The sequence below is a fragment of the Haloferax denitrificans ATCC 35960 genome (assembly GCF_000337795.1).
In the GTDB taxonomy this organism is placed as follows: Archaea; Halobacteriota; Halobacteria; order Halobacteriales; family Haloferacaceae; genus Haloferax; species Haloferax denitrificans.
On record NZ_AOLP01000005.1, the window covers coordinates 1 to 54451 of the forward strand.

59 protein-coding genes and 1 tRNA gene (1 of these 60 cut by a window edge) are annotated in these 54451 nt (G+C 67.5%); 29 read left to right on the top strand and 31 right to left on the bottom strand.

Annotated elements, in window-relative coordinates; genetic code table 11:
- Window positions 1-1603 (top strand): DUF5059 domain-containing protein (locus C438_RS04020; protein ID WP_004967991.1); only part of this gene is annotated, 1603 nt, incomplete at its 5' end.
- An 18-nt stretch (window positions 1604-1621) separates the two neighbouring features.
- Here C438_RS04020 and C438_RS19620 read toward each other — a convergent pair.
- Window positions 1622-1759 carry a hypothetical protein gene (locus C438_RS19620; RefSeq protein ID WP_004967992.1) on the bottom strand — a complete coding sequence of 46 codons (138 nt, stop codon included), beginning with the start codon at window positions 1757-1759 and terminating at the stop codon, window positions 1622-1624.
- A 118-nt stretch (window positions 1760-1877) separates the two neighbouring features.
- On the bottom strand, window positions 1878-3092 hold the full coding sequence (locus C438_RS04025) for a mechanosensitive ion channel family protein (RefSeq protein ID WP_004967993.1): 1215 nt from the start codon (window positions 3090-3092) through the stop codon (window positions 1878-1880).
- Between the two features lie 96 nt (window positions 3093-3188).
- Here C438_RS04025 and C438_RS04030 point away from each other — a divergent pair, with 96 nt between their 5' ends.
- The 3 genes from C438_RS04030 to C438_RS04040 all read left to right on the top strand — a co-directional run bounded on the left by C438_RS04030 (window position 3189) and on the right by C438_RS04040 (window position 4617).
- Window positions 3189-3683: a metal-dependent hydrolase gene (locus tag C438_RS04030; RefSeq protein ID WP_004967994.1), complete on the top strand. Its 495-nt coding sequence runs from the start codon at window positions 3189-3191 to the stop codon at window positions 3681-3683.
- A 75-nt stretch (window positions 3684-3758) separates the two neighbouring features.
- Window positions 3759-4340: a peroxidase-related enzyme gene (locus C438_RS04035; protein WP_004967995.1), complete on the top strand. Its 582-nt coding sequence runs from the start codon at window positions 3759-3761 to the stop codon at window positions 4338-4340.
- A gap of 82 nt (window positions 4341-4422) precedes the next feature.
- The gene (locus C438_RS04040; RefSeq protein ID WP_004967996.1) at window positions 4423-4617 is read left to right on the top strand and encodes a cold-shock protein; all 195 of its coding nucleotides are present in this window, start codon (window positions 4423-4425) and stop codon (window positions 4615-4617) included.
- Window positions 4618-4736: 119 nt separating this feature from the next.
- Here the strand turns inward: C438_RS04040 and C438_RS04045 are convergent, their stop codons facing one another.
- The 4 genes from C438_RS04045 to C438_RS04060 all read right to left on the bottom strand — a co-directional run bounded on the left by C438_RS04045 (window position 4737) and on the right by C438_RS04060 (window position 9948).
- Window positions 4737-6233 carry a cryptochrome/photolyase family protein gene (locus C438_RS04045; RefSeq protein WP_004967997.1) on the bottom strand — a complete coding sequence of 499 codons (1497 nt, stop codon included), beginning with the start codon at window positions 6231-6233 and terminating at the stop codon, window positions 4737-4739.
- 49 nt (window positions 6234-6282) lie between these two features.
- A complete protein-coding gene (locus tag C438_RS04050) occupies window positions 6283-7077 on the bottom strand; it encodes a creatininase family protein (protein ID WP_004967998.1) in 795 nt (264 codons plus the stop codon).
- Between the two features lie 69 nt (window positions 7078-7146).
- Complete coding sequence (locus C438_RS04055; RefSeq protein ID WP_004967999.1) at window positions 7147-8763, bottom strand: acyl-CoA synthetase; 1617 nt, start codon at window positions 8761-8763, stop codon at window positions 7147-7149.
- A 63-nt stretch (window positions 8764-8826) separates the two neighbouring features.
- The gene (locus C438_RS04060; protein ID WP_004968000.1) at window positions 8827-9948 is read right to left on the bottom strand and encodes a bactofilin family protein; all 1122 of its coding nucleotides are present in this window, start codon (window positions 9946-9948) and stop codon (window positions 8827-8829) included.
- 210 nt (window positions 9949-10158) lie between these two features.
- On the opposite strand from C438_RS04060, the gene C438_RS04065 reads away from it, so the two are divergent.
- Both C438_RS04065 and C438_RS04070 read left to right on the top strand, forming a co-directional pair.
- Window positions 10159-11133, top strand: a complete 975-nt coding sequence (locus tag C438_RS04065) for an aldo/keto reductase (protein ID WP_004968001.1) — start codon at window positions 10159-10161, stop codon at window positions 11131-11133.
- A gap of 43 nt (window positions 11134-11176) precedes the next feature.
- Window positions 11177-11671, top strand: a complete 495-nt coding sequence (locus C438_RS04070; RefSeq protein WP_004968002.1) for a hypothetical protein — start codon at window positions 11177-11179, stop codon at window positions 11669-11671.
- On the opposite strand, the gene C438_RS04075 is transcribed toward C438_RS04070, so the two are convergent.
- From C438_RS04075 to C438_RS04085, 3 genes are read right to left on the bottom strand one after another with little or no spacing between them, the layout of a single operon-like run.
- Window positions 11647-12864, bottom strand: a complete 1218-nt coding sequence (locus C438_RS04075) for an MFS transporter (protein ID WP_004968003.1) — start codon at window positions 12862-12864, stop codon at window positions 11647-11649. The genes C438_RS04070 and C438_RS04075 overlap by 25 nt on opposite strands.
- A gap of 56 nt (window positions 12865-12920) precedes the next feature.
- Window positions 12921-13988 (bottom strand): iron transporter, encoded by a 1068-nt coding sequence (locus C438_RS04080; RefSeq protein ID WP_004968004.1) that lies wholly within the window; start codon window positions 13986-13988, stop codon window positions 12921-12923.
- The gene (locus C438_RS04085) at window positions 13985-14656 is read right to left on the bottom strand and encodes an SCO family protein (RefSeq protein ID WP_004968005.1); all 672 of its coding nucleotides are present in this window, start codon (window positions 14654-14656) and stop codon (window positions 13985-13987) included. The genes C438_RS04080 and C438_RS04085 overlap by 4 nt, the downstream gene beginning before the upstream one ends.
- A 146-nt stretch (window positions 14657-14802) precedes the next feature.
- On the opposite strand from C438_RS04085, the gene C438_RS04090 reads away from it, so the two are divergent.
- Window positions 14803-16101 (top strand): DUF7405 family protein, encoded by a 1299-nt coding sequence (locus C438_RS04090; RefSeq protein WP_004968006.1) that lies wholly within the window; start codon window positions 14803-14805, stop codon window positions 16099-16101.
- Between the two features lie 39 nt (window positions 16102-16140).
- On the opposite strand, the gene C438_RS04095 is transcribed toward C438_RS04090, so the two are convergent.
- The 3 genes from C438_RS04095 to C438_RS04105 all read right to left on the bottom strand — a co-directional run bounded on the left by C438_RS04095 (window position 16141) and on the right by C438_RS04105 (window position 18269).
- Window positions 16141-16833, bottom strand: a complete 693-nt coding sequence (locus C438_RS04095) for a cytochrome c biogenesis CcdA family protein (RefSeq protein WP_004968007.1) — start codon at window positions 16831-16833, stop codon at window positions 16141-16143.
- On the bottom strand, window positions 16833-17438 hold the full coding sequence (locus tag C438_RS04100) for a TlpA family protein disulfide reductase (protein ID WP_004968008.1): 606 nt from the start codon (window positions 17436-17438) through the stop codon (window positions 16833-16835). The genes C438_RS04095 and C438_RS04100 overlap by 1 nt, the downstream gene beginning before the upstream one ends.
- A gap of 147 nt (window positions 17439-17585) precedes the next feature.
- Window positions 17586-18269 (bottom strand): DsbA family protein, encoded by a 684-nt coding sequence (locus C438_RS04105; protein ID WP_004968009.1) that lies wholly within the window; start codon window positions 18267-18269, stop codon window positions 17586-17588.
- 180 nt (window positions 18270-18449) lie between these two features.
- Between C438_RS04105 and C438_RS04110 the strand changes: the two genes are divergently transcribed.
- Window positions 18450-18836: a 2Fe-2S iron-sulfur cluster-binding protein gene (locus tag C438_RS04110; RefSeq protein ID WP_004968010.1), complete on the top strand. Its 387-nt coding sequence runs from the start codon at window positions 18450-18452 to the stop codon at window positions 18834-18836.
- Between the two features lie 13 nt (window positions 18837-18849).
- On the opposite strand, the gene C438_RS04115 is transcribed toward C438_RS04110, so the two are convergent.
- A complete protein-coding gene (locus C438_RS04115) occupies window positions 18850-19428 on the bottom strand; it encodes an NUDIX hydrolase (protein ID WP_004968011.1) in 579 nt (192 codons plus the stop codon).
- A 161-nt stretch (window positions 19429-19589) separates the two neighbouring features.
- Here C438_RS04115 and C438_RS04120 point away from each other — a divergent pair, with 161 nt between their 5' ends.
- Together C438_RS04120 and C438_RS04125 are read left to right on the top strand one after the other, a co-directional pair.
- Entirely contained in the window at window positions 19590-19799 is a 210-nt protein-coding gene (locus C438_RS04120; protein ID WP_004968012.1) for a hypothetical protein, read from the top strand.
- Window positions 19800-19833: 34 nt separating this feature from the next.
- Window positions 19834-20262 carry an RNA-binding protein gene (locus C438_RS04125; protein WP_004968013.1) on the top strand — a complete coding sequence of 143 codons (429 nt, stop codon included), beginning with the start codon at window positions 19834-19836 and terminating at the stop codon, window positions 20260-20262.
- A 37-nt stretch (window positions 20263-20299) separates the two neighbouring features.
- Here the strand turns inward: C438_RS04125 and C438_RS04130 are convergent, their stop codons facing one another.
- Together C438_RS04130 and C438_RS04135 are read right to left on the bottom strand one after the other, a co-directional pair.
- Entirely contained in the window at window positions 20300-20863 is a 564-nt protein-coding gene (locus tag C438_RS04130) for a thioredoxin family protein (RefSeq protein ID WP_004968014.1), read from the bottom strand.
- An 82-nt stretch (window positions 20864-20945) separates the two neighbouring features.
- On the bottom strand, window positions 20946-21371 hold the full coding sequence (locus C438_RS04135) for an EamA family transporter (protein WP_004968015.1): 426 nt from the start codon (window positions 21369-21371) through the stop codon (window positions 20946-20948).
- A gap of 197 nt (window positions 21372-21568) precedes the next feature.
- Here C438_RS04135 and C438_RS04140 point away from each other — a divergent pair, with 197 nt between their 5' ends.
- Window positions 21569-21766, top strand: a complete 198-nt coding sequence (locus C438_RS04140; protein ID WP_004063678.1) for a DUF7501 family protein — start codon at window positions 21569-21571, stop codon at window positions 21764-21766.
- 37 nt (window positions 21767-21803) lie between these two features.
- On the opposite strand, the gene C438_RS04145 is transcribed toward C438_RS04140, so the two are convergent.
- The 8 genes from C438_RS04145 to C438_RS04180 all read right to left on the bottom strand — a co-directional run bounded on the left by C438_RS04145 (window position 21804) and on the right by C438_RS04180 (window position 31453).
- Window positions 21804-22250: an ester cyclase gene (locus C438_RS04145; protein ID WP_004968017.1), complete on the bottom strand. Its 447-nt coding sequence runs from the start codon at window positions 22248-22250 to the stop codon at window positions 21804-21806.
- Between the two features lie 125 nt (window positions 22251-22375).
- Window positions 22376-23614 carry an MFS transporter gene (locus C438_RS04150; protein WP_004968018.1) on the bottom strand — a complete coding sequence of 413 codons (1239 nt, stop codon included), beginning with the start codon at window positions 23612-23614 and terminating at the stop codon, window positions 22376-22378.
- A 98-nt stretch (window positions 23615-23712) separates the two neighbouring features.
- Entirely contained in the window at window positions 23713-24612 is a 900-nt protein-coding gene (locus C438_RS04155; RefSeq protein WP_004968019.1) for a DUF58 domain-containing protein, read from the bottom strand.
- Window positions 24613-24619: 7 nt separating this feature from the next.
- Window positions 24620-25636, bottom strand: a complete 1017-nt coding sequence (locus C438_RS04160; RefSeq protein ID WP_004968020.1) for an AAA family ATPase — start codon at window positions 25634-25636, stop codon at window positions 24620-24622.
- Entirely contained in the window at window positions 25629-26582 is a 954-nt protein-coding gene (locus C438_RS04165; protein ID WP_004968021.1) for a DUF7502 family protein, read from the bottom strand. Before C438_RS04165 ends, C438_RS04160 begins: the two co-directional genes overlap by 8 nt.
- Window positions 26575-27198, bottom strand: a complete 624-nt coding sequence (locus C438_RS04170; RefSeq protein WP_004968022.1) for a hypothetical protein — start codon at window positions 27196-27198, stop codon at window positions 26575-26577. The genes C438_RS04165 and C438_RS04170 overlap by 8 nt, the downstream gene beginning before the upstream one ends.
- Entirely contained in the window at window positions 27195-29657 is a 2463-nt protein-coding gene (locus tag C438_RS04175; RefSeq protein ID WP_004968023.1) for a VWA domain-containing protein, read from the bottom strand. Before C438_RS04175 ends, C438_RS04170 begins: the two co-directional genes overlap by 4 nt.
- Window positions 29657-31453 carry a vWA domain-containing protein gene (locus tag C438_RS04180; RefSeq protein WP_004968024.1) on the bottom strand — a complete coding sequence of 599 codons (1797 nt, stop codon included), beginning with the start codon at window positions 31451-31453 and terminating at the stop codon, window positions 29657-29659. The genes C438_RS04175 and C438_RS04180 overlap by 1 nt, the downstream gene beginning before the upstream one ends.
- Window positions 31454-31683: 230 nt before the next feature.
- Between C438_RS04180 and arcD the strand changes: the two genes are divergently transcribed.
- Window positions 31684-33141, top strand: coding sequence for an arginine/ornithine antiporter ArcD (gene arcD, locus C438_RS04185; protein ID WP_004968025.1), 1458 nt, complete (start codon window positions 31684-31686; stop codon window positions 33139-33141).
- A 62-nt stretch (window positions 33142-33203) separates the two neighbouring features.
- Here the strand turns inward: arcD and C438_RS04190 are convergent, their stop codons facing one another.
- Both C438_RS04190 and C438_RS04195 read right to left on the bottom strand, forming a co-directional pair.
- Window positions 33204-33851, bottom strand: coding sequence for a PH domain-containing protein (locus C438_RS04190; RefSeq protein WP_004968026.1), 648 nt, complete (start codon window positions 33849-33851; stop codon window positions 33204-33206).
- The gene (locus C438_RS04195) at window positions 33848-34513 is read right to left on the bottom strand and encodes a PH domain-containing protein (RefSeq protein WP_004968027.1); all 666 of its coding nucleotides are present in this window, start codon (window positions 34511-34513) and stop codon (window positions 33848-33850) included. Before C438_RS04195 ends, C438_RS04190 begins: the two co-directional genes overlap by 4 nt.
- Before the next feature lie 139 nt (window positions 34514-34652).
- Between C438_RS04195 and C438_RS04200 the strand changes: the two genes are divergently transcribed.
- From C438_RS04200 to C438_RS04220, 5 genes are all read left to right on the top strand, one after another.
- A complete protein-coding gene (locus C438_RS04200; RefSeq protein WP_049917723.1) occupies window positions 34653-35138 on the top strand; it encodes an Lrp/AsnC family transcriptional regulator in 486 nt (161 codons plus the stop codon).
- On the top strand, window positions 35135-36286 hold the full coding sequence (locus tag C438_RS04205) for a pyridoxal phosphate-dependent aminotransferase (protein ID WP_004968029.1): 1152 nt from the start codon (window positions 35135-35137) through the stop codon (window positions 36284-36286). Before C438_RS04200 ends, C438_RS04205 begins: the two co-directional genes overlap by 4 nt.
- Before the next feature lie 95 nt (window positions 36287-36381).
- Complete coding sequence (locus C438_RS04210) at window positions 36382-36807, top strand: universal stress protein (protein WP_004968030.1); 426 nt, start codon at window positions 36382-36384, stop codon at window positions 36805-36807.
- Between the two features lie 180 nt (window positions 36808-36987).
- On the top strand, window positions 36988-37704 hold the full coding sequence (locus C438_RS04215) for a DUF7504 family protein (RefSeq protein WP_049917724.1): 717 nt from the start codon (window positions 36988-36990) through the stop codon (window positions 37702-37704).
- 50 nt (window positions 37705-37754) lie between these two features.
- Window positions 37755-39869 carry a hypothetical protein gene (locus C438_RS04220; RefSeq protein ID WP_004968032.1) on the top strand — a complete coding sequence of 705 codons (2115 nt, stop codon included), beginning with the start codon at window positions 37755-37757 and terminating at the stop codon, window positions 39867-39869.
- On the opposite strand, the gene C438_RS19625 is transcribed toward C438_RS04220, so the two are convergent.
- The 4 genes from C438_RS19625 to guaB form a co-directional block, all read right to left on the bottom strand.
- Window positions 39870-40010 carry a DUF7503 family protein gene (locus tag C438_RS19625; protein ID WP_004968033.1) on the bottom strand — a complete coding sequence of 47 codons (141 nt, stop codon included), beginning with the start codon at window positions 40008-40010 and terminating at the stop codon, window positions 39870-39872.
- A gap of 236 nt (window positions 40011-40246) precedes the next feature.
- Window positions 40247-40837: a HalX domain-containing protein gene (locus C438_RS04225; RefSeq protein ID WP_004968034.1), complete on the bottom strand. Its 591-nt coding sequence runs from the start codon at window positions 40835-40837 to the stop codon at window positions 40247-40249.
- Between the two features lie 153 nt (window positions 40838-40990).
- Window positions 40991-42079, bottom strand: coding sequence for a TrmB family transcriptional regulator (locus C438_RS04230; RefSeq protein ID WP_004968035.1), 1089 nt, complete (start codon window positions 42077-42079; stop codon window positions 40991-40993).
- Between the two features lie 174 nt (window positions 42080-42253).
- Complete coding sequence (gene guaB / locus C438_RS04235) at window positions 42254-43750, bottom strand: IMP dehydrogenase (RefSeq protein ID WP_049917725.1); 1497 nt, start codon at window positions 43748-43750, stop codon at window positions 42254-42256.
- 699 nt (window positions 43751-44449) lie between these two features.
- Between guaB and C438_RS04240 the strand changes: the two genes are divergently transcribed.
- The 7 genes from C438_RS04240 (at window position 44450) to C438_RS19300 (ending at window position 49927) form a co-directional block, all read left to right on the top strand.
- On the top strand, window positions 44450-45337 hold the full coding sequence (locus tag C438_RS04240) for a DUF5794 domain-containing protein (protein ID WP_004968037.1): 888 nt from the start codon (window positions 44450-44452) through the stop codon (window positions 45335-45337).
- A 42-nt stretch (window positions 45338-45379) separates the two neighbouring features.
- Window positions 45380-45766 (top strand): secondary thiamine-phosphate synthase enzyme YjbQ, encoded by a 387-nt coding sequence (locus tag C438_RS04245; RefSeq protein WP_004968038.1) that lies wholly within the window; start codon window positions 45380-45382, stop codon window positions 45764-45766.
- A gap of 101 nt (window positions 45767-45867) precedes the next feature.
- The gene (locus C438_RS04250; protein ID WP_013035372.1) at window positions 45868-46095 is read left to right on the top strand and encodes a DUF5795 family protein; all 228 of its coding nucleotides are present in this window, start codon (window positions 45868-45870) and stop codon (window positions 46093-46095) included.
- 56 nt (window positions 46096-46151) lie between these two features.
- Window positions 46152-46328 (top strand) — tRNA-Trp (locus C438_RS19295).
- A gap of 87 nt (window positions 46329-46415) precedes the next feature.
- Window positions 46416-47090 carry a hypothetical protein gene (locus tag C438_RS04255; protein ID WP_004968039.1) on the top strand — a complete coding sequence of 225 codons (675 nt, stop codon included), beginning with the start codon at window positions 46416-46418 and terminating at the stop codon, window positions 47088-47090.
- Window positions 47083-49005, top strand: coding sequence for a hypothetical protein (locus C438_RS18935; protein ID WP_004968040.1), 1923 nt, complete (start codon window positions 47083-47085; stop codon window positions 49003-49005). The genes C438_RS04255 and C438_RS18935 overlap by 8 nt, the downstream gene beginning before the upstream one ends.
- Window positions 49006-49081: 76 nt before the next feature.
- Window positions 49082-49927, top strand: a complete 846-nt coding sequence (locus tag C438_RS19300; protein ID WP_152421745.1) for a hypothetical protein — start codon at window positions 49082-49084, stop codon at window positions 49925-49927.
- Between the two features lie 148 nt (window positions 49928-50075).
- On the opposite strand, the gene C438_RS04270 is transcribed toward C438_RS19300, so the two are convergent.
- Complete coding sequence (locus tag C438_RS04270; protein WP_239640639.1) at window positions 50076-50387, bottom strand: hypothetical protein; 312 nt, start codon at window positions 50385-50387, stop codon at window positions 50076-50078.
- A 490-nt stretch (window positions 50388-50877) separates the two neighbouring features.
- Between C438_RS04270 and C438_RS04275 the strand changes: the two genes are divergently transcribed.
- Together C438_RS04275 and C438_RS04280 are read left to right on the top strand one after the other, a co-directional pair.
- Window positions 50878-51069: a hypothetical protein gene (locus tag C438_RS04275; protein WP_004968043.1), complete on the top strand. Its 192-nt coding sequence runs from the start codon at window positions 50878-50880 to the stop codon at window positions 51067-51069.
- Entirely contained in the window at window positions 51069-52106 is a 1038-nt protein-coding gene (locus C438_RS04280; RefSeq protein ID WP_004968044.1) for a tyrosine-type recombinase/integrase, read from the top strand. The genes C438_RS04275 and C438_RS04280 overlap by 1 nt, the downstream gene beginning before the upstream one ends.
- A gap of 232 nt (window positions 52107-52338) precedes the next feature.
- Here C438_RS04280 and C438_RS04285 read toward each other — a convergent pair whose 3' ends face one another.
- Window positions 52339-52596 (bottom strand): hypothetical protein, encoded by a 258-nt coding sequence (locus C438_RS04285; protein WP_004968045.1) that lies wholly within the window; start codon window positions 52594-52596, stop codon window positions 52339-52341.
- 105 nt (window positions 52597-52701) lie between these two features.
- On the opposite strand from C438_RS04285, the gene C438_RS04290 reads away from it, so the two are divergent.
- The 3 genes from C438_RS04290 to C438_RS04300 form a co-directional block, all read left to right on the top strand.
- Window positions 52702-53082: a hypothetical protein gene (locus C438_RS04290; RefSeq protein ID WP_004968046.1), complete on the top strand. Its 381-nt coding sequence runs from the start codon at window positions 52702-52704 to the stop codon at window positions 53080-53082.
- An 89-nt stretch (window positions 53083-53171) separates the two neighbouring features.
- Window positions 53172-53651: a dihydrofolate reductase HdrA gene (gene hdrA / locus C438_RS04295; RefSeq protein WP_004968047.1), complete on the top strand. Its 480-nt coding sequence runs from the start codon at window positions 53172-53174 to the stop codon at window positions 53649-53651.
- A 74-nt stretch (window positions 53652-53725) separates the two neighbouring features.
- A protein-coding gene (locus C438_RS04300; protein WP_004968048.1) for an MFS transporter crosses the window boundary here: on the top strand, window positions 53726-54451 show its 5' portion. The gene runs 582 nt beyond the window's last position; the window shows 726 of its 1308 coding nt (coding positions 1-726); the start codon lies at window positions 53726-53728; the stop codon falls past the right edge of the window.

Genomic DNA, 54451 nt, shown 5'->3' on the forward strand with positions numbered 1-54451 from the left:
CGGCGGTCCCGGCGACGAGTTCGCCCACGCGGCCGCGCTGTCGCTCTACCGCGCCCGCGCCGCCGACGTGCCCCGACTGGTCGACGCGGGCGAGACCGAGTTCGCCGCGACGGTGGCGAGCGACGTGTTCGCGCACTTCGAGGGCGCGCGGGCGCACGAGGCCTTAGAGGAGGCCGACCACGACGCCTACGAGGGCTTCGAGGGCGGGCTGGAGTCGCTGACCGAGGCCGCCGGGTCGGGCGACGCCGCGGCGGCCGAGGAGGCGGTGGCGACGGTGGACGAGAACCTGCTCGCGGGAATCTCGGCGCTCGTCGGCGGCGAGGCCGCGACGGTGCTCGAAGCGGCGTTCTTCCGCGCCCGCCTCGGCGACGCCCGCGAGCTGGTCGCGGTCGGCGAGACGGACCGCGCCGCCGCGGTCGGCGAATCCCTGTTCGCCCGCTTCGAGGAGAACGAGGCGAACCTCCACGAGTCGGTCGAAGAGGAGTCCGAAGACCTCTATCACCGCTTCGAAGAGGAGCACCTCGCCGGCCTCGTCGAAGACGCGGCCGCCGGGGACGCCGACGCCGCCGCGGCCCACGCCGAGGGCGCGATGGACGCGCTGTTCGAGTTCGAGGCGGCCGTCGGCGCGACCGCCGAGGTGTCGGCCGCCGAGGCCGCGTTCTTCGGTGCCCGCGGGTTCGACGCCGCGGCGCTCGCGCAGGTCGGCGCGTCGGCCCGCGCCGGCGCAGTCGTCCAGTCCACATTCGCCTTCTTCGAGGCCGGCGCGGGCGGCTACCACGAGACCTTGGAGGAGGCCGACCACGACCTCTACGAGTCGTTCGAGGGCGCGCTCGGCTCGGTCCGAACCGCGGCCGAGGAGGGCGGCGACGCCTACGGCGCGGCCAAGACCTACGGTCAGAAGGCGGTCGATTCGATGTACGCCGTCGTCGCCACCGCGGCCGCGGACGCCGGCCTCGGAGCCGCCGCGTCCGAGCGCATGAGCGGCGTCTTCCAGACGTTCGAGGAGGCCCGCGTCCACGAGGCCTTAGAAGGAGCCGACCACGACGCCTACGAGGGATTCGAGGCGGCGTTGTCGGACTACGTCGCCGCGTTAGAAGACGGGAGCGAGGTCGACGCCGCCGCGGAGGCGTACGCGACGGCGACCGCCCGCGCCCAGTTCGCGGTCGTCGGCGAGGTCGGGAAGGCCCCCGAGGCCGGGAGCACCGACGAAAGCGGCTCCGCGGACGCCGCGCTGTCCGGCGGCCCGAACGTCGTCGCGGGCGTCCCCGAGGACGCAGACCACGTCGTGAAGATGAGCGCCGTCGCGTTCGAACCGAGCGAACTGACGGTGTCGGTCGGCGACACCGTCGCCTTCGAGCACGCCGCCGGCGAGGCGCACTCGGTCACGGCCTACGAGGACGAACTCCCCGAGGGCGCGGCGTACTGGGCCTCCGGCGGCTTCGAGTCGCAAGCGGCCGCCGAGACCGGGTGGGGCGAAGGGAAGGGCGCGGTCCAGTCGGGCCAGTCCTTCGTCCACACCTTCGAGACGGCCGGCGAGCACGCGTACTTCTGCGTCCCCCACGAGGCCGCGGGCATGACGGGAACGGTCGTCGTCGAGGAGTAGAATCGCCGAGGAGCGAACTCAGTCCCCGTCGCGCCCGGTCCGTCCGAGCGCGACGAGCACGAGGTAGCCGACGAACCCGGCGGCGAACAGCAAGACGGGAAGCGCGAAGGGGCCGAACGTCTCGATGAGCCCGTCCACGGGGCCGAGTTGGAGCATATCCGAGCCACGGCCGCGCCGCGGATAACGTTCCCGGCGGCGACCGGCGAGGGCGACCGAAGCGGGCGCTCGCGGCGGGCACATCCGTCGAGCGCACCCGCCGAGCGACGCCGCGCGCTCACTCGTCGTAGGCGCTGTCGTCCCCGTCTGAGTCAGTCGCCGCGTCCGCGTCCGCGACATCGTCGGCCACCACGTCATCGGCCGTGTCGCGGGTGCGGGCCGGTCGCCGGACGCCGCCGTTCGAGAGCCCGGCCGCGGGCGATTGCCGAGTCGCCTCGGCGTCCGCCGAGTGGACGTGCACGTCCCGCTGGGGGAACGGAATCCCGATGCCGGCGTCGTTCAGGCGCTTGTATATCTCGCGGTTGAGGTTGTGCGTCGCCTTCCCGCGTTTGAGCGGGCTGTTGACCCAACAGACGAGTTCGTACTCCAGCGCGTCGGCGCCGAACCGGCGGAACCGCGGGCGGGGACGAGGGCTGTCGAGGACCAGCGGCTCGTCGAGGGCGATGTCGGTCAGGAGTTCCTCGAACTCGTCGACGTCGGTGCCGTAGGCGACGCCGACCGGGACCTTCAGCCGGCGGCGGCGGTTCGGCGCGGACTCGTTGATGATTTTGGCGGCGTTGAGCACGGAGTTCGGCACCGTCACGAGCAGTTCGTCGCGGGTGAGAAGCGTGGTCGAGCGGATGCCTACCTTGACGACGGTGCCCGCCTCGCCGGAGTCGAGGACGACGTAGTCGCCGATTTTGTAGGTGTCGTCGAAGTACAGCGCGATGCCGCCGAAGAAGTTGGCGACGGTGTCCTTTGCGGCGAAGCCGACGGCGATGCCGGCGATGCCCGCGCCGGCGAAAAGCGGCGTGATTTCGATGCCCCAGATGTACAGGAGCGCGCCGACGGTGCCGACCGAGACGACGATGGTCCAGACGTTCGAGAAGACGGGCGCGAAGTCGTAGCGGCTTCCCTTGTCCTTGACCGCGTCGACGAGGCGGTTGACGAGGCGGTTGAGCGCCCACGCCCAGACGACGATGCCGACCGACAGCGACGGCAGGCCGAAGAAGTCGTTGAGGACGCCCTCCTCGACTACGAGCGCCTCGGCGACCGCGGGCGCTCTGGAAAACAGGAAGACGCCGGTCAGCGAGACGGTGACGACGATGGGCCACCGAAGCTCTTGGACGACGATGTTGTCGAGCGCCGTCTCGGTCCGACTGGTGTACCGAAACAGGAGGCGGATGACCACCATCTCCATGACGAACGCGCCGCCGACGGAGATGAGTAAGACGAGGGCCGTCACCTCAAGCGCCGACAGGCCCGAGAGGAACGACGAGAGGTGTTGGCTCATACCGCGAAAGTCGCCGCCACCGGGGATAACGATTGCTCCCCTGACGGTCGCGGCGGCCGAAAGGTTTTGTTCGCCGGGGGCGCGAGGGCACACCAGATGTACCGATTCGGTCACTGGGGCGTCTCGCTCCTCGTGTTCGCCCCGCTCGGCTTCGCGCTCGTGCAGGCCGGCCGCCCGGAACTCGCCTTCGTCGCCGGCGCGGCGATGTGCTGGCTGGCGATGCTCCCCGACTACGACATTCGCGTCCCCGGCATCTCCCACCGCGGGCCGACCCACACCGTCCTCTTCGCCGCCCTCGTCGGCGGCGTCGGCGGCGGCGGCGCGTACCTCCTCGCCAGCAACGCGGGCCAACCCGAGGCCGTGGCGACGACGCTCGGCGCGTTCGGCTTCGCCGTGGGCGCACTCACCATCCTCGCGCACCTCTTGGCCGACGTGCTCACGCCGGCCGGCATCCGCCCCCTGTGGCCGCTTTCGTCCCGGAAGTTCACGCTCTCGCTTTGGACCGCGGACAACACCGTCGCCAACTACGGCCTGTTCGCCGCCGGCGTGTTCGCGGTGGCCGCGGCGGCGTACCTCTCGGTCGCGCTCTGAACCCCGACACTCGGGACGGCGAGCGCCCCTCGAACCTGAGGAATCGTTAAGGTCCGTCCGGGAGAGCGGAGACGCATGGACGACGACGCCATGCGCCGCTTCCCGGTGCCCGACCACGACGACCTCCCCGAGGACCTCCGCGAGCGCATCGACGACGAGACCGAGCGCGCCGGCTTCACGCCGAACGTCTTCGCCGCGTTCGCGTACAAGCCCTCGCACTTCCGGCCCTTCTTCGAGTACCACGACGCCCTCGTCGAGGACACCGACCTCGAACGCCACGAGGTGGAGATGATAATCGTGGCCGTCTCCGGCGTCAACCACTGTTACTACTGCAACGTCGCCCACGGCGCGCTGGTCCGCATCTACGCGAAAGACCCGCTCCTCGCGGACCAACTGGTCGCCAACTACCGCACCGCCGACATCCCCGAGAAACACAAGACGATGCTCGACGTGGCGGTCAAACTCACCGAGTCGCCCGTCGAGGTCGACGAGGACGACCTCCAGCGACTCCGCGACGCCGGCTTCTCCGAGGAGGCGGTCTGGGACATCGGCGCGGTCACCGCCTTCTTCAACCTCAGCAACCGCATGGCGATGTTCGCGGATATGCGGCCGAACGAGGAGTTCCATACTCTCGGCCGGCAACCCCGCGACGACTGAGTCGGCGGGGAGAGAAGCATCATGTTCATTGGTGTCAATTGCCGGAATCCTTATGGACGATACCGGCGAGATTCGACACGCAATGGCGAAAGGTAAGGTTGCGTTCTTCAAGTCCTCCGGCGGCTACGGTTTCATCGAGACCGAAGACCACGACGACGACGTGTTCTTCCACATGGAGGACATCGGCGGTCCCGACCTCGAAGAGGGGCAAGAAGTGGAGTTCGACATCGAGCAGGCCGACAAAGGCCCGCGGGCGGTCAACGTCACGCGGCTCTGAGGCGGGGCGTTCCGCCCGACGGCGACTCGACAGCGAATCAGAGTTCTGCATTTTCAGCCCGCTAGCCGCGGCGCTCGCGGCCGGCGGCCGTCAGCCTCGGACGACCGGTCTCGCCCGCCTCAGAGCGTCCCCGCCCGCCCCATCTGCCGAATCTCGTCGGCCCGCGCCCGGATGGCGTCCCACTCCTCGTCGTCCTTCCGGTCGACGTGGGAGTACATGAGTCCCATCCGGCCCGTCCCGCGGAGGCGTGCTTCGTTCTCCTTCAGGAAGTCCCAGTAGAGCGCGTTGAACGGGCAGGCGTTCTCGCCGGTCGTCTTCGACACCGCGTAGGGACACGACGAGCAGTAGTCTGACATCTCGTTCACGTAGTTGCCCGACGAGGCGTAGGGCTTCGACGAGAGCACGTCGGTGGCGAACGACCCCATGGCGACCACGTTCGGCGTCGTCACCCAGTGGAACGCGTCGACGAAGCCGAGGTGGAACCAGCGGTCGAGTTCCGCCGGGTCGACGCCGTAGACGAGCGCGAAGTTCGAAAGCACCATCAGGCGCTCGATGTGGTGGGCGTAGCCGCGGTCCCGAACGTGGCCCACGGCTTCCGAGAGACAGTGCATGTCCGTCTCGCCGGTCCAGTACGCCTCCGGGAGCGGTTCGGTCTGGTCGAGTTGGTTCGCCTCTGCCAGTTCGGGCATCGACCGTCGGTAGACGTGCCGGACGAACTCCCGCCAGCCGAGGACCTGTCGGACGAACCCCTCGACGCTGTTGAGCGGGGCGTCGCCCGCCTCGTACGCCTCCTCGACGGCCGCGACCGCCTCGCGCGGGTGGAGCAGGCCGAGGTTGATGGCCGCCGAGAGCAGGGAGTGACAGAGCGCCCACTCGCCGTCGACCATCGCGTCCTGATACGGGCCGAACTCGGGGAGGCGGACCTCGACGAAGTGCGACAGCGCCTGCCTCGCCTCCTCGCGGGTCACCGGCCAGACGAACGGCTCGGGCGACCCCCACGCGTCGGGGTAGCGCTCGCGGACGAACGCGATGACCTCGCGGGTCGTCTCGTCCGGGTCGAACCGCGGGGCCTCGGGCGGCGTCCACCCCTCCGGCGGCGTCTCTCGGTTCCGGTCGTCGTAGTTCCACTCGCCGCCGACGGGGTCGTCGCCGTCCATCAGGACGCCCGTCTCCCGGCGGGCGTGTCGGTACCACTGTTCCTGTCGGTAGCTGTCGGCGTCGCCGGCCCAGTCGTCGAAGTCGGCGGGCGTCGTGAGAAACAGGTCGTTCTCGACGAGCGTGAGCGACCCGCCGCGGGCGGAAACGAGGTCCCGAAGCCGCTCGCCCGCCCCGTGGCTCGGCGGGTCGAGCACGACGAGGTCGTCGCCGGGCGCGGCGTCGAAGTAGCGGTCGAGGCCCTCGCCGAACGTCTCGGCTTGGAGGTAGGTCACCTCGTAGCCGCGGTCGCGGAGGTCGTCGCGGAAGTGCCGCATCGCCGAGAAGACGAGCGCGAGCTTCTGGGGATGGTACGGCAGTCGGTCGCCGAAGGCGTACGCCTCTATCATCAGCACGCGGTCGTCGGACTGGAGCGGCGCGGCCGACGGGTCGAGTTGGTCGCCGAGGACCCAGACGGTCATAGGCGTCCCTTCGGCGGCGGCGAAAAGAGCGTGTCGGCCAGTCGATGGGTCAGCGACGCGACCCCGGCTGGGGGTCGACGTGGGCGGGCGCGAGCAGGTCCTCAATCGGCTGGTCGTCGAGCCACGACAGCAGGCGAACGAGCTGGTCGGTCGCGGCCTCGAACAGCTCTTCGCCGGCCTCCGGCGACGCGTCGGTCTGGTCGCCGAAGACGCCGTTTCCGGAGTTCTCGACGGCGTCGTAGAACGTCCGCGCGCCGTGCTGGCGGAGGTGGTCGTCGCTCAGGTCCACGACGCCGCCGTCGCGGGCCGAGTCGAGTTCGCCCTCGCGGACGAGGTCGCGGGCGATGTGCATAATCATCGAGGTCTCCTTCGGCCCGCCGTGGGGGCCGGGGTGGTCGAACAGGTCGGTCACGAGGTCCGGAATCGACTCGTCCCACATCCACTCGATGGCGTACATGGTGCCGTCGTCGCGGAGGCGACGGCCGACCTCCCGGAGGTGCTGGACGTTGCCGCCGTGGGCGTTGACGAAGACGACCCGGTCGACGCCGTGGTACGCGAGGTTGCGCGTCATCGACTCCACGTAGTCGCGGAACTGCGGCGGGTCGACCCACATCGTCCCGTGGAACTGGCGGTGGTGGGGGCTGACGCCGACGTTGACGGTCGGCGTGCAGAGGAAGCCGGTCCGGTCGGCCGCCTCGCGGGCCAACGCCTCCGCGATGAGGTGGTCGGTTGCGAGCGGGAGGTGCGGGCCGTGCTGTTCCGTCGAGCCGAGGGGGACGACCGCGAGCGAGGATTCGGCCACGTAGTCGCCGAGTTCGGGCCACGTCTGGTCCGCGATGTACATGGGCGTCACCAGGCGACGACGCCTAAAGAAAGGTGCCAAAGGGGAAATGAACTCCCGGTGCGCGCCGGCTCAGTCCCGCTCTTGGGACCGCAGTTCGATGCGCCGAATCTTCCCCGAGGAGGTCTTCGGCAGTTCCGCGACGAACTCGATTTCGCGCGGGTACTTGTACGGGGCCGTCTGCTCTTTCATGAACGCCTGTAACTCCTCGACGAGGTCGTCGGAGCCCTCGTAGCCGTCGGTGAGGACGACGAACGCCTTGACGATACTGCCGCGTTCCTCGTGGGGGCTGGCGACCGCGGCGGCCTCGGCGACCGCCTCGTGGGAGACCAGCGCGTCTTCGACCTCGAAGGGGCCGATGCGGTAGCCCGCCGAGATGATGATGTCGTCGGCGCGGCCCTCGAAGAAGAAGTAGCCGTCCTCGTCGCGGGAGGCGAGGTCGCCGGTGCGGTAGTAGTCGCCCGAGAACGTCTTCTCGTCGAGGTTCGGCTTCTCGTAGTAGCCGTCGAAGATGCCGGGACAGCCGACCGGGACGGCGATTTCGCCGATTTCGTCGACGCCGACTTCCTCTTCGTTCTCGTCGATGATGGTCGTGCCGAGGCCGGGCGTCGGCTTGCCCATACTGCCGGGCTTCACGTCGATGCCGGGGTAGTTCGTGAGGAGCGCGACCGTCTCGGTCTGGCCGTAGCCGTCTCGCGGGATGACGTCGAACGCCTCGCGGAACGCCTCGATGGGTTCGCGGTTGAGCGGTTCGCCCGCCGACAGCGCCTCGGTCAGTCGCAGGTCGTACGAGCCGAGGTCGCGCTGGGCGAACATCCGGTACTGGGTCGGAACGGCGCAGAGGCGGGTGACGCCCTCTTCTTCCATGATGTCGAGGAACGCGTCGGGTTCGAAGTCACCGCGGTAGACGAACTGGGTCGCGCCGGTCGTCAGGCCGACGCCGACGGGGCTCCAGAACCACTTGGCCCAGCCGGTGCCGGTCGTCGCCCAGAGCAGTTCGTCGGAGAGGTCGTCGTCGGCCGTGACGCCCCACCAGTAGGGGGCGTTGACGAGTTCGAAACAGCGCATCCAGCGGTGGCGGTGGCGGACCGGCTTGGGCTGGCCGGTCGTCCCCGACGTGTAGTTGATGGACATCGGGTCTTCGGCCCGGAGGTCGGGGCCGTCGTGTTCGGCGGACGCGTCGGCGACGAGGTCGGAAAAGGAGGTCCAGCCGTCGGCGTCGTCGGCGTCGCCGCCGAGGACGACGAAGTTCGAAAGCGGCGTCTCGTCGCGCACCTCGTCGACCATGCCGACGAGCGACTCGTGGACGACGGCGGTCGTCGCCTTACAGTCGTTCGCGCGGAACGCGATGTCCTTGGGCTTGAGCATCGACGAACTGGGGACGAGAAGCGCGCCGCGCTTGAGCGCGCCGAGTTGGACGGCGAACACGTCGGGGTCGCGGGGGAGGAGGTGGATGAGCCGGTCGCCCTTCCCGACGCCCATGGATTCGAGCGCGTTGGCGAAGCGGTTCATGTCGTCGCGGAGGTCGCCGTAGGTCCGCTCCTCGCGGCCGCCGTCGGCGTCGCGGAACTTCAGGGCGACGCGGTCGCCGAAGGCGTCGGCGTGCGATTCGATGACCGCGGGGATGTTGTACCCCTCGGGGATGTCCCACTCGAACGATTCCGACTCGGCCGCGTAGTCGACTGCCATGGCTCGACAGACAGAACAGACCATAATAATTGTTCGTCCGGGTTGTGCGAGAGCGCCGCGCCGTCAGGCCATCGGCGAGCCCTCTTGCGGGCCCTCGTCGGGCGCGCTCACGCTCTCGTCGCCGTCGTCGCCGGACTCCCCGCGGAGCGCCAGCGCGAACGCGCCGAGCCCGACGAGGAGGACGACGAACTCGAGGACGCCCCCGAGCGGGACGAAATCGAGGACGGCCAGCACGAACAGGCCGGCGAACAGCGCGACCCAGCGGTTGTCGTAGTCGGCGAGCGACAGGAGCCACGTCCCGAGGACGAGCGCGCCGTAGATGCCCGCGACCCAGAGGACGAGCAGGAAGCCGACCCCGCCGGCCAGCGAGAGCGGGATGCCCACGATGGTCAAAAGCAGGAGCAGGAGGACGATGGGCACCGCGACGATGGCGAGCAGGCCGACGCCGCCGCTCCGCACGGCCTTCTTCGTTCCGAGACCCGTCACGCGGCGGGCGAACTCGGGGGCGACGAGGACGATAATCGCGCCGACGACGAAGTTAGCGAGGAGCCAGTAGCCCGAGACCACCCAACCGGGGATGACCGGACCTTCGAACTGGCCGAACTGAACCGGCGTCCCGGCGACGACGGGGCCGGCGACCGCGAGGTCGTCGACCTGGCGCACGCCGCCGTCGACGACGGCCGCGGCGTCGACGGTCGCGGTCGCGGCGTCGTATTCGAGCGACCCGCCGACCCGAGCGGTCGGGCCGACCGCGAGCTCTTCGGCCCCGACGCGGACGTTTCCGTCGACCGCGCCGTCGAGTCGGACGGTGCCGCCGGCGGCGTCTAACGACCCGTCGATGACGGCGGTGTCGCGGACGAACACCGCGCCGCCAGCGAGGCTCACGTCGCCGTTGACGGTGCCTTCGAGGGTCGCGGAGCCCGCGACTGCGTCGAGGTTCCCGTTGATGACGCCCGTCTCCGTCACGAGGACGGTCCCGGCCGTCGCAGACACGTCGCCGGTTACCGTCCCGGCGACGACGACCGTGCCGCCGACCGCGTCGAGGTCGCCGTCGAAGGTCTCGCCTTCGTCGACGACGACGGCACCGCCGGCTGACGGTCCCTGTTGTGCGGCCGCGACGCCCGCGAGCGACCCCACCACGAGGAGGCTCACGAGGAGCGCGACCAGTTGTTTCGCTGTGAACATCGGAATCACCGAGGCTACGCCTCGGATGAATGATACGACGCCGGAGAGCATAAACCGAGACAGACGGTTTCAGACGCCGGGAAACGGCCGGTTCGACTGACTGTCCGCGTTCGTCGTCCGGTCGTGCGAAGAGCCTCGGATCGCCGACAGGTCCCCCACCGAAGCTACCGCTTGGTCCATCTTTTTGCCGACTCGCGGAGATGTTCGAGCATGGAGTACACGACGCTCGGAGACACCGGCATGGAGGTCTCCCGCATCTGTCTCGGCTGTATGAGCTTCGGCACGCCGGAGTGGCGCGAGTGGGTCTTAGACGAGGAGGCGGGGCTCGAACTGGTCGACCGCGCCATCGAACTCGGTATCAACTTCTTCGACACGGCGAACATGTACTCGAACGGCGAGTCCGAGCGCGTCCTCGGGAAGGCGCTTGAGGGCCGCCGCGACGAGGCGGTCGTCGCCTCGAAGGTCTACTTCCAGATGGACGACGAGGACCCGAACTCCGGCGGTCTCTCGCGGAAGGCCATCGAGCAGGAACTCGACAACTCGCTTTCCCGCCTCGGGATGGACAGCCTCGACCTGCTCCAGATTCACCGCTACGATTACGACACGCCCATCGAGACGACGATGCGCGCGCTCGACGACGCGGTTCGGCGCGGCAAGACGCGCTACGTCGGCGCGTCGTCGATGTGGGCCCACCAGTTCGCGGAGGCGCAGTACACCGCCGACTCGCTCGGACTGGACCGCTTCGCCACGATGCAGAACCACTACAACCTGCTGTACCGCGAGGAGGAACGCGAGATGCTCCCGCTCTGCGAGAAGCAGGGCGTCGGCGTCATGCCGTGGTCGCCGCTCGCCCGCGGCTACCTCACCCGCCCCCACGAGGAGTTCGAGGCGACGACCCGCGGTCGGACCGACGAGCACGCCAAGGGCCACCCGTACTTCGAGGGCGGCGGCCGCGAGGTCAACGAGCGCGTCGAGGAACTCGCCGACGAGAAGGGCGTCAAGATGGCGCAACTCGCCCTGTCGTGGGTGCTCCACAAGGACTGGGTGGACGCGCCCATCGTCGGCACGAGCAGTGTCGAACACCTCGAAGACGCGGTCGAGGCGCTCGACATCAAGCTCTCGGACTCCGACATCGACTACCTCGAAGAACCCTACCGGCCGGTCCGCGTCTCCGGCCACGACTAAGGCTAAGGGAAACAGCCTTCAGCGCCCGTCGAGAGAGTCGGTTGTGTACGGGACACTCGCTCGAATCGCCCGCGACGAGCCGGAGACGGCGATTCTCGGCGTCGAGTCGCTCCTCGCGGCCGGCGTCCTCCTCGGCGTCGCGCTGACGCTCGTCTCGCCGCTCGCGTCGGCGCTCCCGCTCGTCCACGTCGGCTTCACGCTCGCGGCCGCGGCGACGCTCCTTCTCACGGTCGTCTCGCTTCTGGCCGCGTCGCGGCGAATCGCCCTCCTCCTCACCGGCCGCGGCGGCCTGCGAATCGAGACGTTCTGGCGGCTCCTCGAACTGATGCTCGCGTTCTTCGTCGCCGGTATCGTCGCCTTCGCGGTCCAGCTCGGCGAGTTCGCGGCGGCCGTCCCCGACCCGCGGGGCGGCGGCGTCTTCGTCGGGCTGTTCTTGGCGTTCGTCCTCGCGGGCGTCGGCCTCGCCGTCGTCGTCTGCCTCCGCGGGATGTGGCTCGTCGTGAACGCCGAACTTCAGTCGGCGCTCGACGGCGTCTGACCCGCGTCGATACCGTCGAGCCGCTTCACCGCCCGGAGCGCGACGATGGCGATGGCGACCTCGGCGAAGCCGACGACGAGGAACGACGGGAGGTAGCCGACCGCGTCGGCGACGACGCCCCCGATGAGGAAGCCCGCGAGAAAGCCGAGACTCCCGAAGACGTTGAAGCCGCCGAGGGCCGCCCCGCGCTCGCCCGAGTCGGCGAGGTCGGTCACGAGCGCCATCGTCGCGGGCGCGACGAGCGCGCCGAAGACGCCGACGACGACCATGAGGGCGGCCGCGAGTTCGAAGGCCGGAGCGACGCCGACGGCGACGATTGCGACGCCGTAGAGCATCGACCCCGCGACGACGGGGACGAACCGGCCGACCCGGTCGGACAGCGACCCCAGCGGGTACTGCAGGAGCGCGAAGGGGACGAAAAAGAGCGCGAGCACCCCGCCGGCGACGGCGGCGTCCACGCCGAACGCCTCGCGGAAGTAGTACACCCCGACGAGGGCGAAGAAGCCGGCGGTCATGCGGTCGATGAAGCCGAAGGCGTAGGGCACCGCGAACGCCGGGCGGGCGGCCAGTTTCTTGAGGACGACGCCGACGCCGACGCGGGTCGAATCGGGCGTCCGGTCGGTGACGGTCGTGACGAGCAGGGCGACGGCGGTGAGCGACGCGGCCGACGCGTACAGCGGCGCGAGCGGGTCGATGGTGGTGAGTTGGCCGCCGACGACCGAGCCGAGCGCCGCGCCGAGGCCGATGGCGATACCTGCCGCACCCATGTTCCGGCCGTTGCCTCCCGAGAGGTCCGCGAGCATCGTAATCGACAGCGAGAACGCGCCGATGGTCATCGCGCCGCCGACGAGGCGGACGGCGAGGACCGCGCCGAACGTGGCGTCGAGCCACGGGAGCGTGGCGAGCGCGAGGAGCGCGACGTAGCTGGCCGCGCCGCCGAGCGCGCCCGCGACGATGAGCCACGTCCGCCGACCGAGCGCGTCCGAGAGCGCGCCCCAGACGCTGGAGAAGGCGACGAACGAGGCGAACTCGGCGACGAGAAACAGCATCCCGGCAGAGAGGTCGTACTCGCCCCGCCCGCCGCCGAGGGCGGTCACGAGGTCGGAGACGCCGGGATAGAGGAGCACCTGCGAGACGAGGACGCCCCAGACGGCGAGCGCGAGCGTCGCGCGTTCGCGGCGCGTCGAGTCCATACGGGGTCGGTCGGTCCCGACGAAAATAGCCCTGTCCTTGTTCGATTCGGTTGCCGTTACCCGAGGCGGACGGGGTCGAAGTCGAGGAAGGCCGTCTCGTAGCCCTCGTGGCGAGCGACCTGCGGCGGCACGTCAACCGCGAGGTCGACGGTCGCGTCGTCGCCGGCGAGCCCCGGCACCGACGCGCCGTAGTGGAACCCGAGGTCGGCGTCGAGGCCGGGTTCGAGGCGACCGTCGAAGCGGGTCGAGCCGCCGGACGCGACGGTCGCGGTGAGGCCCAGCCGCGGGACGAGAAGGCGGTTATAGGGCGTCAGCGGGAAGACGGCGAGGTACGGGTCGTCGTCGTCGCCGAAGCGGTCGGCGTCGAGGGCGGTGCCGACGAGTCTGAGGCTCCCGGTCGTCGCCGAGCCCAGCGCCGTCCCCGGAAGCGTCTCGGGGCCGAGGCCGAGCGGGAGACCGTCCATCTCCATCGGCCTGACCGCGCCGGAGTCGCCCTGCTGGTCGTCGAACATCGTGTACGGGATGTCGTCGCGGTCGCCGGAACTGTACTCGAAGTCGAGCGTCGCGCTCGCGGGGGAATCGAACCGCCCGGCGAAGTCGCCGAAGAGGCGCAGGGAGGGCGCGCCCACGTCCACCGTCACCTCGTAGGTGCCGTCGCCGTCGAGACCGAAGTTCGAGCCGTAGTGGAAGCCCATCCGCTGGGAGAGCATCGCGTAGACGACCTCCTCGCTCACGAGGTCGCCGTCGCGGGCGATTTCGATAGAGAGGCCGGTGTCGGGGACGACGACGCCCGTCTCGGGGTCCCAGACGGACGCCATGAGATGCACGTCGTCGCCGGCCTCGACTGAGGTCCGCGACGTGCCGAAGCCGTCGCCCTCGTCGGCCATCACCCAGAAGCGGTGGGGATAGCTGTAGAAGACGCCCACCCGGAGGTCGCCGGCGTCGGCGGTGCCGACCATGCGCATCCCCTCGGTGTGGGTCGGGACGTACACCTCGTCGGGACGGTTCGAGACGACCGGCGGCTCGTTCGACGTGTAGAGCCGGCCGAGTTCGGCGAGACAGCCGGAGAGCCCGGCGGCTCCGACGGTCCCGCTCGCCGCGAGGAATCGACGCCGGCTCGTCATGCCTCCCGGAGCGCGGTGAGGTCGTCGATGAGCGTCTGTTCGTTCGGCTGGTTGCCCCGGTAGGTCCGCTCGACGTAGCCGTCGCCGTTGACGAGCGAGACGAGGCCGAGGTGGGTGAACATGTAGTTGCCCTCGTCGTTCGGCTCGTTCTTCTGGAAGAAGACGCCGAACTGGTCTTCGACGACGGACTTCGCCTCGGCCTCGTCGGCGGGCCGGAGGAAGTGCCAGTTGCCCGCGTCCATGTCGACGTTCATCTGGTCTGCCTCCGCGCGGAAGGCGTCGGCGTCGTCGCGGGCGGGGTCGAACGTGATGGGGTAGAACGACACGTCGTCGGCGTAGCCCTCGGAAATCGAGTGAATCTGGACCTCGCGGAGCGCGCTGATGAGGACCGGACAGACGGTCATGCAGTTGGTGAAAAAGTACGTGTGGAAGTGCGGCCCGTCGATGTCGCGGACCGACACCTCGCTCCCCGCGATGGGGTCCGAAAGCGTCACGTCGGGGACCCGCTGGCCCCACGCCGGATACGGGAGGTCCTCGCTGGACACGTCGTTCTCGCGGTCTGGCTTCGACAGCGACACGTTCGGGTTGGCGTCGCCGCCACCGAGACAGCCCGCCAGCCCGACGGCCGCGCCCGCCCCGGCGGCGCGGAGATACGTTCGTCGTTTCATTGCTCTTCGCTAGAGCTCCGGTACTGAAATGCCGTTTGGTGTGCGTTTCGAACGCCAGCGCGCGTGTTCTCGTTCCGCACGACCGCGGCCGAATCTTCGACGCACACACCAGAACGGACTTCCCCGCGAGGTGCCTAGCCGGGCGTATGTTCGACGGGTCTCCGTCCCGCCGGGAGTTCCTGAAGGCCGCGGTCGCCGCCGGCGGCGCGGCGGCGCTGTCCGCCTGCCTCGACAGGGCACCGGACGCCCCCGTCCCGGCGGGGACCGACGCGTTCGAGACGCTCCCGAGCCGACAGCACGCGTGGAACGAGTTCTGCCGCGAGGACGACCACGGCAACGCCGAGATGCCCAGACATCAGGTGCTCCTCTACCTCGACCTCGACGCCGAGGGGCCGCCCGACGAGGCCGACCGCGAGACCGTCGAGCGCGCCTTCCGCGTCCTCGACCGCGCCTACGAGCGGAGCCACGAGGGCGTCGTCTGGTCGGCCGCCTACACCCCGCGGTACTTCGACCGCTTCGACGACCCGCTTCCCGACAGCGTGGACCTGCCCGAACCGCGGGCGCTGTCGCCGTTCGAGACGCCCGAGTTCGACCGGCAGGACGCGCTCGTCCACCTCGCGTCGGACCGCGCCGACGCGGTTCTCGAAGCCGAACAGGCCCTCCTCAGCGAGACCGACGAGGCCAACGGCGTCGCCGTCGACGCCGACCTCTCGGGCGTCTTCTCGGTCGCCTCCCGGCGGACGGGCTTCGTCGGGGCCGGACTCCCCGCGGAGCACCAGTCCGACCTCAACGGCATCCCCGACGGGAACCCCGTCCCTGAGGAATCACCGCTTTTCATGGGGTTCAAAGCGGGCTTCGCGGGGAATCAGGCCACCGAGGAGTACGTCACCATCGACGAGGGGCCGTTCGCGGGCGCGACCACGAAGCACGTGGCGAACATCCGCCAGCGCCTCTCGGACTGGTACGACGAGGAAGACCGCTACCACCGGGTCATGAAGCTGTTTTCGCCCGCGCACGCCGAGCAGGGACTCATCGAAGGCGTCGGCGACAACCTCGGCGACGACAGCGGTATCGACGCGATGTTGGACAGCCTCCGCGACGACGCTTTCGAGTTCGGCCACGTCGGCCACGCCCAGAAGGCCGCCCGCGCCAACCGCGACGAGGAGGGCAACGTCAGACTCCTCCGCAGACACTTCGAGTCGGCCGACGACGGCGTGGCGAGCCTGCATTTCCCGTCGCTCCAGCGCGGCATCTCGGCGTTCGAGGAGGTCCGCGAGGCGATGAACGGCACCGACCTGACCGACGTGCCGACCGTCCGCCAGCGCGTCAACAACGGGATTTTAGAGTACATCTTCGTCAAGCGCCGCGGCAACTTCCTCGTGCCGCCGCGGGAGATTCGCGCGTTGCCGACGCCGACGGGCGAAGCGCCGGGACTGGACGGCTGAATCGAGCGCCTCCGATTACGTGTTCAGCCAGTCGCGCCCTCAGACGTGTCCCAAGAACGACAGCGCCAGCCAAATCTGCCAGAGGCCGGCGAGCACCATCGCGACCGCGGCGACTTTCTGGACCCATCCGACGTAGCCCGAAAGCGAACGGGCGAGTCCGTCGCCGAGCGCGGCCGCGACGGTGACGACCGCAAGCGGGAGCGCCGCGGCCGCGGCGTAGGCTCCGAGCGAGACGACCGCCTGCGCGGTCGGGAGCGCGAGCGACTGGGTGACGACGCCGAGGAAGATCGGGACGACACAGCCGGCCGCCGCGAGGCCGTACACCCCGCCGAAGACGGCGAAGCCGGTCACGGACGACCGGTACTCCGGGAGGACGACGTGGAGGCTCGGCGCGCGACCGGTGAACATGAGGACGCCGAAGCCGACGAGCGCCGCGCCGACGAGCGGTTCGAGGAGCGCGAGGTGCGAGGCGATGCGGCCGCCGACGACCGCGAGCGCGCTCCCGATAGCGCCGAGAACGACCAGCGCGGCGAGCGAGGCGGCCGCCCCGCGGACGACCGCGCCGCCGAGGTCGGCCTCCTCGCTGGAGAGGTAGTAGCCGACGTAGCCGGGCAAAAGCGGGTAGGCGCAGGGCGCGAAGAAGGTGGCGACGCCGGCGCTGACGGCGAACGCGAGCGTGCCGGCGAACGCGGAGTCGAACCCCAAGGCGGGGCCGAGACCGAACCCGGGCATCAGGCGACGTCCTCGACGGCGGCGCGGAGGTTCTCCTCGCTGGCGAGGCCGCGGTGCGTCCACGCTATCGACCCGTCGGCGTCGAAGACGACGAGATACGGGAGGCCGTTCGCGCGGACCGCGCGCATCAGGTTGCTGTCGGGGTCGTGGCCGACCGTCCAGTTCCCGTCGTGTTCGGCCCACCAGTCGCGGATATCGTCCATCGTGAGGCCGCCGCCGAGACGCTCGTTCGTCACCGAGACGAACGCCACGTCGTCGCCGAACTCGTCGTGGAGCGCCCGGAGCGACTCCATCTGGGCGACGCAGGGCGCACACCACGTCGCGAAGAGGTCGAGGACGGTCGGCGTCCCCTCGGCGGGGATTCGAACCTCGCCGGCCGACGACCCCTGCGCGTCGACGGTGTCGACGACGAGCGGGAGGTCCCCGGTCCCGGACCCTGACCCGGACCCGGACGACGCCGTCGCTGAGGCGGTCTCGGTGCTCTCGTCCGCGGCTCCGGCCGTCGTCTCGGTCGTCTCCGAGGGTGCGGACCCGTCGCCGAGACAGCCAGCGAGGCTGGCGACGCCCGCGCCCGCGAGAAGAGAGAGGAGGGCGCGTCGTCTCACGGGTCGTCACCTCGGCGGGGTCGGGAGCGCGGTCGCGTCGGGTGCATAGTCGTGGATAGTGAATCTCGCCGTAAAGCGTCGCTGGTGTCGCGCACGAATCCCGTGCGAGAGATGGTGTGGGCGTCGGACCCCGCGAGTCGCGTCCGACTACCGGGCGTTCTCGACGGCGCTCCGGAGGTCGGACCACCGCGGCGCGACCTGTTCGCCGTCGACGAGGACGGTCGGCGTCCCCTGAAAGCCGCGCTCGTCGACGGCGTCGGTCCGCTCGGCTTCGACGAGCGGGCGGTAGCGCTCGCGGGAGGCGGCCGCGGCGACCGAACAGCCGTCGAGGTCGGCGTCGTTCGCGAGCGACTGGAGCGTCGAGAGCGACCCCTCCGCGTCGCCGCCGCCGAACTCCGACTGGTTCTCGTAGAGCGTGTGGGCGAAGTCGAAGAAGGTCTCGTCGTCGGCCTCGTCCTGGGCGGCGCGGGCCGCCGAAGCGCCCTTCCACGACCACCAGTCGTCGACCGGAATCGGGAAGTCGTGGTGGCGGTAGCGGACGACGCCCTCGGAGACGTACTCGGACCGGAGTTGCGGAGCGACGTCGACCGCGAACGTCGCGCAGTGGGGACAGGCGAAGTCCTCCCAGACGTCGACGACGACGCTCGCGTCCTCGGCCCCGATGACGGGCGTGGGGAGGGAGCTGACAGCGTCGCGTTCGGGGACCTCGCAACCGATGGCGGCGACGGCGTCGTTTCCGGACCCGCCGCTTCCGCCGCCGAGACACCCGGCGGTGCCCAGCGTCAGCGCACCCGCCGTGGCGGCGAGATACGCGCGTCGTGTGTTGCGCATGGTCGGGTTCGGGGGCGAACGAACTTAGATTCTCCGAGGCGAATCGGGGGGTTTCGGAGGGCGTTGCCGCTTTTCGTGGTTCGGTTCGGGAACCGCGACGTCGGCGGCCGCCGGCGTCGCCGCGGTTTCCGTCGTCCCCCAAACGACACTGATTAACCCCCCTGCGGCGTCTCCTCACACGTGCCAACCGTCCACTTCCGCGGCCGGGAAATCGAGTGCGACCGCGGGGACGTCCTCCGCGACGTGCTCCGCGCGGCCGGTGAGTCGCCGCACAACGGTCACTCGTCGTGGTTCAACTGCCGCGGCGGCGGCTCGTGCGGGACCTGCGCCGTCGAGGTCCGCGGCCCCGTGACATATCGGACGAAAAAGGAGCGCCGCCGGCTCCGGTTCCCCCCGCACGACCCCGACTCGGGGCTCCGACTGGCGTGCCAGACGGTCGTCCTCGGCGACCTCTGGGTGGAGAAGTACCCCGGCTTTTGGGGCCAACACGCCGACGGCGACGACGGCGACGAAACTGAGGAGCGCGACGGTTCCGACGCGCTCGGAACGCCGAAACGGGCCGACTGAGTCGGCGAGCCGGTCAGTCGCCGGCGACGTGGTCGAACCACGAAAGCAGGTCGTCGCGGTCGCGGGTGTCCGCCGGGAGCTCCGAGACGCGGAACCACCGCGCGGCCGATATCTCCTCGTCGGGGTCGTTCACGCTGAGTTCGGCGGCCGCGTCGGCGCGGGCGCGGTAGACGGGCATCACGCCCCACGTCTGGTGGCCGTCACAGCGGATATCGATTCTGGTGGCCATCGCGAGGCCGCCGTAGTCGGCGCTGATACCGGCCTCCTCGGCGAGTTCGCGCCGGGCGGCCTCGGTGAAGCCCTCGTCGTCGCCGTCGACGCCGCCGCCGGGGAGGACCCAGAGGTCGACGCCCTCGTGGCGGACGAGCAGTATCTCGTCGTCGCGGCGGCGGACGACGGTGTGAACCCCGTAGGGCGTCCCCGTGGACTTCACGCGGGAGGCGAGCGTGCGGAACCGCGGGCGGGAGACGCGGCGGGTGTGGACCGGTTCGAGGTAGTCGGCGTCGGCGTGGCTCCGGCGCAGGCGGTGGTAGGCCTGCTCGGCGCGCTGTCGCGCCTCGTCCGCGAGGAACCACAGGTCGTCGACCGTCATCGGCGCGCGTCCGGCGGTCGATGTGCGAGCGGGCGACTCGGCATACTCCACGGTTCGGCGCGACTCCACAAATCGGCTTCGACACGCGCCGTCCTGAGGGGGAGCCGGCGACTTCGCGGCCAATCATCGCCCTTTTATCCGGTGGCGCGGAACCTGTGCGTATGAGCTTCGAGAAAGACGACAAGGTCGTTCTGCACGACAAGCACAGCGAGTTCGACGGCGAGACCGGCACGGTCACGCAGGTCATCGAGAGCATGTTCGGCGAGCCGACCTACACCATCAGCTTCGACGAGGGCCAGGAGGTCGGCATCGCGCAGGACCAGCTCGAAGCCGCCGACGCCGACGAAGCCGACGAAGCCGACGAAGAGTAACGCGACCCACCGACCGACGCCTCCCAGACCCACTATGCCACGCGTTCCGTTCCACTACATCGACCTCCGAACGTTCTGCTACGAGACGGAAGACGAAAAACGGGTCGAGGAGGCGCTTCGGGCGTTCCTCCCCGACGAGTTCGACGTCGACCGCGTCGAGAGCACCGGCCACCACGGCGACCGCATCATCGTCTTCTCCGCGCGCGTCGAGCGCGCCAACGACGTGCGGCACGTCCTCGACAAGATTCGCGACCTCCCCGACTTCGAGACGCTCCTCGACGAACTCGACCAGCGCGTCACGGACAACACGGAGTTCTTCCTGCGGCTGGACAAACAGGCCGCGTTCAAGGGCGAGGCCCGCCGCGGCGGCGGCCTCACGCTCCGCGCGAAAGTCGAGGCCTACCCGGCGAAGAAGGAAGCCGCGGTGGAGAACGCCCGCGAAGCCCTCCTCGGCGACGAGTAGGGCCGTCGCAGTCGGTCGAATTCTCGCGTGAACTATTCTACGCGTCTTTCCACTTGATGGAACAGCCCTGCGAGGGTGACTCCTCGACGGGGATGTCGTCGCCGGCGAGGAGCGCCTCGACGGCCGTCCGCATCTCGTAGTCGGACACCTCGTCGTCGGGGCTCATCGCGTCGTCGATGCGGGAGTGGAACGCGAGTTCGAAGCCGTCGCCGGTGTTCTCGAAGAGGAACGGGTCGGGCGTGCAGACCGCGCCGTACTCGGCGGCGACCGCCTGTGACTCGTCGCGGAGATACGCGGTGTACCCAATCGTGCCGTCCTCGACGAGTTCCTGCATCCGCTCGAAGGAGTCCTCGGGGCGGTCCTCGGCGTCGTTGGGGTTGATGCCGACGACAGCGAGGTCGTCGTAGGCGCTGGCGAGGTGGTTCAGTTCCTCGAACTTCGCCTTCGCGTACGGACAGTGGTTACACGTGAAGACGAGGAGGAGGGCGTCGTAGTCGGCGAACGACGAGAGGGAGTACGTCTCGCCGTCGGTGCCGGGGAGTTCGAAGTCGGGCGCGGCGTCGCCGCGTTCGAGCTCGGAGTCGGATTCCAGGAGTACCATGCCGCCACGTTGGCCCGCGAGCATGAAAAGCGGTTGGCCCGCGGCAGTCCCGCGTCGGCGTCGGCGGCCCCGAGACGCCCGCTCAGTCGAGGGAGACGAGGGCGATTGCGAGGACCGCGAAGCCGATGCCGGCGACCTTGCGAACCGTCAGCGGCTCGCCGAGCGCGACGATGCCGACGACCGACGAGACAGCGAGGAACATCCCGAAGATTGGCGCGACCACGGAGACGGGACCGAGCGCGAGCGCCCGGTAGTACGCGAGGATGCCGACCGCGAGGCAGACACCGGCGGCGAGGACGTAGGGGAGGTTCGGGCTGACGACCGAGTCTGTGACGCGCTGGCCGGAGACGACGATGACCCCGGCCGTCGCCACGACGAGGACGCCGTTGGCGACCAACGCGGCCACGTCGCTCGGGATTTTGTCCTGTCCGGTCGTCGCCACTTTCATCAGCGGTGCGACGAGCGAGTAGGCCCCGAGCGCGACGACCGCCCACGAGATGTAGTTCACGGATAGAACGCGGCCCCGAGTCGTGTATAGGGTTACGATTCAGCGCCGAGTCGGCGTGAACGAGCCGTGATAACACGGAGACGGGCCAGTGAAACCAGATTTAGAATCAGGTACATACCAATACCATGTATAGACAAACGACAACCCATTCGGCCATCAGCCAAATTTTTATCAAGTATTGTCTCGTAATGGTGTGTATGTCCCAGGAAGTACAACCCTCGGTCATCGCGCACACGTGGGACGACCCGACTCGGTGTCCGTTCTGTCTCGACGAACTGGAGAGCGAAGGGGAGGGGTTCATGGACCACCTCGAAGAGAGCCCCATCTGTCAACAGGGGTTCGGCATGTGGCGCGATGCGGTCGCCGACGACGTTCGCGGCGAGTGGTCCGGATAGGCGGCCAAAAACGGTTGTTTTTCGCGGTTCGGTCTGCTCACTCGGGAGCGACGCCGAGTTGCGACAGCATGGTCATGATGTCGGTGCTGTTCCACTCTTCGACGCACAGGCCGCCCTCGTAGCGCGCCTGCACGATTCCCCACGTCTCCATCTTGCGGTGGGTCGCCGGGATGTCGCCGCGGGCGCTCCGGAGCGTCCCGTCGTGGGTTCCGGTCAGGCGATACCGACCGTAGACGCTGTCGTCTCGCGCCGTCACGTCGAACAGTTCGACGTGGAAGTCGGAGAAGGCGTCGTGATACCGGCGCGCCCACTCTTCGACCGCGTCGGTGCCGATGAGCCCCTCGGGCTCCGAAAACGTGTGGACCTCGACCAGCGGGTCGTACTCCTCCCTGATGACCTCGTAGTCGCGTTTGTTCCACAGTTCGTCCGCCACGCGCATGAACGAGTCTCGGTGCTGTTGTTCTCTCTCGGATGTTGCCGACATTTCCACCACCGTTCGGAGAGACGGCCGACAGCGGCTTAGTTATGGATTCTTGCTCTCACGAACGTCGCCGGAGAAGGGAACCGAAGACCGGTCGCACCTGCCGGTCGCTCCGCGCGCAACCGCCCTCAGTCGCTCGGGGTCGCCTGCGGCCGCCGCGCCGACCCGTCGACCCGACCGAGGAGCCACCGGGTCAGCCCGAACGAGAGCAGGCCGAGGACGGCGACGACGCCGAAGGTGACGCGGACGCCCGCGAGGTCGATGAGCGCCCCGAACGCCGGGGGCGCGACGGCCCCACCGAGCGAGATGCCGATAGTGACGACGGCGAAGTTCTTCCCGAGGTCGGCGCGCTCGGAGAGGCGGTCGGCGAGGGTCGAGCGCGCGGGCCGCGAGACGCTGATAGTCCCGCTGAAGGGGAGAATCAACACGACGAGCGCGAGCGGGAGCGACCCGGTCGCGAGGAGCGCCGCCAGTCCCGCGAGCGCGGCGTACCCGCTGAGGGCGACGGTGCCGGGGCCGACGCGGTCGGTGAGCGCGCCGCCGACGAGAATCGTCCCCGCGCCGACGACGAGCATCGCCGAGACGAGGAGGTTCGCCGTACCCGGCGCGAGGCCGTAGCCGGCGGTGAGCAACTGCGGCGCATACGTCCGGATGCACCACGCGGCCGCCGAGGTGAGAAACGACAGGAGCGTGAGACCCATCAGCCCCGACGACGAGAGGAGCTCCGACGCGCCCCGCCGAATCCCCGCGAGCGTGGGGCGCGACGACGGGCGGTCCTCCGCCGCCGGCTTCCGGATTCGCTCGGGGAAGCCGCGGGCGACCGGGAGCGCGACGAGCGCGAACGCCGCGCCGAAGACGGCGATTCCCGCGACGGTCCAGCGCCAGCCGAGGCCGAGCGCGCCGACGCCGGCGGCGATGGCGTAGGAGACGGCGAAGCCGAGCGACCCGCCGAGCGCGTGGAGCGAGTACGCCCGCCCGCGGTTCGTCTCCGAGGAGGCGGTCGCCAAAAGCGGGTAGTGGGCGGGGTGGTGGCCCGCGATGCCGACGCCGAGAAGCGCCTGCGAGGCGAGGAGCCACGGGTACGAGGGCGCGAGCGCGGTGGCGACGATGCCCGCCGCGCCGAAGCCGAGCGAGATTGCGAGGACGAGCGTCCGGCTCCGCGCGTCCGAGAGGTAGCCGAAGGGGAGTTGCAGGAGCGTCACGACGCCGCCTTGGACGCCGATGGCGAGGCCGACGGCGGCGATACTCACGCCGAAGTCGTCGGCGACGAGGCCGATAACGGGTGCGAGCGCGACCAGATACGCGTGGTTGACGACGTGCGAGCCGGCGACGAGGCCGACCACGCGGCGCTCCTGTGTCTCCGTCACACCGGTCAATGGGAGGTGATTCGTGAAAAGCCCGCCGTCCGCGGCGACGGTGGTCCGGCGTGTGGGTCAGCCGCCACCCCGGTCAGCCACCACCCCGGTCAGCCGCCACCGCGGCCACCGCGCCGCTCGCCGCCGAGCCGCGCGCCGAGCCAGAGGTCGGCGAACGTGTCGAAGAAGTCCGCGCCGGTGTCGACGAGTTCGCGCTCGACGCCGAGCGCCTGACACCGCTCGTCGACAGCCGCGAGGTGTCGCTGGAGCCGGTCCGTGTACTGCCGGGCCGCCGACCCGCCGAAGTAGGTCCGGCGCGTCGCCTCGGACTCGGGGTCCTCGAAGATGGCGTCGCCCGTCGCCTCCGGGCCGAGCTCCTCCGGAGTGAGCACCTGCGCGACGAGCACGTCGTTGCGCGCGAGCGCGGCGAGGCCGGAAGCGACGTCGTCGGGGTCGAAAAGCAGGTCGCTCACGACGACCACGAGCGACCGCGAGTGGATGGTCTCGGCGTAGGTCGACAGCGCGGCCGTGATGTCGCCGTCGCCGCCGGGCGTCGTCTCGTTGAGCCGCTCGACGAGCCGGAGCACCTCGCCGCGGCTCGACGCGTCGGTGTCGATGCGGTCGGGTAAGTCGCCGAGGAGCGTAAACCGGAAGTCGTTGTTCTCCTCGGCGGTGAGGTGGCAGAAGCCGAGGCCGAGCTTCGCGCCGTACTCGAACTTGTTCGCGCCGGCCTCGCCGAAGTCCATCGACGCCGAGGCGTCGAGGAGGACGTGGACCGTCAGGTTCCGCTCGGCCTCGAACCGCTTGATGAACAGCTCCTCGGTCCGGGCGTACACCTTCCAGTCGATGAGCCGCGGGTCGTCGCCGGCGGCGTACCGGCGGTGGTCGCTGAACGTGAGCCCCTCGCCCACGTCCGGCGACTCCTGTTCGCCCTGCCGCCGGGCGTTCGAGACGCGCTTCAGCGAGGTGTCGAAGCGGTCGAGTTCGTCGAGGAAGCCGGGGTCTATCATCGCTCGGTCACTCGTTCAACAGCCGCTGAATCACGTCGTCGGGGTCGAGTCCCTCGCGCTCCGCCCGGAAGTCGAGGATTATGCGGTGTCTGATGACCGGCGGGGCCATCTCGACGACGTCCTCCCACGAGACGTGGGTGCGCCCGTGGACGAACGCCCGCGCCTTCGCGGCGAGGACGAGCGCCATGCTCGCGCGGGGGCTCGCGCCGAACTCGACCTGCTCGTCCTCGCGGGTCTTGCGGACCAGTTCGATGGTCCGGTCGCGGATGTCGTCGGAGATGGGGACCTGCCGGACGAGCCGTTGGGCCGCAAGCAGGTGCGTCCGCGGCAGGACGCGCTCGACCTCGGGCGACGCCGCGCCCTCGGCGTACTGCTTGACGATGGTCCGCTCCTCGTCGAACTCGGGGTAGCCGACGAGAATCTTCATCAGGAAGCGGTCGGTCTGCGCCTCCGGGAGCGGGTAGGTGCCGCCCTGGTCGATGGGGTTCTGCGTGGCGAGGACGAAAAACGGGTCCGGAAGCTCGTAGGTCTCGCCCGCGGCGGTCACCTGCTTTTCCTGCATGGCTTCGAGGAGCGCGGCCTGCGTCTTCGGCGTCGCCCGGTTTATCTCGTCGGCGAGAACGACGTTGGCGAAGATGGGGCCGCGCTCGAACACGAAGTCCCGGCCCTCCGGCGTCTCGCGGATGATTTCGGTGCCCGTGATGTCCGAGGGCATCAGGTCGGGCGTGTTCTGCACGCGCGAGAACTGCAGGTCGGTCGCGTCCGAGAGGGCGCGCACGAGCGTCGTCTTCCCCAGTCCGGGGTTCGATTCGAGGAGCGCGTTGCCGTCGCAGAGGACGCAGACGAGCAGTCGCTCGACCACGTCGTGCTGGCCGATGATGCGCTTTCCGACCTCGTCTCTGACCGCGCCGACGCTCGCTTGGAGCTCCTCGATGCTGAGGTCGTCGTCTGTCGGGGCCGCGGCGTCGCCGTCGACCGCGGTCCGCTGTCCGTCGTCTCCGAGCCGGTCTGGGTTGTCACTCATCTTCGGTCTCTCGTATCTCTAAGGTGTAGTCGCGAATCAGGTCGGCCTCTTCGAGCGTGTCGTCGGCGAGGTAGCCGGCGCGCTGGCTCTCGACGGCGCTGTCGCCGCCGTAGCCGGTCGAGTCGTAGGCCGCGGCCGCCGACTCCGGCCCGTCTCCGTCGCCACTGCCGCCGGTCCCGGCGACGGTGGCGTTCAACTGCTCCGACCCGGCGGCCACGTCCTCGGGGTCGCCGAGGATGGAACTCCCGTTCTGGAGCCGCGTCTCCTCGTCGGAGAACCGGTCGGGGCGGTCGCCCGCGGACGCGGCGTCGCCGGCGAGCCCCTCGAACTGGATGTCCGAGATGGCGACCTGAATGCTCCCCGCCGAGAGGAGCAAGGCGACCACGAGCGCGCCGACGATGCGGCGGGTCGGAAGCAGTTCCACCGACGACGACTCCCGCAGGCGGGACAGCACGTCGTCGTAGAGCGCGACCGACATGCGCGAATCGCGGTTCGGGTTCCCCTCGTCGGCGACGAGGTCGCGGGCGGTCCGGAGCGCCTCGGCGACCGACGGGTTCACCGCCTCGAACTGCTCGACCGGCGGCTCCCGCATCAGAATGAGGTACTCCGCGACGCCGACGAGGAGGCCCACCGCGAGGGCGAGCGGGACGGCGACGTGGACCGAGACGGCCGGGTCCACCCGCGGGAGGAAGCCGAGCGACACCGACGACTCGACGGGGAGTTCGACGACCCGGAACGCGACGTTCGCCAACAGCGTCGCCACCGCCGCGTCGACGACGCTGGAGACGGCGGCGGCCTTCGCGGCCTCGCGGCGAACCTCGCGGACGGCGTCGGCCATCGCCTCGCGGCGAGCGGGTGTCGCGTCGCCGGGCGAACCCCCCGCGTCGTCGGGCGACCCGCCCTCGTCAGCGGCGGCGTCGTCGGGGGTCGAGGTCGGTTCAGACACCGCTACACACCGCCGGTTCACTGCCGTCTTGGTAGCCGGCACAGGCCTCCCGGAGGTCGACTTCGAGCGCGTCGACCCGGTCTTCGAGGCGGGAGACCTCGGACTGAAGCGAATCAATCCGGTTCTCCAGTCGGTCGTTCGTCGCTTCGAGCTCCTCGTTGTCCGCTTCGAGGTCGTCTATCTGGTTTTCGAGGCGGTTGCGCTGTTCTTCGAGGTCGTCGAGCGTCGCCGTGAGGTCGTTGATTCGGTTGCGGGCGTCTTCGAGGCTGTTTTCCGTCTCCTGAAGCTCGCCCCGCGTCGACGACAGTTCGCTCTGCGTCGACGACAGCTGTGACTCCGTGTCTTCGAGGCTGTCGGAGACCTGCGAGACGTCGCCGCGGGTGCGTTCGAGGCTGTTGTTCAACTCCCGTAGCTCCGTCCGCGTCGCCGACAGGTCCTGTCGGGTCTCCGAAAGGTCCTCTTCGAGCGCCTCGTTTCGCTCGCGCAACTGCTCGTTCTGTTGGTCGAGCGAGTCGACCGAGTACTGGTAGAACATCGTCGCGCCGACGGTTCCGGCGGTGAGGAGGACGACGATGACGACGAGACCGAGGTTCAGGGACCGACCCAGCGCACTCATATCAAACCACCTTCACTTTGCGTTCGACCCCGATACACTTGAAGACGCCGGGCGAGCACCTCGGTGAGATACAGGAGGAACGCGGCGGCGACGAACGCGACCGCCCAGTCGTCGCGCACGGGCTGGACGCCCGCGGCGTTGTCGCGGGCTGACGCGGCGATTTCGGCGGCGTCGTTGGGTCCGTATATCGTCCCGCCGCTGTCGGAGACGGCGGCTTCGAGCGCGGCCGACCGGCCGAACCCGGCGTACTCGACGGGGTAGTTCACCGCGAAGGCGGTGTCGAGCACGTCTCGGTAGCCCGTCTCCGTGGGGACGACGGTCGCCTCGTAGACGCCGGGACTGACCGCCGAGAAGCTCAGTTCCTCGACGCCCCGCGGGCGCTCGCCGCCGCGGTAGACGACGGTCGTCGGCTGGTCGACGCGGGTGTCCGACACCTCGGCGACGCCGGACGCCTTCCGCTCAGGGTCGCCGATGACGTAGTTCGTGGTCTTCGTGAGCAGAAGCGAGTCGGGGCGCTGGAGCAGGCCGTCGAGCGTGCCGTCGCCCGCGTAGGCGGTGACAGTGGCGACGCGACCGAGGCCGTAGCGCCACGAGGCGACCGCGGGGGTGCCGTCGTCGGCCGCGACGAGGAAGTTCGCGCCGCTCCTGACCGACACGTCGTTGACGCTCCCGGGGTTCGCGGTCAGCTCCACCCCGGCGGTGACGAAGTCGTTCTGGTCGACGACCGTGAGGCCGTCGCCGGCGTACTGGCGGTTCGACCCGCCGAAGAGGATGCGGAGCCGGTCGGTCTCGTCGGCCCTGAGGTAGTTCCCGCCGGACGCCCGCGCGATGGCCCGGAGGGTCTGTTCGTTCGGGCTCGGGCCGGTCCCGATGGCGATGACGCGGACGCCGTCGCGACCGAGTTGGTCCGCGAGCGTCGCGGCGTCTTGGAACCGGTCGTGACCGTCGCTGATGAGGATAATCGTCCCGCGCCTGTCGCCGAGTTGCTGGGCCGCGCCGTCGAGGCCGACGGCGATGTCGGTCGCGCCGCCCGACTGGAGGCGGCGGATGAGGTCGGCGGTCGACTCGCGGTTCGGCCCGAGCGGGCGGAGCGGCGCGACGTCGTAGGCGCGGTAGTTGAAGCCGACGATGCCGACTCGGTTCTCGTCACCGAGCTGGTCGAGCGCGTCGAGCGCGACCGACTTCTGGACGCGCATGCCGCTTTCGGCGCTCCCCGAGACGTCGATGGCGAAGACGAGGTTCGTCTGCTGGGACGCGCCCTCGCCGGTCGTCACCGGGAGCATCGACGCGAGGCTCGACCCGTCGTACCCGCCGTTTTCGAACGAGTTGCGCCCGCCGACGGTCAGCAGACCGCCGCCGTCGATGACGAACCGCTGGAGCGAGTCGGTGTTGCCAACGTCCTCGGCGCGGAGGTCCTGGAGGACGACGGCGTGGTACGACGAGAGGTCCGCGGGAACGGTCTCGGCGGTCTCCACGTCGTACAACTGCGAGAGGTAGTCGCGGAACGGGTAGTCGCCGCGGGAGACGTACAGCACCCGCGGCGGCTCGACCACCCGGACCGTCTTGCGGAACACGTCGTTCGTCTCGAAACGGTCGTCGCCGGCGATGCGGGCGGTGACGCGGTGGGTGCCGGTCGTCTCGAACGTCCGCGTGAACTCGACGCCGTCGGTGGTGTTGACCGTCTCGCGGGCGACCTCCTCGCCGTCGATTTCCACGACGAGTTCGACGGTCGCGGTCTCGACGTCGTCGGGGACGACGCCGTCGACCTGCGCGAGGAACGCGTTTTCGACGCCGACGCTGGTCTTCGACGGGCCGCTGACGGTGACGTACTGTTCGGTCTCGGTCGGTTCGACCCCGACCGCGCTCACGGTCGCGTTGAGGTCGCGGGCGAGCGTCGTCGCGGACGCGAGACTCCGCCCCGAGGTGACCTGCCCGTCGGAGACGAGGACGACCGTTCCGTCCGGCCTGAGGTTGGCCGCGACGGCGTCGCCGATGGGCGAGGAGTCACCGCGGGCGACCGTCGAGGTCGTGACGGGGACGCCCTCGTCCTCGATGTCGGCCGCGAGTTGCGACGCCACGTCCTCGGTGACCGCCGCGCTGTCGGAGTCGTCGACGAGGAGCGTCACCTGCGGGTCGCCGTCGGTCATCCGCGTCGTGACGGTGTACGGTCCTGCGGCCGCGACGACCAACAGGAGGACGACGAGGAACCGGGACGCGAACAGGAGTCGCCGGGAGCGCCCGCCTGCGGTCCCGTCGGCCCCGCGGAAGATGAGCGCCCACGCGAGGAGCGCGGCCACCGGGAGCGCGACGAGGAACAGCGGGCGCTGGAGGCCGAGGGTCCGCCCGGCGGCCTCGACCGTCCACGCGAGGGGCGTCGTCGCGGCGGCGGGAGCCGTGCCGGCGACGGCGACGTCCGCCAGCGCGGCCAGCGCGGCCGACGCCGACCCAAGCACCGCCATCAGAGGTCACCCCGCCGGCGCAGGTAGGCCAACTCGACCATCGTCGCCGCGAGCGCGACCAGCGCGGCCCACTCGGTCAGCGGGTCCGGGACCTCGCGCTCTTCGACCCGGGTCGGGTAGTCCGCGGGGGCCGACTCGCCGTCCAGCGGCGCGGCGGCCACGTCGGACTCGGCCTCGCTGAGGAGCGACGCCGCGAACCGCTCGTCGCCGACGCGGTAGAAGCCGGCGTCGCCGAGGCGGACCTCCGGGCCGGTCGCCTCGCCGGCGGGCGTCTCGACGGTCTGGTTCGCGCCCGCCGCGAGCGACCCGCCAGTCGCCCGATTCAGCTCCGAGAGCGTCGAGCGCCCGGCGAGGTAGAACACGGAGCGCTTCCAGAACACGGGGTACTGGTAGTTGTACTTGAACGCCGAACTGTCCTCCATGAAGCCGTAGTAGAGGACGCGACCGGCCCCGCGGCGCTCGACGGCGACGAGCGAGGTGCCGCCGGTCGTGTTCACGAGCGACTGGCCCGACCGGAGGTCGCCCGCGACGTACTCGGTCGGCGGCGGGAAGGTGATGTCGCGGGTAATCGGGTGGCTCTCGACGGTCCCGATGGTCGGGTTCGTCTCGACGCTCCCCTGCGAGACGAGGCGCAGGTCGCCGTAGTTCGGCGACTCCTCTTGGGCCTGAATCGCCACGCCGCCGCCGTCGGCGACGATTTCGCGGCCGGCCTCGACGTTGCCCGCGAGCAGGCGACCGGGGTTGACGTTGCTGTAGATGACCACGTCGTAGTTCGTCGAGACGGCCGTCGGCGGGTTGTCCACGGTCAGAGACACCTCGGGGATGACAGACAGCGCGGCCGTCAGATAGCGGTTCTCGTCGTTCGTGAGGACGAGCACGTCCACCGAGGCGTCCTCGGGGGCCGCGACGAACAGCGCGTCGTCGGTCGGGAAGGCGTCGCCCGGCGAGAGCGCGACGCGACCGCCGCCCGCGGGGACCGGGAGCGTCGCGGTCGCCACGTCGCCGGAGTCCATTCGGACCTCGCGGGTGGCTCCGCCGAGCGAGACCGTCCGCGTGACGGCCGACTCGCCGTAGTTCTTCACCGTCACGGTGACGTTCGCGCCGGAGAAGCGCCGGTCGACGATGCCGACGTTGCCCCGTCCGCCGCCCGCGAACTGCTGGAGTTGGACGACGAGGCCGCGGGCGCGGGCCTCGCGGACCGCGTCGCTCCACGGCGAGTCGTCGGCGAAGTCGCTCAGAACGACGACGCGGGCGTCCTCGCCGGCGACGGAGGCGGCGGCGGTAATCGCGGAGCGGAGGTCGCCCGGCGCGTCGCTCGCCTGCAGGCCGTCGAGGGCGGCGCGGGCGTCGGTCGCGCTCCCCCGGCGGAGCACCACGTCCGCGTTCGCCCCCGCCGCGACGACCGAGGTCGTGCTGGAGACCTCGTCTCGCGCCGCGGCGAGGGCGCTGTCGAATCGCGTCCCGCCGCCGTCGCGGACGCCCATGCTCGCGCTCGTGTCCACGACGAGGACCGTCTCTTGGACCGTCTCCGACTCCGGCACCAGCACGTACGGCGTCGCCAGCGACCCGACGAGCGCGACGAGCGCGACCAGTTGGATGAGGAGGAGCAGGCTCCGAAGCAGGCGGTCGAAGATGGGGTTCGAAGCGTTTCGTCCCGCCGAGTCCGCGAGAAACCGGAAGGTCGGGAGCGTGCGCCGGACCGGTTCCGGCCGGAGCAGATAGAGGATGACGAGGGGGACCACCCCCAAGAGGGCGACTAACCCGAGGGGGAACAAGAAGAACTCGGAGAGGGCCATGCCCGACCCGTGGCGCGCCTCCGGTATGGCTGTTTCCCTACTCGTTGACACGTTCCGAATTATCGACCTGTCCGAGTACGTGAACGATGGGGTCGCTCGCGCGGGTCGGTTCGGCAAAATAATTACTGAAGTGTATTATACTGTCATCCAAAAGTACGTCATTGCATAACAATGCTCTTGAATCATAACACGACACAATTTTATGCTCTAAAGTTATTTGTCGAGCTACGATGGGAACTGATAGGTACACACCGCGGTCGTACGACGACATCGCCCCGGACCAGCGTCCGACGCTGAAACAGGCGCTCGTTCCGGTGCTCGGACTCGTCGCCTTCCTCGGCCTCGGGTCGGCGTGGCTGGGACTCGACCCGCACATCCCGCTCATCTGGAGTATCGCGCTGGTCGGCCTCCTCGGCCGGTTCGTCTGGGGGTACACCTGGGAGGACCTCTACGAGGGCATCGAACGCAGTCTGGCGATGGGACTACAGGCGATTCTCATCCTGTTTACCATCTACGGCGTCGTCTCGACGTGGGTCGCCGCGGGGACGATTCCGACGCTGATGTACTACGGCCTCGACCTGCTGTCGCCGCAGGTGTTCCTGCCCGCGACGGCGCTTCTCGTCGGTATCGCCACCTTCGCCATCGGCTCGTCGTGGACCGCGGTCGGCACGCTCGGCGTCGCCTTCATCGGCATCGGCTCGGGACTCGGCGTCCCCGAACCGATGACGGCCGGCGCGATTCTCACCGGCGCGTACGCGGGCGACAAGCAGTCGCCGCTGTCGGACACGACGAACCTCGCGGCCGCCGTCACGAACACCGACCTCTACGACCACATCCGCGCGATGCGGAGTGGGACGGCCGTCGCGTTCGGCCTCTCGCTCGCCGGCTTCGTCGTCCTCAGCCTCGGCATCACCGGGACGATTCCGGCCGGCCAAATCGCCGAGATTCAGACCGCGCTCGCCTCCTCGTACGACATCACGCTCCTCGCGTTCCTGCCGCTCGCGGTCACCTTCGGCCTCGCCGCCGCGGGCTACCCCGCGCTGACCGTCCTCCTCGCCGGCGCGTTCGCCGGCGCGTTCACGAGCGTCCTCGTGCAGGGCGCGTCGTTCGTCGCGGCGTGGCAGACGTTCATGAGCGGCACCGGCCCGGAGACCGGCTCCGAACTCGTCAACAGCCTGCTCGCCTCCGGCGGCGTCTCCGGCTCCGCGTGGACCATCGCTATCGTCGTCGCGGCGCTGACGCTCGGCGGCCTGCTCGAACAGACGGGCGTCCTCGCCGTCCTCGCCCACCGGCTTCAGCGCGGGATTCGGAGCCCGCGCCTGCTCGTCGCCTCGACCGGCATCTCGGCGATGCTGACCAACGCGCTCACCGCCCAGCAGTACATGAGCATCGTCGTTCCCGGCATGACGCTCCGCGACACCTACGACGAGTTCGGCCTCGACAGTTCGGACCTCTCACAGGCCATCGAGTCCGCCGGGACGCCGACCGGAGCGCTCCTCCCGTGGCACGCCGGCGGCGCGTACATGGCCGGTGTCCTCGGCGTCTCGACGCTCCAGTACGCCCCGTACTACTTCTTCGGCTACCTCTCGCCGCTCGTGCTGTTCGCCTTCGTCCTCGCGGGCGTCGGCTTCTCGGGGAACAGCGCGGCACAGCCCGGTCCCGCCGCTACCGCGTCTGACGACGACTGACGCGACGCGAAACCTTCCCTGCGTCGCGATACCGATACCGAACCGAAACTATCGCTTTTCTACTATCGCTCTAGGGCCGCCCTGAGCGCCCGAACCTCGTCGCGGACGGCGGCCCACTGCTCGACCGTGCCGGGGAGTTCGTCGCCATCGCGGTCGTCGCGGCCCTCGATTCGGTCGCGCACGGCACCGGGGTCGTCCACGTCATCGAACCGGATTGCGCCGCCGCCCGCGGCCTCGACCGCGACGGTCCCGTAGCCGAACAGCGACCCGGTGACGCCCTGCGAGAGCGCGCTGTTCTGGACGCGGTCGAGGGAGACGCGCTGGACCGTCCGGGAGAGGACGCCCGTCTTCCGGTAGAGCGCCCGGTCGGTGACCACGTAGCGGGTGTTGGTGACGCGGAGGTACGACCACGCGGGCAAGAGGAAGCCGACGAGGCCCGCGACCGCGAGTTCGGGCACGCCGTTCGCGGCGGCCGCGACGGCCGCGACGACGACGATGGCGAGACCGACGACCGCGGCGGGGATGACGGTCTGTATCCGGGGTCTTCCCTCCCAGCGGACGGTCTCGTCGTCGCCGCGAGCCAGCCAGTCGTCGACGGCCGCGACAGGCTCCGAGTCGGTCGCTGAGCCGGCCGTCGAGTCGGTCGCCGACTCGGTCACGTCGGGGTCGTCCGGCGTCGACCCGGCGGGTCCCGAATCGCCGCCCGTCATCGCTCGTCGGTCGTCGCGTCGAACTCGAAGTCGCTCGGTTCGATGGCGTCGGCCGACGCGTCGGAGCCGGGGTCGGCGTCGGGTTCGTCGCCCGCTCGGTCGGTCACGTCGTCGCTCGTGTCGGCGACGTTCTCGCCCTCGCCCCCGTCGTTGCCCTCACCTTCGACGGCCCGCCGAATCGCGCGGAGTTCGGTCAGGATGTCGTCGAGGACGGCCGCCTTCCCCTCCGCGTCGGTCTCCGGCCCGGCGCGGCGCTTGATTCGCTCGTTGACGAGCGTCTGGAGCGACTGCGGGTCGGCGACGTTCTGGAAGCTCATCTCGATGCCGCTCCCGCCGGCCGTGCTGATGTTGACGGAGCCGTAGCCGAACTGCGCGCCGAGGAACGTCTGGCTGTAGGAAGTGTCCTGTACCTTGTCGAACTCGATGCGCTGGACGCTCCGGGAGAGGACGCCCGTCTTCCGGTAGAGCGCGTCGGAGGTGACGACGTAGTTCGTGTTCTTGTGCGAGAGGTACGACCCGACGAGGAGCGGAATGCCCACGAGGACGAACGAAAGCGGGACGCCGACGATGAAGGAGGGCACGAGGCTGTAGGGATGCGGGGTGTCGGCCCAGAGGACCGCTTCGTCGTCGTCGAGGGTGAGCCAATCGAACTCGGTGTCCATGGCGGACAGGTTCCCGCCGGCGGTGGAATAGTGTTCCGCCGGGCGGGGCTGTCGCCGTCCCTGACTATTGCTACCGTGTGACGCGACAATTCCGCCCGGTTGGGCAAACCATTTTACGGATGCCTGCAACGGACTGTCCATGGACAAGCAGTCACTGCTCGACTTGCTGCGTCACGACGCTCGCGAGAGCGTAGATGACATCGCCCGCCAACTGGGCGCAGACGCCGAAGCAGTGGCAGCAGCGCTCGAAGAACTCGAAGACGACGGGGTCATCCGGGGCTATCAGGCGGTCGTCGACTGGAACAACGTCGACGAGGAACGCGTCCGCGCGCAGGTCGAAGTCGACGTGGAACTCGACCGCGAGACGGGCTACGAGGAGATTGCCCGCCGCATCGCGCGGTTCCCCGAGGTCGCCACGCTCAGACTCGTCTCCGGCGACTACGACTTCTTCATCGAGGTCGAAGGCGAGTCGATGCACGACGTCTCGAACTTCGTCTCCGAGCGCATCGCCCCCATTCCCGAGGTCACGAAGACGGTCACGCACTTCGTGATGGACTCCTACAAGGAGGAGGGCATCGAACTCGGCGACGGCGACGACGACGACCGGCTGTCAGTGTCGCCATGACGCTCGGCGACCAGCTTTCGGACCGCGTCGAACAGGTGCCGCCGTCGGGCATTCGGAAGTTCTTCGAACTCGCCGAGGAGGTCGACGACGTCATCTCTCTCGGCGTCGGCGAGCCCGACTTCTCCGCGCCGTGGGCCGCCCGGACCGCCGCCATCGACTCGCTCGAACGCGGCAAGACCTCCTACACGTCGAACCGCGGGATGCGCGAACTCCGCGAGGCCATCTCGGAGCGCGTCACCCGCTACGGGCAGGAGTACGACCCCGAAGACGAGATAATCGTCACGACGGGCGCGAGCGAGGCCGTCGACCTCGCGTTCCGGGCGTTCGTCGACCCCGGCGACGTGGTGGCGATTCCCCAGCCGTCGTACATCTCGTACACGCCGGGGGCCATCTTCGCCGGGGGCGAGCCGCTTCCGGTCCCCACCCGCGCCGAAGACGAGTTCAAACTCACCCCCGAGGCGCTCGAAGCCGCGGGGGCCGACGAGGCCGACGTGCTGGTGCTCTGCTACCCGAACAACCCGACCGGCGCGGTGATGACCGACGACGAACTCGCCGACGTGGCCTCGTTCGTCAGGGACCACGACCTCGTCGTGCTCTCCGACGAGATTTATTCGGACCTCCGGTACGAGGACGACCACGCCTCCATCGCCACCCATCCCGGGATGCGCGAGCGGACCATCGTGTTCAACGGCTTCTCGAAGGCCTACGCGATGACCGGCCTGCGCCTCGGCTACGCCATGGGGCCGCCGGGGGCCATCGACGCGATGAACAAGGTCCACCAGTACGCGATGCTGTCGGCGCCCACGACGGCGCAGTACGCGGCGCTCGAAGCCCTGCGCTCTTGCGACGACTCCGTCGAAGAGATGCGCCGCGAGTACGACCGCCGCCGCCGGTTCGTCCTCGCCCGCTTCGAGGAGATGGGACTCGACTGCTTCGAGGCGAAAGGCGCGTTCTACGTCTTCCCCGAGGCCCCCGACGGCGACGACGAGGCGTTCGCCGAGGGCCTCCTCGAAGAACAGAACGTCGCGCTCGTCCCCGGAAGCGTCTTCGGCGAGGGCGGCGCGGGCCACCTCCGCGTCTCCTACGCGACGGGGATGCGCGAACTCCGCGAGGCGATGGACCGCATCGAAGCGTACGTCAGCGACTGAGCCGACCGGCCGACACCCGCAACCCGATTTTTTCCGAACGAACCCCACCATGAGTATGCGAAGCATTCACACGGATGGGGCGCGTACGTCCAGCGATGTACGACGAAATCCTGCTCCCCGTCGACGGGAGTCCGGCGGCAGAACAGGCGTTGCCGCACGTGTTCGACCTCGCGGTGCGGTGCGACGCGACGGTTCACGTGTTGTTCGTCGTGAACACGACGCGGGACAACGCGGGCATCGTCGGCGGGACGGTCCTCGAAACGCTGGAGCGAGAGGGCAACCGCGTCGTCGACGACCTCGTCGAGCGCGGCGAGCGCCGCGGTATCGAGACGGTCGGGGCCGTGCGTCGAGGCGCGCCGCACGACGTCATCCTCGACTACGCGACCGAACACGGCGTGGGAGTCATCGCGATGGCGACTCACGGCCGAACGGGCGTCGAGCGCGTGCTCCTCGGGAGCGTCACCGAGCGCGTCGTCCGCACCGCGTCGGTTCCCGTGTTGACCGTCCGCGCCGCCGAGTAGGCGGTCCGAATCGGGTACGACGGCTCTACCGGGCGGACCGGGCGGACCGGGCGAACCGGGCGAACTGACCGTTGACACCGCCGACTGGAGAAGTGTGTCATCGATTGTCATATACGGCGGTACATTTCGGGAGAACAACACGCAAAGTCTTATTAAATATCGTTTCGTCGTGCAAAACGAATGGTTTCGGGAGGTGACGCGGACACCGCCGTAACAGATGACACGTCCACGTTCCAACTCGGGTTGGACGACCTCAAACGACGAGGGAGCGCGCTCCTCGTCGTCGGGTCGGTTCCGACCGAGCTCTACTCGCGGGCGTCCAAGCAGATGCTCGGTGCTCCCGACGAGCCGCGGCGGCGTCTTTTGGTTCTCAACGACTCGACGCCGCTCGACGACCGGCTCGACGTCGACATCCAACGCACCACGGAGTGGACGCGCGTTGTTCGGTACGGGTCGCTCGAACGGAGCGCGGCGGCATCGCCGTCACCGTCGACCGCCGTGCCGAGTGCGGTCGACGCCTGCGAGCGCCGGGTCGGCGGCGGTCTCGGCCAGCTCGGCGCGGCACTCGCCAACGACGTGACCGAGTTCGACACGCTCGCCGGCGGGCTCTCCCCGGCCGAACTCCGGGTCGCGTTCGACTGTCTCCCGTCGCTCCTCTCGCGGTACGACCGAGACCACGTGTTTCGGTTCCTCCACGTCATGACCACCCACATCCGCTCGCGAAACGGGATGGTCCACGTCTGGTCCCCCGGTGAGCGCGAAGGCGAGGTCAACCGACTGTTCGAGCCGCTTTTCGACGCCGTCGTCGAACTCGACGTCGAGGGTTCCGAGGCCCGTCAACGCTGGCATCTCCGGCAGAAGGACGTCTCGTCCGGCTGGTTCCCGTTGGAGTCGTGAACTTCTCACGACCAGTACGTTTTTCACCTTAATCGTGTCACGTAGACACAATGGAACCGACCGGGGAGGGCGAGCGGGCCGACACGTCTTCAACGCTGGAAGTCGGCTTTTCGCTCCCTTCAGACGGGGCGGGGTTAGTCGTTCGGGACAACGTCGAACGCCACCAGTTCGTGCTCCGAACGCCGTCACCGGTCGACCCGGAACCGACAGATAGCAGTCGGTTCTCGCTTCCGACGGACGCCGCGGTTCGCATCGAGACCGGCCGCATCGGGCTGGCGGCGAACACGGTCGTCTGCGTCCGCGACGAGGCGGGGTCGATGCTCGCACAGGTCGACCAACAGGGGCGCGAGGAACTCGGGGCGGGGACCTACAGCATCGAACTCTTCGGCGCGGTCAAGACGTATCTCCGGGCCGACGGGCCGCTGACCGTCGACGCGCAACCGCTCGAAACAGTGCTCTCCTTCGAGGAGCCCCAGACGGTGTCCGTCGGCGCGCGGTCGTCCCACGAGAGTCCCGCGACGACGATTACGACGACCGACGACCCCCTCGACGTGATGGCGGCCGTCTCGGCGTTCAGCTCCGCGCTCAAGACCACGAGCGTCGAGCGGTCGTACCCGACGCTCCGGGGACACCCGCCGCTTCTCGAACTGGGCGACGAACTCGACGTCCCCGATGCTCTCGACGTCCCCGAGACCGGCGTCCGAATCGAACTCCCGCCGACGCTGAGCCACGTCTTCGTGGCGACGCCACTGGCGTACTACCTCGGCGCGCGGGTCGTCCCCGGCGACTCGCCCCGACTCGTCGCGGAAGGCGGGTTCGTCCACGACTTCGACGGCCCCCACGGCTTCGAGGAGGCGGTCGAACGCGCGCTCAAGCGGACGTTCTTCCTCGACTGCGTCGTCCGAACGGAGGGTATCTACGACGTGCCGCTCCACGAGCGCCAGACCGTCGAGTCGCGGACGGATATCGACGTCGAGGGGTTGTACGACGCGTCGCTCGGCGAACGGCTCTCGGCGTACTTCGAGATACCGTACGAGGATATCGCCGACCTGCTCCCGGAGTGGAAGCTGACGACGCACGTCGCGCCGCGGGCCGACAACATCGAGCTTCTCCCCTTCGTCACGAACGACCTCGCGGTCGTCCGGACGCCGTCGGGGACCGAAGTCCCCCACTCGGAGGTGCAGGCGGCGGTCGTCGACGACTTCCTCCGGGACGACGCCGACGCCGGCACCGTCAGGAGCGCGGGCACGACGACGCCGAGCGAGACGTACGTCAAGCCCAGTTCGACCGACTCGGTCGAGCAGGCGTGGATTAGCGACGGAACGCCCGTCGGCGCGAGCAAGACCACGCCCGCCGCCTACCGGAACCGCCTCCAGCGGGAGCCGACGCAGGGCGACATCGGCATCACGGTCGTCTGTAACGACCCCGAGATGCTCGCCGAGACGGACATCGTCGACGAGGTGTACGGCTCGCGCGACGGGCTCTCGTTCGACGTCGACGCTCACTACGACCTCAGCAGGGCGGAGCTTCGGGCGACGCTCGCGGAGCCGACCGACTTCCTCCATTACATCGGCCACATCGACGACGACGGCTTCCAGTGTCGCGACGGCAAGGTCGACGCGGAGACGCTCGACACCGTCGGAACGGGGGCGTTCTTCCTCAACGCGTGTCAGTCGTACGACCAGGGGTTGGCGCTCGTCGAAGCCGGCGCAATCGGCGGCATCGTCACGTTCAGCGAGGTCATCAACAGTCAGGCGGTCGGCGTGGGACGCACGCTGGCCCGACTCCTCAACGGGGGGTTCCCGCTACAGGCGTCGCTTGAGGTGGTCCGAATCGACAGCGACGTGGCACACCAGTACGGCGTCGTCGGGGACGGGAGTCTCTCTGTGGTACAGTCTGAGAGCGGAGTCGCGGTCTACTGCGAAGTATTTGATAAATCGGGCGGCCAGTTCGAAGTGTCGTATCACGCATTCAATACTTCGAGGGCGGGAATCGGGTCGCTGATTAGGCCCGCCCTCACCGACAGTATGCCGTATTATCTCTCTTCTTCCGGCGTCTCGAATACAGATTTGACTGAGGACGAGCTCAGGGACTTCCTCTCGCTAGAACAAATTCCGGTTATCTACGACGATGCCGTCTACTGGGACCGCGAGTTCCTCTCGTGATTACGGCCCGTAGATGACGCTGGTGTTTCCGGCCGCCACGCTCCCGGCCTGTGAGAGCAGGAGCGTGAGCGTGAACAGGACGCCCATCATGCGGGGATTCTGACGCAGGTACGCGAGCATCTGGTTGCTGTCGTCGGACATGTGCACTTACCCCAAGGGCCGAGCCCAAAATATAATTTTTCGTGTAAATCTGATATGAAATTAAATGAATTAAGTGACAGGGCCCCGCAAGTAATCGTCAGTCAGACGAACGGTACCCGTGGGAGTGCGAAACCGGCCTTGCAGATGCGAGAACGACCCGTCAGAGACGAGAACTATCCGCTACGACGAACACGGAGAACAGAGAAAACGGTTGGCGTCCGAAACGTGTGGGTCGTTCAGGAGTTGTCGATATCGGCTTCGCCGCCGATGTCCCGGTACACCGCGGAGATTCCTTCGGTCTCGTCGAGCCGGCCGAGCGTCTCGTCGAGCTCGCGCCGGAGCTCGGTCAGGCGGGCGGTGAGCCGCTGGTACTCCTCGTTTTCTTCGAGCGCCGCCTCGTCCTTTTCGGACTCCAACAGCGCCTTCTTCGATGCGAGGGAAAACAGGTCCTGGATACCCACGTCGTAGGCGTTTCGCAGGATGAGGTTAGAGACCGTCTCGGTCAGCGCTTCGCGCGAGACGGGCTTGACGAGGTAGTCGTCGAAGCCCATCGCGATGATGTCGAAGTCGGGTTCGACCGCGGTCACCATCGCGACGCGGCACTCGAAGCCACGGTCCCGAATCTCCGAGAGCGCCTCGTCGCCCGAGAGGTCGGGCATTCGACGGTCGAGGAGAACAACGTCAACCTCGTCGTCGAGCTTATCGAGCGCCTCGCGGCCGCCGTAGGCGACACGAACGCTGTAGTCGTTCCTAAGCCAGGTTGCGTACAGGTCGGCGAGGTCAGGCTCATCTTCAACGATGAGCACCAGTGGCTGTTCTGCGCTCATTGGTATTGTAGTGGTGTTCCGGGGACGCTCACGAAACTCAATGTCGTGCAGTGGTATATCAAAATACCTCTTGTCTAACGCCGTCCGAAACCGCGCTTGTGGGCACTAATTACCCCCCGGAGTTGTTATACATTCCGGCGAACCGGACAGATGCTACCCGTCAGTCGTCCCCGAAATCGACTCGATAGTGATGCGGTTCGCCTCGACGTCTTCCAACACCGCACCCCACCCGCCGACGGTGTAGGTCTCGCCGTCGGCCTCGACGGTCAGACAGACCTGTCCCGCGAGTTCGGAAAACGACAGCGTGTCCGTCGGCGTCGAAACGGCCGTGTAGTACACGTCGGTCACCTCACCGGTGAACTCGATGGGGTCTCGACCGTCGGTCTCGTAGCCCTTGATGTGCGCGACGATTCGGTTCCCGTCGCGGACGAGCGGCTCCGCGTCCTGAACGAAGTGTCTGATATCGGAGTACACGATCGGCGGTTCGCCGGTCTGGGCGTCGTAGACGACGTCCCAGACCTCCCACAGCGCCGTCTGGAAGTACCAGTGGAAGACGTACGTGAGCGTGTAGTCGTCGACGAGGACGCCGTACTGGTTCACCGAGTTGTCGTGCGGCGCGAAACACGCGCCCGTCCGGTCGACGATGGCGACGAACGGCGTCGGCAGTGTCCGGTGTCTGACTTCCGTGGCGACCCCGCGGTACTCCCGCTGTGCGAGCGCTTCGAGGTCGTCGGTCCGCTCGGGGTGGAGCACGACCTTCACCAGCGCGCCGTTCTCGTACGCCTCCGAGAGCGCCGGCTTGAGCTCGTCGAACTGCTCGGGGGTGACGGACAGTTGGACCTCGCCGTCCGCCTCCCGAATCATCTCTTCGGCCCGACTGAACACCGTCTCGAAGCGTTTGACGATGCTCAGCATGTGCCGGTCGACCGCGGGCTGTTGCCAGCGAGCCTCGATTTCCTCCGCCGCCTCGTCCAGTTGGACGGCGCGGCTCTTGAGGTCCTCCATCACCGATTTCGGGTCGCACGCCCGCGCGTGGAGACTGTCCTGCTCGTAGGTCTCGATGTAGCCCTTCGATTCGAGGTCGCGGAGAACATCGTAGATGCGGGCGGTCGGTACGGCGCAGGCGTCGGCGAGCTCGGTCGCACTCGCCGCTCCGAGTTGGAGGAGCGCGACGTACGCCTCTGCCTGATACTGTGACAACCCGGCGTTCCGAAGTGCGGTGCGTAGCTCCGCGGTATCCATCGCTTGTGGATGGACGATGTACATCCCTATTAATTATCGCATGTCCTCGTCTCGCGGCCGTTCGGGAGTCACGCCGGGGGCGACGAACTCGAGCGGACCGGACACGGGAGAGACGGGGAAATCGGAAACGGAGGAACCGAGAGACGAGAGAAACGGCGGAGTCGCGAGAACGCGTTACTCGCTCGGGCTGTAGTTCGGCGCTTCGTCGGTAATCATCACGTCGTGGGGGTGGCCTTCGGTCTGGCCGGCAGACGAGACGCGGACGAAGCGAGCGCGCTCTTTGACCTCGGAGATAGTCTCCGCGCCGACGTAGCCCATCCCGGACTGCATGCCGCCGACGAGCTGGTGGAGTTCGGACGCGAGCGAGCCCTTGTACGGCGTCGCGGCCTCGACGCCCTCGGGGACGTACTCCTCGTCTTCGTTGTCCTCTTTGAGGTAGCGGTCGGCACCGCCGGACTGCATCGCGCCGACGGAGCCCATGCCGCGGTACTGCTTGTACTTCTTGCCGTTCATCGTGATGACGCGGCCGGGTGCCTCGTCGGTGCCGGCGAAGTAGGAGCCGAGCATGACGGCGTCGGCACCGGCGGCGACCGCCTTGATGGCGTCGCCGGAGTAGCGGATGCCGCCGTCGGCGATGACGGGGATGTCGTAGTCGGCGGCGACGTCGGCGACTTCCGCGACGGCCGAAATCTGGGGCATACCGGAGCCGGAGACGACGCGGGTCGTACAGATGGAACCGGGGCCGATGCCGACCTTGATGCCGTCCGCGAAGTCGACGAGTTCGGACGCGGCCTCGCGCGTGCCGACGTTCCCGACGACCACGTCCGCTTCCACGGACTCCTTGATTTCGCGGGCGGTGTCGATGACGTTGAGGTTGTGCGCGTGGGCGCAGTCGATGAAGATGACGTCGACGCCGGCGTCGTCGGCCATCTGCGCGCGCTCGTCGTCGAACGGGCCGACGGCGACGCCGCAGACGAGGCGGCCGTCGTCGTCGCGGGCGGCGTTCTCGTACTCGCGGCGCTGGAGAATACCCTGCATCGTGACGAGGCCGACGAGGTGGCTCTCGTCGTCGATGATGGGGACGCGCTCTATCTTGTGGTCGTACATGAGTTCGAGCGCGTCGCGGGCGGTCACGTCGCGCTCGGCCGTGATGACCTCGTCCGTCATGGCCTCGACGACCTCGTCGGACTCGCCGACCTCGAGGTACGGGCGGATGTCCGTGCCGGAGATGATGCCGAGGACCACGTCGTCGTCGTCGACGACGGGCGCGCCGGAGACGCCGGCGCGCTCCATCATCTCGTCGACCTCGCTTATCGTCTGGCCGGGGTTGGCCGTGACCACGTCTTCGCGGCGGATGACGAGTTCGTCGGCGCGCTTGACGCGCTCGATTTCGCGGACCATCTGCTCGGCGTTCATGTTGCGGTGGAGCACGCCGAGGCCGCCCTCGCGGGCCATCCCGATAGCCATCCCGCTTTCGGTGACGGTGTCCATCGCCGCCGAGAGGATGGGAATGTTGAGTTCGACGTTCTTCGAGACGCGCGTCGACACGTCGGCGTCGTCGGGTTCGACGCGACTCTCCATCGGGCGGAGCAGTACGTCGTCGAATGTGAGGGATTCGGGTACCCGTAGCTTCTCGGTGAAGGGTTCTCGGTCAGGAACGTCGTTCGCCATATCAAGCGTGGTTGCGGCGACGACAAAAGGGTTGCGAGACAGCACGGGCGTGTCGATGTATCGCAAACCACGTCAACGATATGTACACGTGTGTGCTTACGCGGACGCCTCGCGCACACCTACACGACCGCCCCTCTCTCGGCGGGCGGGGCGCAATCGGACGACGTGGTCGTCGCCGCATCGGGGGATTCCCTCGACACGACTGTCGAGACACTCGTCCCCTCGTCACGGTATACCGAATGACAAGACTGTCGTGAATAATCGCCATATTCACGAATGTGCACCACGGTATTTTCGAGATTTCAGAGTACAGCCGACGAATCATTGCCTTCGTTTATAAACAAGGCAGAAATTCCTGTGTCCCGTGCGGTCGTATCCCACACAACGTTTAATACTCCTGTCCTATTGTAATCTCGTATGGACTCCACGTGTCCCGCCGCATCGCGCATTGCCGGTCAAACGACCTCCGACTCCGGCATTCTCTTTACAGCGATGTGGCAGACATTTAAACGGGAGTTCAATATCGGACGAAACGGGCTTCGCGTGCGGAGCGCCCGTACCCCGTTGTCCGAATTGCGATCCTATCGCCGCTTAGGCCATGGTGACGGCCAGTAACATCGAATGAGTGTCTCACGCCACCCAGTCGCCCTTCGCCTCGAGCAACAGGTCGGGGGTGCCACCCGTCTGCTCGCAACCGTCATGGGACTGCCCCTCGTCGACGGTATCTTCCCCGCACTCATCATCGCGGGGGCGCTGACGACCGCCGCCGGAGACCCCTCGGTCGCGGGCATCCTCCAGACCGGTCTGCTCATCTTCGGCGGGTCGGCGACGGTCGCGGTCATCCTCGCCGAGATGGACGGCACGCGCCGCGAACAGCTCACGTCCATCCTCCTGCTCGGCGCACTGCTCATCCCGGTCGCCGTCGCCGAAGCCGCCGTCGCCGAGACCATCGAGACGCTCCTGAACTTCGAGGTGTTCCACCGCTTCGCCGGCCTCGTCATCCTCGCCGTGGCGGCGAAGACGGCCTCCTCGAAGGTCGGCGAGTACCTCCCGTCGCCGAGCATCATCATCGGCCTCGGCCTCGTCGCGAGCTTCAACCCCGCCGGGTTCGAACTCATCGTCACCCCCGACCCGATGCGTCTGCTCAGCGCCGGCGCGGCGGCCGGCACGGGCGTCGGCTTCGCCGGTGCCGTCGCGCTGTTCGCCCCGCGGCTCCGCGGCAACGTCGACATCGACCTCTTCCGCTTCGGAAGCTCGGTCGCCCTCGGCATGCTGGCGCTCGAAGTGCTCGGCCTGATGCCGACGCAGGCGCCCGTCGCCCTCGGCGTCCTCGGCGTCACCGCGCTGTTCGCGTTCGACCCCGGCTCCGACGGCGCTGACCTCGACGAGTTCGTCGACGACGCCCCCGCCACCGAGTCGGCCACGCCCGACGCCAACGCCAACGGGGCGGTCGCCGACGGCGGCGACGACGTCGAGACGTCCGAGGGCTACGACGCGCTGGTCGACGACGACGACGACGATGACGACGGCTCCGCTCCGGGGTACGGTTACCCCGGCGAAGAGGAGTCCCGCGCGCCCTGGCTGTAACCCGTCGGGCGACTTTTTCTCCCGGCCGACGAACCCCGTCGCATGCGACGGACCTTCGATATCCGAACCGAGCGCCGGCTTCAGGTCGTCGATGTGACCGACGAAGTCGAGGCGGCGCTTCCGTCCGACTCAGACGGTGTCTGTACGGTCTTCTCGAAACACACGACGACCGGCGTCTGCGTCAACGAGGCCGAATCGCGGCTTCTCGGCGACATCGAGTCGATGCTCGCCGAGGCGGTCCCCGACGACGGCTGGGGCCACGACGAACTCGACGGCAACGCCGACTCGCACCTCCGCGCGCTCCTCGTCGGCAACGGCGTCTCGATACCCGTCGCCGACGGCGACCTCGACCTCGGCCGGTGGCAGTCGGTCCTCCTCGTGGAGTGCGACGGCCCGCGCACCCGGACCGTGACGGTGGCGACGCCCTGAATCCCCTCGGGGTGCGGTCTCGTGGACGCCGGGGTTGTCGACTCTCAACCGACGCCGACCGCTGGCGGAGGGCTTACTTACTTCGGGACGGTTGCACGGGTATGAGCAACCGCGTCGTACAAGGACGGATGGTCACGCCCGAGACGCTCGCCGAACTCGTCGAGGGCGAGCGCCCGATGGACGCCGAGCCGATTCAGGACGCCGACTTCGACTGCCCGGAGTGCGGCGAGAACGTCATCCAAGTGGGCTATATGCCGAGCGTGACGGAGTTCGTAACGGCCTACAAGTGTCAGGAGTGCGACTGGGCCGACGACGACCGCGACGAGTAGAATCGAAACCCCTTTAAGAAAAATCGCCATACGAGAGAGTGCAGACAGAACGAATCGGGGCTGTGGCCAAGCCCGGCATGGCGACTGACTCCAGAGGCTTGGCGCCCGGGACGACACTCCAGCTGATATACTGAGCGACCGACTGATCATCGGTCGTGTTGACGACCCTCTGGAGTTCCGAGGTGCCCACCGGAGATATCAGTCGATCGGGGGTTCAAATCCCTCCGGCCCCACTCTAAACTTAATCCTTTCGTAGGGTTTTATTTAGTAGCAGAGGCGCTGTACCACCGGTTTAGCAGAACCCGGGAGGTGCGTTCTCTGTGAGCGATTCTCCACCAGAGAAGAGCCACAGCGCCGTCGACGACGGAGACGGCGACCTCTGGTACGACGCCGAAGTCGACGAGTCGGAGCTTGCGAAGAAACGGGCTCACGAGTTCTCAGCGAAGCCGACTGAGCACGGCCGGAAGGTCGCGTTCAGCAGGCTCCCAGTCGAAGCGACTCGGTCCGGTGGTCGATACAAGAACTACTGGACGGACCCTGAACCACCCTACGAAGCGAAGACTGACGTTCAAGATAGTCCCTCACGCGACCCACCTGCACCAGAGAACGCGTGGCGACTCGTCGAGTACCGCTGTGGGCCCTGCCACAAGTGGTGCCTCGTCGATCACGGAGAGCGCGCCGCGAAACTGCGTCAATGCCGTGACTGCGCGCGGGTCCCTGCTGCGGAGGATGAAATCAAGGACCACCGAGTCACATCCTTGTTGTGGGCGCATTTGGCCGCCCGGGATTCCACCGCAAGGTCCGGAGAGGCGACGACCGTCTTGCCCGCGCCGAGCGCCCCGAGGCGCGGGAGGGAGGAGCCCGCCGGAAGCGAGGGCTCGCCCCTCGACCCGGAAGCCGGGCCGCACCGAGGGGTCCCCGACCCCGAGGGACGTGAAAAGCCCCAGCGGCGTCTGAGCGATTACGAAGTCGCGGACGACGGGGAGCGTGAGTAGCGATGGCGACCAGCCCACCGGAGGAGTTGAAGGGACTCAACCGGGGGCTGAGCCTTGGCCCTCCAAGGAGACTAACTCTGTAGAGGCTCAACGCGAGCGTTCACGGGACTCTGACGAACCCGACGAACTCGTACACGAACGAGTTCTAGAGTTCGCACAGAAGTACCCGGAACTGGCCGAGACGCCCCTGTGCGAAACACACGGGCGCAAGCTGAGACGCATCGTTACGGAAGCAGACTGGCGAGACCAGTGGGTCGAACCAGAACAGCCTACGGAAAACGCGTTCCAAGTGACGGAGCTAACGAAACGTGAAGCCTCGACGTGGGCGGACGCGTTGAGTGCCTTCCTCACCGCGCACGCACGGTACGACGGACTCCGCGCCCGGTTCGCCAACGAACAGGGCGACGAGTTCGAGATACCGCTGGTAGATGCGTGGGGAGAAGAGTACTCGAAGAAACAGTACGCACGGGCGATGGCGCTCCAGCGGCAGATGGCCGGCGGCGACCGACCGAGTGGCGGTGAATCAATCGCGGCGTGGGACTCGCCCGCGACCGCGATGCTCACCCTCACCGCGTCGTCGGTTCCTGACGGGACTCGGGTACCGCCGGTAGAACATGCTGACGCCGTACACGACTCGTTCTCGTACGACGGCGTACGCGACACACTCCGCAACACGATGGAGTATCATCTCGGGCTCGACGCCGACCAGTGGGGCTACTGGCTACAGGCAGAGCCGCACGGAATGGACGGCGACGGAACCGGGATGAACGCGTGCTACACGCATCTCCACGTGGGCGTGTACTTCGATACGGAACCGCTGGGACGCGACGACGACCTACACAGCGTCGGCTCCGAGTTCGAGCGGGTCATCGACAAACACGTCGAAGTGTGCGAGTACGCCGGTCGGTCGGCACACGACTACGATACGATAACCGACTACGTAGAGGAGTCGAACGGCTGTATCTCCCTGAACGCGAGCGTGGAGAACATGGGTTCGTACCTCGCGGCGTACATGGGCGGATACACCGAAGAACTCCTAGAGAAGCCAATCGAGTACCTCGCGTGGGGCTCGATTTACTGGTCGGCGGCGCGCCGTCGAACCTCACGCTCGAAGGTGCTCACTGAAGCGATTGCCGCGGACGCCTGCGAACAGCGGGCTGAGTCCGACGAGTCGAACCAGACCGATGCGCACGGCGATGCGGTCGTGTGGGACGACGGCCGTGGCCCTGATGTTGTCTGCGAGTGCTGTGGTTCTGGATGGGCGATAGACCAGTCACGGCTCGACGCGCCCGTCTCCGACGACGACCTGAGCGACGCCCTCGACGCCGAAGGACAGTCGGACGAGACTGAGCGCGAGCTGACGTTGGCCGAACGCTGGCCGACCGCGACCGCGGCGGCAAGCGTCGGAGAGTCGACCACGAAGACTCGAATACGGAAGCGCGTAGAAGAAGAGCTGAAATACTGTGACGAGACGCCCTCGGTGGCTTCGATGCTTGGGCGGAACATGATTGATCCGAAGCACGCCGAGTTCGTCGAATCGGTGATGCGAGGGGAGGACGACTCCGAACCGGAATCGTTCCGCCGGGCGTCGCTCGATTCCGAGTGGCACTTGGAGGCCATCGTCGACCGCGACGGCGAGGAGCACGCCCCGAACGGTGGCGGTGTCGATATGGTGTCACTGAAATTGCCGGTGCAGCGTATCCTCGACGAGACGAGACTGCAGTACGAACTCGAAAAAGGCGAGATGTGGCGGTGCTCGAAGTGTAACTTCGGGACGTACAGCAAGCGTGCGATGGCTCGCCACTTCGTCAACGATGGAGTAGACGACCCGAAGAGTGCGGAGCACGTGTTGCACGTAGAGGACTACTACGGTAGAGACAGGCGTTGCATGCGACACCCGTTGTCAAAATCGTGAAAACACGATAATGTGTTACTTGATGGAATGTACAATAACGTGACCTATTTTGTGCCTGCCGAGTTCTTACTGTGTAATGACGGAGAAATTGTTTGAACGAGTCGGAGATCTGCGGCCAAATAATACTGTACTTGCTGTTTTCTCTTTTTTCATCGTCGGTATTCTCATTACTGGTGTAGTCACTGCTACTCTTATTGGTGACATTAGCGGGAATGTTGCCTCACTAGTCATCTCCGCAATTCTGGCAATCGTGACGTTCGGTTACGTACTACTCACATTTGTTATGGCGAGTACAATGAAACAGCAGACTGAGCATGCAGAACAGTCACTGAAACTCCAACGAAAACCCGATATTGTAAAAATAATCGAAGAAGAAATTGATCCACGTATTTCTGAGATACATCAACATAGAATGTCATTTAAAGCTCAGTCCACTGATGCGTACGACCGCCACCAAATTGATGAGACCACGTTTGTTGAGCGGTACCCGAAAATTGAAACAGATTATTTGGATCCTCAACTCGCAGCGGTGATCTCTGAGGAGGTTGATGTGAACGCTGGTGACGTGTTCATGTACTATCACAAAGTAGACGAGTATTGTGATGTGTACGACCAGGCAGTTAACGACCTATCACATCTACTTCTCAAACAAGACGATCTGGGGATTGTATCAAATAAAGTCCATGAATATGCGAAGTCTGCTTTTGCATTAGAACCGACTGGGGATATGCCACAGCATGAATGGCGCGACTGTAAAGACGAAGTAATTCAACTTAGGTTAGAACTTGATGATGAGTACATAGAACAACTAAGCAAATTGAAAAACGAAATTAAGGAACGCGGGCACGAAATCCAGCAGGAGCTTGGTCGTGCGAAGGCGGATTTACGACAGGAGTATCATATCTCTAGAGCAGATCTATAACCTGCATACCGTTTCACCTGTTGAAATCCATCTAAACTTCCTTATTCGGAGACGTGAGTGCACAAGCAGAACGGGACGCACCACCAGCGAAACCACCGGTTTCGCCACCCATCCACCCGCCCCCTTTACGGGTCAGGGTGGTGGGTGCTCACTCGTCGGCGTCGAGTTCGCTGGCGTCGAGTTCGCCTGAAACGTAGGCCTTGCCCAACTCAGAAATCTCGTAGTAGCCTTCCTCACCGACCTTTTCGACGAGCCCGTACTTCTGCAGTCGCTGGAGTCGTCTCTTGATAGTCGAACGATGCGGAGAAGCGATCTCCCTACGTTCGAGGTTGAATAGAATCACCCGTGGTGGAACAGCGGCACCAGTATCGGCTAACAACTGGAGGATAGGGTCGTCGTACTTGCTCCACCAAGTGGGTTGCACGTCCACAGGGACACAGGTTAGTTTCTTAATGCTCACGGAAATGATAAGTTAGCCCTATCTGTTGCAGGATGCAACGAACAGGGTTAGGTTTATTGCGCAGTCCCACACAGAAGGAGAGTAACGGAAGCTACACGCGGACCTGACTGTGGTCGGGTCCATCCAGAATCAAAGCGGACCCAGTGTTGCACCACTGGCCCGCGGTGGCTCCCGTAAACAGGCTACGGAAGCATGTTCAACAACAATCCGAGGGGCCTTGAACCCCTACGAATCCCGGCAGAATCGACCTCGGCGGCACGCCCGAGTTTCACTTTCGCTAGAACCTTCACTTTCACTCCGGGGAGTGGATTTGCGGTTTATACGTCTACCCACCAACGTCTCTCTCGGTTGAAGGTCCGGCGCGGGGAGAACAAGTCTGACAGGACGCTCCCCGCGCGTATCGGCCCCGATACCGAAGCCATGAGCGACTACGAAAGCCCCCACCGTAAGCGTAGCGACCGGAGTGTAGCCGAACCGGAGGTGCGGCACGATGAGTAAGGAACTCACCGTGCTACAGCTGTCCGAGGAACAGCGGGAAGCCCTCGCCGATGGTCGAAGCGCGACCTTCGGTTTCGACGAGTCAATCATCTTCGTGACGCCGGAAGAGATCGACGCGGAGAGACTGGCCGACTTCCTCGACGCCGAGGTGAACACTCGGCGGGTGACGCGGGAGGTGCTGTGATGAGCGACGAACTGCGGGACCTCTCACCGCGTGAAGCGCGTGAGCGGTTCCTCGCTCGACGGGCGCAGACACAGGCGAAAGCGACGATTCGGTCGTACCGGAATCGGCTGAACGCGTTCGTTCACTGGTGCGAGTCGGAGAACGTGGAGTCGATGGCGGACCTAAACGGCTGGCTCGTCGACGAGTATCAGGCGTACCGTGAGAGACAGGGCGTGTCGCCGTCGACGGTGAAGGGCTCGGTTGTCGCGCTACGGCAACTGGTGAAGTACTGCCACCGCATCGAGGCCGTGGACCCGGACCTGCTGGACAAAATCAAGGTGCCGAAGCTCTCGAAGGCTCAGCAGACCAGCGACGAGACGCTGGCCGCTGAGGACGCGCTGAACCTGCTGTCGATGTACCGTGAGTCTCGTCGGCTCTACGGAACGGCGTGGCACGCGTTTCTGGAGGTGACGTGGCACACGGGCGCTCGGATGGGCGGCATCCGCGCGCTCGACCTCGGCGATTTCGATAGGGAAGAACGGTCGCTGGAGTTCCGTCACCAGCCGGAGACTGAGACGCCGCTGAAGAACAAGGAGGACGGCGAGCGTGTCGTCGGTCTCCCCCAGCAGGTGGTCGATGCCCTCGACGAGTACATCGTGCGGGAACGGTCGGACAAGCGCGACGAGTACGGGCGTCAACCGCTGTTCTCCTGCCGGCAGGGGCGGCCGTCGCGGACGACGATTCGGTCGTGGTCGTACCTCGGGACGCAACCGTGTCTGTACAGAGATTGCCCCCACGGTCGGGAGCGTCACGCGTGTTCGTACACGACTCGCGGCGCTGGGAGTAAGTGCCCGTCTTCTCGGTCGCCGCACGCGATTCGGACGGGGTCGATTACGTGGCAACTCGACCGCGGGGTTCCGATTGAACTCGTGGCCGAGCGTGTGAACGCGACGCCTTCGACGATTCGCCGGTACTACGACAAGGCGGACGAGCACGAGCGGTTCCGTGAGCGGCGTCGTGAACTGAGCGCATCTCTCGATATCCAGAACCATGACTGAGGGTGTGCGCGAATTCGACGGTCTCACGGGCCACCGTGCCGCTGTCTGCCGATTTTACTCAACCCTCCGGCCCCACTCTAAACTTAATTCTAACGCAGGGCTTTACCACGGAGTAGCAACGCTCTCGCGTGGATTCTTCATGAGCGATTTATCATCAACGAAGAGCCCCGGTATCGACGAACGTTGGCTGACCCGACGTTCCGAGACGTCTTCCGCGAGAGCCACGCCGCCCTCACAGGAGCACTGCGACGGCACCCAGTGCGACGCCTGCGGCCACGACGACCAGCAGACGCGCCGCCCGCCAGTCGGGCGCTCGAAAAACGCCGGCCGCCATCACCGAGACGAACCCGCCGAGGAGCGCGCCCCGGAGGAACTCGGCAGTGCCCGTGACCGAGTCCGCCGGAACCGACACGGAGAGCGCGACCAGTCCCGCGAGTCCGACGAGAACCAACGCGCCGTCGCGGCGGAGGTCCCGCGGCTGTTTCTCCATCGCGCTGAGTTAGTGTGCTCTGTTTGAAAACTATTGGTGTCCGTCCCGGAAGATATTACCACAAAAATACCAATCGATTATAGTCGCTCGGAGTGACGGCGCGGTATGGTACGGGACACAGCGCATCGACTCGCCGAGTATCTGAGCAGGCGCATCGGCGACGGGCTTCGGACGGTCGTCATCGCCGCCGACGACGACTACGAACTGGAATACATTCGCGACGACCTCTCGGAGCGATACACCGAACGGACGCTGGGGGAGGCCGTCTCCGACCTCAGCGTCGAGACGCCGTTCACAACTCCCGGTGCCGACTCGCATCCGGCCGGCGAGCGCCGCGCCGTCGTCTACTACTACGAGAACGCGTTCGTCCTGCAGTTTCCCTTCTCCGAGGCGGAGCGAATCATCATCAGCATCGGAACCGACGCGGGGACCGACCTCCTGCGGTTCATCGAGGACTGCCGGCGCATCGTCGACCGGAGCAACTGAGCGCCGGGGCGTTCGCGTCGCGGGCCCGCCGGCCGCGGCGACGTCGCCGGGGCACAACGATTTTCTCTCAGGCGGCCGAGGGGAGAGTGATGGAACTCGTCTCTGTCGCCGCGCTCGCCGAGAACCGCGTTATCGGCCGCGACGGCGAACTCCCGTGGCCGAGTATCCCCGCCGACAAGGAGCAGTACCGCGCCCGCATCGCCGACGACCCGGTCGTCCTCGGTCGGGCGACGTTCGAGTCGATGCTCGACGACCTGCCGGGGAGCGCCCAAATCGTCATGAGCCGAAGCGAGCGGTCGTTTTCGGTCGACACCGCCCGCCGCGCGGCGAGCGTCGAGGACGCGGTGGACATCGCGGAGTCGCTGGGCGCGGAGACGGCCTACGTCATCGGCGGCGCGGCCATCTACGCCCTGTTTCAGCCCCACCTCGATCGGATGGTGCTGAGTCGCGTCCCCGGCGAGTACGAGGGCGACACGTTCTATCCCGAGTGGGACGACGACGAGTGGGCGCTCGACTCGGAGGCGGACTACGAGGGATTCACGCTCCAAGAGTGGGTCCGCTCGGGCTAGCTCTGCTCGGTCGGCTCCGGCGAGGGTCGCTGGGGCGCGTAGCTTGATACGCCGGAGGGCCGTAGCGGGCGACGATGCGTCCGAACGTCGACACGCGGATTCTCGCGCTCGCGTTGGCTCGGATGGTCGACGCCCTCGCCAACTCGTTTCTGGTCGTCGTCCTCCCGCTGTACATCGGGAGCCAACTGGTGTCGATGCCGTCGTTCGTCGGGACGACGCTCTCTTTCGGTCCCGTTGGGATTCCTCTCTCGACCGAACTCCTCATCGGCATCGTGCTCTCGCTTTTCGGCTTTCTCAACAGCTTGAGCCAGCCGTTCACGGGATCGCTGTCCGACCGGACGGGACGCCGGCGGGTCTTTCTCCTGACTGGCCTCGCGCTCGTCGCCGTCGGGAGCGCCGGCTACCTCGTGTTCACGGACTACGGCTCGATACTCGTCATGCGCGCGTTGCAGGGCATCGGCGCGGCGTTTACCATCCCGGTCACGGTGGCGCTCGTGAACGAACTCTCCGGGGAGGACGAACGCGGCGGCAACTTCGGCCTGTTCAACACCTTCCGACTGCTCGGCTTCGGGACCGGCCCGCTCGTCGCCGGCGGCGTGGTCACCGCCGGCCCCTACTCGCTCGCCGGCGTCGAACTCTCCGGCTTCGACGCCGCGTTCCTCGTCGCCGTCGTCGGCGCGGCGGTCAGCTTCGTCCTCATCGTACTGCTCATCGAGGACCCCGAACGGACCGACAGCGAGGCGGCCGACGACATCTCGCTTTCGGTGCGGAACCCCGACGGGTCCGGCCTCGACCCCGTG

What these genes read in the sequence shown, in the direction of transcription:
- C438_RS19620 (WP_004967992.1), bottom strand. Translation starts at nt 1,759, where the DNA reads ATGCTCCAACTCGGCCCCGTGGACGGGCTCATCGAGACGTTCGGCCCC.
- C438_RS04025 (WP_004967993.1), bottom strand. Translation starts at nt 3,092, where the DNA reads ATGAGCCAACACCTCTCGTCGTTCCTCTCGGGCCTGTCGGCGCTTGAG.
- C438_RS04030 (WP_004967994.1), top strand. Translation starts at nt 3,189, where the DNA reads ATGTACCGATTCGGTCACTGGGGCGTCTCGCTCCTCGTGTTCGCCCCG.
- C438_RS04035 (WP_004967995.1), top strand. Translation starts at nt 3,759, where the DNA reads ATGGACGACGACGCCATGCGCCGCTTCCCGGTGCCCGACCACGACGAC.
- C438_RS04040 (WP_004967996.1), top strand. Translation starts at nt 4,423, where the DNA reads ATGGCGAAAGGTAAGGTTGCGTTCTTCAAGTCCTCCGGCGGCTACGGT.
- C438_RS04045 (WP_004967997.1), bottom strand. Translation starts at nt 6,233, where the DNA reads ATGACCGTCTGGGTCCTCGGCGACCAACTCGACCCGTCGGCCGCGCCG.
- C438_RS04050 (WP_004967998.1), bottom strand. Translation starts at nt 7,077, where the DNA reads ATGTACATCGCGGACCAGACGTGGCCCGAACTCGGCGACTACGTGGCC.
- C438_RS04055 (WP_004967999.1), bottom strand. Translation starts at nt 8,763, where the DNA reads ATGGCAGTCGACTACGCGGCCGAGTCGGAATCGTTCGAGTGGGACATC.
- C438_RS04060 (WP_004968000.1), bottom strand. Translation starts at nt 9,948, where the DNA reads ATGTTCACAGCGAAACAACTGGTCGCGCTCCTCGTGAGCCTCCTCGTG.
- C438_RS04065 (WP_004968001.1), top strand. Translation starts at nt 10,159, where the DNA reads ATGGAGTACACGACGCTCGGAGACACCGGCATGGAGGTCTCCCGCATC.
- C438_RS04075 (WP_004968003.1), bottom strand. Translation starts at nt 12,864, where the DNA reads ATGGACTCGACGCGCCGCGAACGCGCGACGCTCGCGCTCGCCGTCTGG.
- C438_RS04080 (WP_004968004.1), bottom strand. Translation starts at nt 13,988, where the DNA reads ATGACGAGCCGGCGTCGATTCCTCGCGGCGAGCGGGACCGTCGGAGCC.
- C438_RS04085 (WP_004968005.1), bottom strand. Translation starts at nt 14,656, where the DNA reads ATGAAACGACGAACGTATCTCCGCGCCGCCGGGGCGGGCGCGGCCGTC.
- C438_RS04090 (WP_004968006.1), top strand. Translation starts at nt 14,803, where the DNA reads ATGTTCGACGGGTCTCCGTCCCGCCGGGAGTTCCTGAAGGCCGCGGTC.
- C438_RS04095 (WP_004968007.1), bottom strand. Translation starts at nt 16,833, where the DNA reads ATGCCCGGGTTCGGTCTCGGCCCCGCCTTGGGGTTCGACTCCGCGTTC.
- C438_RS04105 (WP_004968009.1), bottom strand. Translation starts at nt 18,269, where the DNA reads ATGCGCAACACACGACGCGCGTATCTCGCCGCCACGGCGGGTGCGCTG.
- C438_RS04115 (WP_004968011.1), bottom strand. Translation starts at nt 19,428, where the DNA reads ATGACGGTCGACGACCTGTGGTTCCTCGCGGACGAGGCGCGACAGCGC.
- C438_RS04120 (WP_004968012.1), top strand. Translation starts at nt 19,590, where the DNA reads ATGAGCTTCGAGAAAGACGACAAGGTCGTTCTGCACGACAAGCACAGC.
- C438_RS04125 (WP_004968013.1), top strand. Translation starts at nt 19,834, where the DNA reads ATGCCACGCGTTCCGTTCCACTACATCGACCTCCGAACGTTCTGCTAC.
- C438_RS04130 (WP_004968014.1), bottom strand. Translation starts at nt 20,863, where the DNA reads ATGGTACTCCTGGAATCCGACTCCGAGCTCGAACGCGGCGACGCCGCG.
- C438_RS04140 (WP_004063678.1), top strand. Translation starts at nt 21,569, where the DNA reads ATGTCCCAGGAAGTACAACCCTCGGTCATCGCGCACACGTGGGACGAC.
- C438_RS04145 (WP_004968017.1), bottom strand. Translation starts at nt 22,250, where the DNA reads ATGTCGGCAACATCCGAGAGAGAACAACAGCACCGAGACTCGTTCATG.
- C438_RS04155 (WP_004968019.1), bottom strand. Translation starts at nt 24,612, where the DNA reads ATGATAGACCCCGGCTTCCTCGACGAACTCGACCGCTTCGACACCTCG.
- C438_RS04160 (WP_004968020.1), bottom strand. Translation starts at nt 25,636, where the DNA reads ATGAGTGACAACCCAGACCGGCTCGGAGACGACGGACAGCGGACCGCG.
- C438_RS04170 (WP_004968022.1), bottom strand. Translation starts at nt 27,198, where the DNA reads ATGAGTGCGCTGGGTCGGTCCCTGAACCTCGGTCTCGTCGTCATCGTC.
- C438_RS04175 (WP_004968023.1), bottom strand. Translation starts at nt 29,657, where the DNA reads ATGGCGGTGCTTGGGTCGGCGTCGGCCGCGCTGGCCGCGCTGGCGGAC.
- C438_RS04180 (WP_004968024.1), bottom strand. Translation starts at nt 31,453, where the DNA reads ATGGCCCTCTCCGAGTTCTTCTTGTTCCCCCTCGGGTTAGTCGCCCTC.
- arcD (WP_004968025.1), top strand. Translation starts at nt 31,684, where the DNA reads ATGGGAACTGATAGGTACACACCGCGGTCGTACGACGACATCGCCCCG.
- C438_RS04190 (WP_004968026.1), bottom strand. Translation starts at nt 33,851, where the DNA reads ATGACGGGCGGCGATTCGGGACCCGCCGGGTCGACGCCGGACGACCCC.
- C438_RS04195 (WP_004968027.1), bottom strand. Translation starts at nt 34,513, where the DNA reads ATGGACACCGAGTTCGATTGGCTCACCCTCGACGACGACGAAGCGGTC.
- C438_RS04200 (WP_049917723.1), top strand. Translation starts at nt 34,653, where the DNA reads ATGGACAAGCAGTCACTGCTCGACTTGCTGCGTCACGACGCTCGCGAG.
- C438_RS04205 (WP_004968029.1), top strand. Translation starts at nt 35,135, where the DNA reads ATGACGCTCGGCGACCAGCTTTCGGACCGCGTCGAACAGGTGCCGCCG.
- C438_RS04210 (WP_004968030.1), top strand. Translation starts at nt 36,382, where the DNA reads ATGTACGACGAAATCCTGCTCCCCGTCGACGGGAGTCCGGCGGCAGAA.
- C438_RS04215 (WP_049917724.1), top strand. Translation starts at nt 36,988, where the DNA reads ATGGTTTCGGGAGGTGACGCGGACACCGCCGTAACAGATGACACGTCC.
- C438_RS04220 (WP_004968032.1), top strand. Translation starts at nt 37,755, where the DNA reads ATGGAACCGACCGGGGAGGGCGAGCGGGCCGACACGTCTTCAACGCTG.
- C438_RS19625 (WP_004968033.1), bottom strand. Translation starts at nt 40,010, where the DNA reads ATGTCCGACGACAGCAACCAGATGCTCGCGTACCTGCGTCAGAATCCC.
- C438_RS04225 (WP_004968034.1), bottom strand. Translation starts at nt 40,837, where the DNA reads ATGAGCGCAGAACAGCCACTGGTGCTCATCGTTGAAGATGAGCCTGAC.
- C438_RS04230 (WP_004968035.1), bottom strand. Translation starts at nt 42,079, where the DNA reads ATGGATACCGCGGAGCTACGCACCGCACTTCGGAACGCCGGGTTGTCA.
- guaB (WP_049917725.1), bottom strand. Translation starts at nt 43,750, where the DNA reads ATGGCGAACGACGTTCCTGACCGAGAACCCTTCACCGAGAAGCTACGG.
- C438_RS04240 (WP_004968037.1), top strand. Translation starts at nt 44,450, where the DNA reads ATGGGACTGCCCCTCGTCGACGGTATCTTCCCCGCACTCATCATCGCG.
- C438_RS04245 (WP_004968038.1), top strand. Translation starts at nt 45,380, where the DNA reads ATGCGACGGACCTTCGATATCCGAACCGAGCGCCGGCTTCAGGTCGTC.
- C438_RS04250 (WP_013035372.1), top strand. Translation starts at nt 45,868, where the DNA reads ATGAGCAACCGCGTCGTACAAGGACGGATGGTCACGCCCGAGACGCTC.
- C438_RS19300 (WP_152421745.1), top strand. Translation starts at nt 49,082, where the DNA reads ATGACGGAGAAATTGTTTGAACGAGTCGGAGATCTGCGGCCAAATAAT.
- C438_RS04275 (WP_004968043.1), top strand. Translation starts at nt 50,878, where the DNA reads ATGAGTAAGGAACTCACCGTGCTACAGCTGTCCGAGGAACAGCGGGAA.
- C438_RS04280 (WP_004968044.1), top strand. Translation starts at nt 51,069, where the DNA reads ATGAGCGACGAACTGCGGGACCTCTCACCGCGTGAAGCGCGTGAGCGG.
- C438_RS04285 (WP_004968045.1), bottom strand. Translation starts at nt 52,596, where the DNA reads ATGGAGAAACAGCCGCGGGACCTCCGCCGCGACGGCGCGTTGGTTCTC.
- C438_RS04290 (WP_004968046.1), top strand. Translation starts at nt 52,702, where the DNA reads ATGGTACGGGACACAGCGCATCGACTCGCCGAGTATCTGAGCAGGCGC.
- hdrA (WP_004968047.1), top strand. Translation starts at nt 53,172, where the DNA reads ATGGAACTCGTCTCTGTCGCCGCGCTCGCCGAGAACCGCGTTATCGGC.